The organism is Heyndrickxia camelliae (assembly GCF_002844575.1).
Lineage (GTDB): Bacteria > Bacillota > Bacilli > Bacillales > Bacillaceae_C > Margalitia > Margalitia camelliae.
The window spans coordinates 1-57,671 of record NZ_PIQO01000021.1 but is presented as its reverse complement, the minus strand read 5'-3'; the positions used below and the strand labels follow the sequence as shown (position 1 = coordinate 57,671).

General features: G+C 36.6%; 55 protein-coding genes and 1 other annotated feature (1 of these 56 running past the window's edge). Of the genes, 45 read left to right on the top strand and 10 right to left on the bottom strand.

Annotated elements, in window-relative coordinates:
* The 4 genes from CWO92_RS20455 to wecB all read left to right on the top strand — a co-directional run.
* A protein-coding gene (locus tag CWO92_RS20455; RefSeq protein ID WP_101356065.1) for a TIGR01440 family protein crosses the window boundary here: on the top strand, window positions 1-12 show its 3' portion. The gene continues 537 nt to the left of window position 1, outside the view; 12 of the gene's 549 nt are visible here — the last part of the coding sequence; its start codon lies off the left edge, out of view; its stop codon occupies window positions 10-12.
* Between the two features lie 242 nt (window positions 13-254).
* Window positions 255-1,496: a serine hydroxymethyltransferase gene (gene glyA / locus CWO92_RS20450; protein WP_133120592.1), complete on the top strand. Its 1,242-nt coding sequence runs from the start codon at window positions 255-257 to the stop codon at window positions 1,494-1,496.
* A 209-nt stretch (window positions 1,497-1,705) separates the two neighbouring features.
* A complete protein-coding gene (upp, locus tag CWO92_RS20445; protein ID WP_101356063.1) occupies window positions 1,706-2,335 on the top strand; it encodes a uracil phosphoribosyltransferase in 630 nt (209 codons plus the stop codon).
* 129 nt (window positions 2,336-2,464) lie between these two features.
* On the top strand, window positions 2,465-3,592 hold the full coding sequence (wecB, locus tag CWO92_RS20440; RefSeq protein ID WP_101356062.1) for a non-hydrolyzing UDP-N-acetylglucosamine 2-epimerase: 1,128 nt from the start codon (window positions 2,465-2,467) through the stop codon (window positions 3,590-3,592).
* 138 nt (window positions 3,593-3,730) lie between these two features.
* On the opposite strand, the gene CWO92_RS20435 is transcribed toward wecB, so the two are convergent.
* Window positions 3,731-5,011 carry a GH25 family lysozyme gene (locus CWO92_RS20435; RefSeq protein ID WP_101356061.1) on the bottom strand — a complete coding sequence of 427 codons (1,281 nt, stop codon included), beginning with the start codon at window positions 5,009-5,011 and terminating at the stop codon, window positions 3,731-3,733.
* Window positions 5,012-5,250: 239 nt separating this feature from the next.
* Here CWO92_RS20435 and CWO92_RS20430 point away from each other — a divergent pair, with 239 nt between their 5' ends.
* The 23 genes from CWO92_RS20430 to CWO92_RS20320 all read left to right on the top strand — a co-directional run bounded on the left by CWO92_RS20430 (window position 5,251) and on the right by CWO92_RS20320 (window position 25,258).
* On the top strand, window positions 5,251-7,485 hold the full coding sequence (locus CWO92_RS20430) for a S8 family serine peptidase (protein ID WP_101356060.1): 2,235 nt from the start codon (window positions 5,251-5,253) through the stop codon (window positions 7,483-7,485).
* A gap of 334 nt (window positions 7,486-7,819) precedes the next feature.
* On the top strand, window positions 7,820-8,032 hold the full coding sequence (locus CWO92_RS20425) for an AtpZ/AtpI family protein (RefSeq protein WP_101356059.1): 213 nt from the start codon (window positions 7,820-7,822) through the stop codon (window positions 8,030-8,032).
* 184 nt (window positions 8,033-8,216) lie between these two features.
* The gene (locus CWO92_RS20420) at window positions 8,217-8,603 is read left to right on the top strand and encodes an ATP synthase subunit I (protein WP_101356058.1); all 387 of its coding nucleotides are present in this window, start codon (window positions 8,217-8,219) and stop codon (window positions 8,601-8,603) included.
* Between the two features lie 11 nt (window positions 8,604-8,614).
* Window positions 8,615-9,325, top strand: coding sequence for a F0F1 ATP synthase subunit A (gene atpB, locus CWO92_RS20415; protein ID WP_101356057.1), 711 nt, complete (start codon window positions 8,615-8,617; stop codon window positions 9,323-9,325).
* Between the two features lie 79 nt (window positions 9,326-9,404).
* Window positions 9,405-9,617 carry a F0F1 ATP synthase subunit C gene (atpE, locus tag CWO92_RS20410; RefSeq protein ID WP_055741871.1) on the top strand — a complete coding sequence of 71 codons (213 nt, stop codon included), beginning with the start codon at window positions 9,405-9,407 and terminating at the stop codon, window positions 9,615-9,617.
* 177 nt (window positions 9,618-9,794) lie between these two features.
* The gene (atpF, locus tag CWO92_RS20405; RefSeq protein WP_101356056.1) at window positions 9,795-10,319 is read left to right on the top strand and encodes a F0F1 ATP synthase subunit B; all 525 of its coding nucleotides are present in this window, start codon (window positions 9,795-9,797) and stop codon (window positions 10,317-10,319) included.
* Window positions 10,316-10,846, top strand: a complete 531-nt coding sequence (locus CWO92_RS20400) for a F0F1 ATP synthase subunit delta (RefSeq protein WP_101356055.1) — start codon at window positions 10,316-10,318, stop codon at window positions 10,844-10,846. The genes atpF and CWO92_RS20400 overlap by 4 nt, the downstream gene beginning before the upstream one ends.
* 19 nt (window positions 10,847-10,865) lie before the next feature.
* Window positions 10,866-12,374: a F0F1 ATP synthase subunit alpha gene (atpA, locus tag CWO92_RS20395; RefSeq protein WP_101356054.1), complete on the top strand. Its 1,509-nt coding sequence runs from the start codon at window positions 10,866-10,868 to the stop codon at window positions 12,372-12,374.
* Between the two features lie 105 nt (window positions 12,375-12,479).
* On the top strand, window positions 12,480-13,334 hold the full coding sequence (gene atpG / locus CWO92_RS20390; protein ID WP_101356053.1) for an ATP synthase F1 subunit gamma: 855 nt from the start codon (window positions 12,480-12,482) through the stop codon (window positions 13,332-13,334).
* 70 nt (window positions 13,335-13,404) lie between these two features.
* The gene (gene atpD / locus CWO92_RS20385) at window positions 13,405-14,826 is read left to right on the top strand and encodes a F0F1 ATP synthase subunit beta (protein ID WP_101356052.1); all 1,422 of its coding nucleotides are present in this window, start codon (window positions 13,405-13,407) and stop codon (window positions 14,824-14,826) included.
* Window positions 14,827-14,848: 22 nt separating this feature from the next.
* Window positions 14,849-15,253 carry a F0F1 ATP synthase subunit epsilon gene (locus tag CWO92_RS20380; protein WP_101356051.1) on the top strand — a complete coding sequence of 135 codons (405 nt, stop codon included), beginning with the start codon at window positions 14,849-14,851 and terminating at the stop codon, window positions 15,251-15,253.
* Between the two features lie 81 nt (window positions 15,254-15,334).
* Window positions 15,335-15,571, top strand: a complete 237-nt coding sequence (locus CWO92_RS20375; RefSeq protein WP_101356050.1) for a DUF1146 family protein — start codon at window positions 15,335-15,337, stop codon at window positions 15,569-15,571.
* Window positions 15,572-16,088: 517 nt separating this feature from the next.
* Window positions 16,089-16,823 (top strand): YwmB family TATA-box binding protein, encoded by a 735-nt coding sequence (locus tag CWO92_RS20370; RefSeq protein ID WP_101356049.1) that lies wholly within the window; start codon window positions 16,089-16,091, stop codon window positions 16,821-16,823.
* A gap of 32 nt (window positions 16,824-16,855) precedes the next feature.
* A complete protein-coding gene (gene murA, locus CWO92_RS20365) occupies window positions 16,856-18,166 on the top strand; it encodes a UDP-N-acetylglucosamine 1-carboxyvinyltransferase (RefSeq protein WP_101356048.1) in 1,311 nt (436 codons plus the stop codon).
* Between the two features lie 177 nt (window positions 18,167-18,343).
* On the top strand, window positions 18,344-19,351 hold the full coding sequence (gene spoIID, locus CWO92_RS20360) for a stage II sporulation protein D (RefSeq protein WP_101356047.1): 1,008 nt from the start codon (window positions 18,344-18,346) through the stop codon (window positions 19,349-19,351).
* A gap of 177 nt (window positions 19,352-19,528) precedes the next feature.
* Entirely contained in the window at window positions 19,529-20,386 is an 858-nt protein-coding gene (gene spoIIQ / locus CWO92_RS20355; RefSeq protein WP_101356046.1) for a stage II sporulation protein SpoIIQ, read from the top strand.
* Window positions 20,387-20,832: 446 nt separating this feature from the next.
* A complete protein-coding gene (spoIIID, locus tag CWO92_RS20350; protein WP_055741870.1) occupies window positions 20,833-21,096 on the top strand; it encodes a sporulation transcriptional regulator SpoIIID in 264 nt (87 codons plus the stop codon).
* Between the two features lie 251 nt (window positions 21,097-21,347).
* Window positions 21,348-22,349, top strand: coding sequence for a rod shape-determining protein (locus CWO92_RS20345; RefSeq protein WP_101356045.1), 1,002 nt, complete (start codon window positions 21,348-21,350; stop codon window positions 22,347-22,349).
* A 21-nt stretch (window positions 22,350-22,370) separates the two neighbouring features.
* Window positions 22,371-23,186, top strand: coding sequence for a flagellar hook-basal body protein (locus tag CWO92_RS20340; RefSeq protein WP_101356044.1), 816 nt, complete (start codon window positions 22,371-22,373; stop codon window positions 23,184-23,186).
* A 20-nt stretch (window positions 23,187-23,206) separates the two neighbouring features.
* Window positions 23,207-24,037, top strand: coding sequence for a flagellar hook-basal body protein (locus CWO92_RS20335; protein WP_101356043.1), 831 nt, complete (start codon window positions 23,207-23,209; stop codon window positions 24,035-24,037).
* A 13-nt stretch (window positions 24,038-24,050) separates the two neighbouring features.
* On the top strand, window positions 24,051-24,320 hold the full coding sequence (locus CWO92_RS20330; protein ID WP_101356042.1) for a DNA-directed RNA polymerase subunit beta: 270 nt from the start codon (window positions 24,051-24,053) through the stop codon (window positions 24,318-24,320).
* 107 nt (window positions 24,321-24,427) lie between these two features.
* Window positions 24,428-24,853 (top strand): 3-hydroxyacyl-ACP dehydratase FabZ, encoded by a 426-nt coding sequence (fabZ, locus tag CWO92_RS20325; protein ID WP_101356041.1) that lies wholly within the window; start codon window positions 24,428-24,430, stop codon window positions 24,851-24,853.
* A gap of 120 nt (window positions 24,854-24,973) precedes the next feature.
* A complete protein-coding gene (locus CWO92_RS20320; RefSeq protein ID WP_101356040.1) occupies window positions 24,974-25,258 on the top strand; it encodes a hypothetical protein in 285 nt (94 codons plus the stop codon).
* Between the two features lie 335 nt (window positions 25,259-25,593).
* Here the strand turns inward: CWO92_RS20320 and CWO92_RS20315 are convergent, their stop codons facing one another.
* Complete coding sequence (locus CWO92_RS20315; protein WP_101356039.1) at window positions 25,594-26,034, bottom strand: YwpF-like family protein; 441 nt, start codon at window positions 26,032-26,034, stop codon at window positions 25,594-25,596.
* A gap of 82 nt (window positions 26,035-26,116) precedes the next feature.
* Between CWO92_RS20315 and CWO92_RS20310 the strand changes: the two genes are divergently transcribed.
* The 3 genes from CWO92_RS20310 to CWO92_RS25600 are packed head-to-tail and all read left to right on the top strand — an operon-like array spanning window position 26,117 to window position 26,886.
* Complete coding sequence (locus tag CWO92_RS20310) at window positions 26,117-26,332, top strand: hypothetical protein (protein WP_101356038.1); 216 nt, start codon at window positions 26,117-26,119, stop codon at window positions 26,330-26,332.
* Between the two features lie 5 nt (window positions 26,333-26,337).
* On the top strand, window positions 26,338-26,697 hold the full coding sequence (locus CWO92_RS20305) for a single-stranded DNA-binding protein (RefSeq protein WP_101356037.1): 360 nt from the start codon (window positions 26,338-26,340) through the stop codon (window positions 26,695-26,697).
* A 12-nt stretch (window positions 26,698-26,709) separates the two neighbouring features.
* On the top strand, window positions 26,710-26,886 hold the full coding sequence (locus tag CWO92_RS25600) for a hypothetical protein (protein WP_165786735.1): 177 nt from the start codon (window positions 26,710-26,712) through the stop codon (window positions 26,884-26,886).
* Window positions 26,887-26,982: 96 nt separating this feature from the next.
* On the opposite strand, the gene CWO92_RS20300 is transcribed toward CWO92_RS25600, so the two are convergent.
* From CWO92_RS20300 to CWO92_RS20290, 3 genes are all read right to left on the bottom strand, one after another.
* Window positions 26,983-29,796, bottom strand: coding sequence for a DEAD/DEAH box helicase (locus tag CWO92_RS20300; protein WP_101356036.1), 2,814 nt, complete (start codon window positions 29,794-29,796; stop codon window positions 26,983-26,985).
* Entirely contained in the window at window positions 29,789-31,351 is a 1,563-nt protein-coding gene (locus CWO92_RS20295) for an SWIM zinc finger family protein (protein ID WP_101356035.1), read from the bottom strand. The genes CWO92_RS20300 and CWO92_RS20295 overlap by 8 nt, the downstream gene beginning before the upstream one ends.
* 415 nt (window positions 31,352-31,766) lie before the next feature.
* Window positions 31,767-33,371: an alkaline phosphatase gene (locus tag CWO92_RS20290; RefSeq protein ID WP_233270038.1), complete on the bottom strand. Its 1,605-nt coding sequence runs from the start codon at window positions 33,369-33,371 to the stop codon at window positions 31,767-31,769.
* A 356-nt stretch (window positions 33,372-33,727) separates the two neighbouring features.
* Between CWO92_RS20290 and CWO92_RS20285 the strand changes: the two genes are divergently transcribed.
* The 9 genes from CWO92_RS20285 (at window position 33,728) to argS (ending at window position 44,393) form a co-directional block, all read left to right on the top strand.
* Window positions 33,728-36,811, top strand: a complete 3,084-nt coding sequence (locus tag CWO92_RS20285; RefSeq protein WP_101356034.1) for a S8 family serine peptidase — start codon at window positions 33,728-33,730, stop codon at window positions 36,809-36,811.
* A 491-nt stretch (window positions 36,812-37,302) separates the two neighbouring features.
* The gene (locus CWO92_RS20280; protein ID WP_101356033.1) at window positions 37,303-37,920 is read left to right on the top strand and encodes a YhbD family protein; all 618 of its coding nucleotides are present in this window, start codon (window positions 37,303-37,305) and stop codon (window positions 37,918-37,920) included.
* Between the two features lie 14 nt (window positions 37,921-37,934).
* Window positions 37,935-38,648 (top strand): polymer-forming cytoskeletal protein, encoded by a 714-nt coding sequence (locus tag CWO92_RS20275; protein ID WP_233270036.1) that lies wholly within the window; start codon window positions 37,935-37,937, stop codon window positions 38,646-38,648.
* 19 nt (window positions 38,649-38,667) lie between these two features.
* Window positions 38,668-39,372 carry a cytoplasmic protein gene (locus CWO92_RS20270; protein WP_101356031.1) on the top strand — a complete coding sequence of 235 codons (705 nt, stop codon included), beginning with the start codon at window positions 38,668-38,670 and terminating at the stop codon, window positions 39,370-39,372.
* Window positions 39,373-39,595: 223 nt separating this feature from the next.
* Window positions 39,596-39,748: an Lmo0850 family protein gene (locus CWO92_RS25595; RefSeq protein WP_158176660.1), complete on the top strand. Its 153-nt coding sequence runs from the start codon at window positions 39,596-39,598 to the stop codon at window positions 39,746-39,748.
* A gap of 141 nt (window positions 39,749-39,889) precedes the next feature.
* On the top strand, window positions 39,890-40,468 hold the full coding sequence (locus CWO92_RS20265; protein WP_101356030.1) for a hypothetical protein: 579 nt from the start codon (window positions 39,890-39,892) through the stop codon (window positions 40,466-40,468).
* 104 nt (window positions 40,469-40,572) lie between these two features.
* Window positions 40,573-41,556 carry an ABC transporter ATP-binding protein gene (locus CWO92_RS20260; RefSeq protein WP_101356029.1) on the top strand — a complete coding sequence of 328 codons (984 nt, stop codon included), beginning with the start codon at window positions 40,573-40,575 and terminating at the stop codon, window positions 41,554-41,556.
* On the top strand, window positions 41,534-42,307 hold the full coding sequence (locus CWO92_RS20255; protein ID WP_101356028.1) for an ABC transporter permease: 774 nt from the start codon (window positions 41,534-41,536) through the stop codon (window positions 42,305-42,307). The genes CWO92_RS20260 and CWO92_RS20255 overlap by 23 nt, the downstream gene beginning before the upstream one ends.
* A 147-nt stretch (window positions 42,308-42,454) precedes the next feature.
* Window positions 42,455-42,662: a binding site (T-box leader), on the top strand.
* A 42-nt stretch (window positions 42,663-42,704) separates the two neighbouring features.
* Window positions 42,705-44,393, top strand: a complete 1,689-nt coding sequence (argS, locus tag CWO92_RS20250) for an arginine--tRNA ligase (RefSeq protein ID WP_101356027.1) — start codon at window positions 42,705-42,707, stop codon at window positions 44,391-44,393.
* 27 nt (window positions 44,394-44,420) lie between these two features.
* Here argS and CWO92_RS20245 read toward each other — a convergent pair whose 3' ends face one another.
* The 4 genes from CWO92_RS20245 to CWO92_RS20230 form a co-directional block, all read right to left on the bottom strand.
* Entirely contained in the window at window positions 44,421-45,770 is a 1,350-nt protein-coding gene (locus CWO92_RS20245; RefSeq protein WP_101356026.1) for a hemolysin family protein, read from the bottom strand.
* 43 nt (window positions 45,771-45,813) lie between these two features.
* Window positions 45,814-46,215 carry a MerR family transcriptional regulator gene (locus CWO92_RS20240; RefSeq protein WP_101356025.1) on the bottom strand — a complete coding sequence of 134 codons (402 nt, stop codon included), beginning with the start codon at window positions 46,213-46,215 and terminating at the stop codon, window positions 45,814-45,816.
* 377 nt (window positions 46,216-46,592) lie between these two features.
* Complete coding sequence (locus tag CWO92_RS20235; protein WP_101356024.1) at window positions 46,593-47,792, bottom strand: FtsW/RodA/SpoVE family cell cycle protein; 1,200 nt, start codon at window positions 47,790-47,792, stop codon at window positions 46,593-46,595.
* Between the two features lie 117 nt (window positions 47,793-47,909).
* The gene (locus tag CWO92_RS20230; protein WP_101356023.1) at window positions 47,910-49,229 is read right to left on the bottom strand and encodes a hemolysin family protein; all 1,320 of its coding nucleotides are present in this window, start codon (window positions 49,227-49,229) and stop codon (window positions 47,910-47,912) included.
* 533 nt (window positions 49,230-49,762) lie between these two features.
* Here CWO92_RS20230 and CWO92_RS20225 point away from each other — a divergent pair.
* A complete protein-coding gene (locus tag CWO92_RS20225) occupies window positions 49,763-50,530 on the top strand; it encodes a hypothetical protein (protein WP_101356022.1) in 768 nt (255 codons plus the stop codon).
* Window positions 50,531-50,557: 27 nt separating this feature from the next.
* On the opposite strand, the gene CWO92_RS20220 is transcribed toward CWO92_RS20225, so the two are convergent.
* Window positions 50,558-50,869: a hypothetical protein gene (locus CWO92_RS20220; RefSeq protein WP_101356021.1), complete on the bottom strand. Its 312-nt coding sequence runs from the start codon at window positions 50,867-50,869 to the stop codon at window positions 50,558-50,560.
* A 527-nt stretch (window positions 50,870-51,396) separates the two neighbouring features.
* Between CWO92_RS20220 and CWO92_RS20215 the strand changes: the two genes are divergently transcribed.
* The 5 genes from CWO92_RS20215 to CWO92_RS20195 all read left to right on the top strand — a co-directional run.
* Window positions 51,397-52,467, top strand: a complete 1,071-nt coding sequence (locus CWO92_RS20215; protein ID WP_101356020.1) for a D-alanine--D-alanine ligase — start codon at window positions 51,397-51,399, stop codon at window positions 52,465-52,467.
* A 161-nt stretch (window positions 52,468-52,628) separates the two neighbouring features.
* Window positions 52,629-54,014, top strand: coding sequence for a UDP-N-acetylmuramoyl-tripeptide--D-alanyl-D-alanine ligase (locus tag CWO92_RS20210; protein ID WP_101356019.1), 1,386 nt, complete (start codon window positions 52,629-52,631; stop codon window positions 54,012-54,014).
* A gap of 320 nt (window positions 54,015-54,334) precedes the next feature.
* Window positions 54,335-55,783, top strand: coding sequence for a degradosome RNA helicase CshA (cshA, locus tag CWO92_RS20205; protein ID WP_101356018.1), 1,449 nt, complete (start codon window positions 54,335-54,337; stop codon window positions 55,781-55,783).
* 488 nt (window positions 55,784-56,271) lie between these two features.
* Window positions 56,272-57,291 (top strand): ABC transporter ATP-binding protein, encoded by a 1,020-nt coding sequence (locus tag CWO92_RS20200; protein ID WP_101356017.1) that lies wholly within the window; start codon window positions 56,272-56,274, stop codon window positions 57,289-57,291.
* The coding region (locus tag CWO92_RS20195; protein ID WP_133120590.1) for an ATP-binding cassette domain-containing protein at window positions 57,278-57,671 on the top strand (394 nt) is incomplete at its 3' end. The genes CWO92_RS20200 and CWO92_RS20195, both read left to right, overlap by 14 nt.

The window sequence follows — 57,671 nt, the reverse complement described above, 5'->3', positions numbered from 1 at the left end:
GTATACGAATAATAACGAGTCTGAAGGAGATTTTGCCAATATGCAAAATCTCCTTTTCTTTTTTATATAGTTGAATAATCTAGCGAAAGGACTTTTGATCTATTATATAGTTTGGTGCTCTTTCCTTTTGCCAATAAAAGAGGGAAAGGTTATTACCGAGACATGAAACATTCTAAAATCATCACCATCTTTCAAAAGATTATGATAGAATAAAAAAGTATTTTCATACTGATATTTGCACAAGGGGGATTATGATGAGTAACATTGCCCAGCAAGATAAAGCAGTTTATCAAGCTATTTGTGACGAACTTGGTCGTCAACGGTCAAAAATTGAATTAATTGCTTCTGAAAACTTTGTTAGTGAAGCGGTCATGGAAGCACAAGGATCAGTATTAACAAATAAGTATGCTGAAGGTTATCCTGGACGCCGTTACTATGGTGGCTGTGAATATGTGGACGTGGTGGAAGACCTTGCGCGTGAACGTGCAAAGCAAATTTTCGGAGCTGAGCATGTCAATGTACAGCCACACTCAGGTGCGCAAGCAAATATGGCAGTTTATTTTACTATTCTTGAACAAGGGGATACTGTTCTTGGAATGAATTTATCACATGGGGGCCATTTAACACATGGAAGCCCTGTAAACTTCAGTGGTATTCAATACAATTTTGTTGAATATGGTGTAGATGAAAAAACGCACTATATTAACTATGAAGATGTTTTGGAAAAAGCACGTACACATAAGCCTAAACTAATTGTTGCTGGTGCAAGTGCTTATCCTCGTGAAATAGATTTTAAGAAATTCCGTGAAATTGCCGATGAAGTCGGTGCGTATTTGATGGTGGACATGGCGCATATTGCGGGTCTTGTTGCTGCAGGTATTCACCAAAGCCCGGTTCCATACGCTGACTTTGTAACCACTACAACTCATAAAACATTACGCGGTCCGCGTGGCGGAATGATTCTATGTAAAGAAGAATTTGCAAAGAAAATTGATAAATCTATCTTTCCTGGAATTCAAGGCGGTCCATTGATGCATGTTATTGCTGCAAAAGCAGTTGCATTTGGGGAAGCGCTGCAAGATAGCTTTAAAGAATATGCTGTGAAAATAGTAGATAATGCTAAACGTTTAGCAGAGTCTTTAAAAAGCGAGGGCTTAGAGCTTGTTTCTGGAGGGACGGATAATCATCTTTTATTAGTAGATGTTCGTTCATTAAATATTACAGGCAAATTGGCTGAAAAAGTATTGGATGAAATAGGAGTAACAGTCAACAAAAATACCATCCCGTTTGACACTGAAAGTCCTTTTGTAACAAGTGGTATCCGTATTGGTACAGCTGCGGTTACTTCTAGAGGATTTGGTCTCGAAGAAATGGATGAAATTGCATCTCTTATTGCTTTTACTTTAAAAAATCACGATAATGAGGAAAAATTGGAAGAAGCTCGGACGCGTGTTGCAAAACTAACGAGTAAATTTCCTCTTTATCCGAACAAATAATAGGATTAAATCCTACAAAGGAGTTAGATCAAAGGTCAAGCCTTGAGGTCTAACTCCTTTTTCGTGTAAAATTGGTTTGGAAAATTAAAAGGATACGTTATAGTATTTAGTAGGCAAAAACATAAAAATCAGGATATGTTATCCTACCCGTGGTTATAATCAAAATACTGTGCAACAAATTAGCAAATACATAAAAAGGAGAATCATTCATGAGTAATGTATATGTAATTGATCACCCACTAATTCAACACAAACTAACTATCATCCGTGATAAAAATACAGGAACAAAAGAATTTCGCGAACTAGTGGACGAGGTAGCTACCCTTATGGCATTTGAAATTACTAGGGACATGCCTCTTGAAGAAATTGAGATAGAAACACCAGTATGCAAGGCAAAATCAAAAACCCTTTCAGGGAAAAAGATCGGGATAGTTCCTATTTTACGAGCAGGACTTGGAATGGTAGACGGAGTCTTAAAGTTGATCCCGGCTGCTAAAGTAGGACATGTTGGACTTTATCGCGATCCAGAAACGTTAAAGCCGGTTGAATATTATGTAAAGCTGCCAAATGATGTAGAAGAACGTGATTTTATTCTTGTTGACCCAATGCTTGCAACTGGTGGATCAGCGGTTGAAGCGATAAATTCCTTGAAAAAGCGCGGCGCAAAAAATATTAAATTTATGTGTTTAATTGCAGCTCCTGAAGGTGTTCAGGCAATACAAGAAGCACATGAAGATGTGGATATTTATATTGCTGGATTAGATGAAAAATTGAATGACCATGGCTATATTGTACCGGGCTTAGGGGATGCTGGAGATCGTCTATATGGTACAAAGTAAACAATAGGCTTTCTGAAAAATGGTTGTTATGTATAAATTAGCGATAGTGATTTTATACTAGTTGCTTATTTATGGGGAAAAAGTCGAATTAAAGTAAATAAATAGGCCTTTTAAAGGGAGACTCTACTTATGAATAAACGAATTAAAGTCATGACTATTTTTGGTACAAGACCTGAAGCTATTAAAATGGCGCCGCTAGTTCTTGAATTACAGAAATATCCTGACAAGTTTGAATCCATTGTCACGGTGACGGCACAACATAGAGAAATGCTGGATCAGGTTTTGGCTATTTTTCAAATAACTCCTGACTATGATTTAAATATCATGAAGAACCGCCAAACTTTAATCGATATTACAACAAGAGGCCTTGAAGGATTAGATAAGGTTATGAAGGAAGTAAAACCGGATATAGTCCTTGTTCACGGTGATACTACTACAACATTTATCGCAAGCTTAGCTGCTTATTACAATCAAATTGTTGTTGGACATGTGGAAGCTGGTTTGCGTACATGGAATAAATATTCTCCGTATCCTGAGGAAATGAACCGCCAATTAACTGGTGTTCTCGCGGATATTCATTTTGCTCCAACTGAAAAATCAGCTCAAAATTTACTTTCTGAGGGTAAAAAGAAAGACAGTATTTATGTTACTGGCAACACAGCTATCGACGCTCTTCAAACAACGGTAAAAGAGGAATATACTCATGAAATTCTTAAAAAAGTGGGAGACGATCGTCTTATTCTGCTTACAGCTCATCGACGTGAAAATCATGGGGAACCAATGAGAAATATGTTTCGCGCTATAAAGCGAATCGTAAATGAACAGTCAGATGTTCAAGTTGTATACCCTGTTCATTTAAATCCAGTTGTTCGAGAATTAGCGGATGAAATATTGGGGAATGATCCGCGAATTCATTTAATAGAGCCTTTAGATGTGATTGATTTTCATAACTTCGCTAATCATGCGTACTTAATATTAACGGATTCAGGCGGCGTGCAAGAAGAAGCTCCATCCTTAGGAGTTCCCGTTTTAGTATTACGAGATACAACGGAACGCCCAGAGGGAATTGAGGCAGGAACATTAAAACTTGCAGGTGTTGAAGAAGAAACAATCTATCGATTAGCGACAGAATTGCTTACAGATCAACAGATCCATGATAAAATGGCCAAAGCTTCCAATCCGTATGGTGATGGACAAGCATCTCGCCGTATTGTTAACGTAATAACAGAGTATTTTAAGGAAGAGGCTGGGACATAAGTAAAAAAATCATTGAAATTCGTCAAATCTACGAAAGCAAAAACGCATGAAATCAAGGTTTTTAAATTTGATTTCATGCGTTTTTTTGATTTTCACTGCGTTTTGTCCCACCTCTTTTTTTATCACTCATCTCAACTATCACGAAACCCTTATTTTTTGGTCAGGGTAAATAATATCTGATTTTAACCCGTTCATAGATTTTAGTTTTTTAACAGTTGTTCGATATTCTCGCGCAATATCCCATAACGTGTCGCCTTTAACGACTGTGCGGTATGTTGCGGTATTTTTAGATTCACTTGTTGCTGTAACTTTCATTTTTTGTCCGACGCGAATGAAATTAACATTCTTTATTTTATTTATTGACTTTAATTTGGATACAGTAGTATGGTGCCTTTTGGCAATTCCACTTAACGTATCTCCTTTTTTCACTGTATAGATTGTTGTCAAAGAGCTTTTTGTTGTAAGTTTGCTATTCTGAAGATTTACTTTGGCAGGCTTCGCACCTGACTTTAGTTTAGCAAGTAAGGCGAGATTTTGGGCGGAAGTACCGTTATAATTGGCAATGCCATATTTCACAGCTAGTTTCTGCCGCGCTTTAAAAGATGAATCCTTTTTCTTTGATTTTAAATAATCAACAATCGAAATTGGTTTGATTGTTCCAACATGCTTCGTAACCTTTTGAGTCGATTTGGTTTTTGTACTATATTTTCCAGCGTAATCCTCGGATACATCGAAATATCCATAGCGGCTAAGTCCGTTAAAGTGATAATCCTCCGCCCATTGCCATGCACCTTTTCCGTTTGTAAAGTTTGCCGTAGGTTCTCCTCTTTGTGGATTAGCTGGATAGGAGGCAAGCCAAGGTTTATTGATAATTAAAGCTTTAGGCTGTAAATTGTTATTATAAAAATAAGAGCCACTATATAAATCAATGCGTGTATACCCAATTCTTTTCATTTCAGAAATAAATGTATTAGTATATTCTGTGAGTTTGCTAGAATTTCTTGATAGATTATCAGCTTCTACGTCAACCACAACATATCCATCTTTTTCTTTATTAAATCCCACAAGTTTCAATTTCTTATCAAACCACTGTGCCTCAGCTTTTGCAATAGTATTGCTAGTGAATCGTGCATAATGATAAGCATTTACAATTAATCCGGCTTGTCTTGCATTTGCGATATTTACACTGGCAGCGGGGTCAACAAAATATCTGTCTTCGGAAACCTTTACCACAACCCCTTTTACACCACTCTCTTTAATAGTTTGATAGAAGGCGAGCGGTAAACCGAGCTCACCATTATGATGTGAAACATCGATGAAGTCTACATCAGGCTCAGCTGCATAAGAACTTACGCCAAAGGAAAATAATAATCCGATAGATAGGACGAGAGCTCCAATCCAATTTTTAATTTTGTTCATTTAATACACCACCCTCCATGAAGATAGATAATTATATAAGTAGTTAAGAAGGAAAGGACGTTTGTGAAATGAAGATTAAAATATGCAATGTTTGCTTCTTTGTCATTACTTTTTTATAGCCGCTTAAAGCTTTTACAAAACTAATAAAAATGCCCATTTTTCGATTTAAATGAAAAGGAAAGTGCGTTGTGGAATATTCCGTTACTTTCGAGAAAACATAAGGAAAAAGGGGAGGTATCATGAAAAATATACGAGTATTCTTTATAGCGGTTTGTCTGCTTTTTATATCCTTTCACTCCAGCAGTGCACATAGTTGGGAAATACCCCCTTATCCTAAAACATCCACAAATGAAGAAACGATTATGATTTTTTCTACGTCCGAGCGTCCTGATGAAAATGTTATACAAAGCTCTCTTTCTGGTTATCGAACATTGAAAATCAGGTATCTATTTACAGATGCCTTTACCGGCTTTTCATTAAAGGGACAAAAGCATGAATTAGAACAGTTTGCAAAAAACTTTCATCAAGTAAAAACTGTTTTTGAATCTAATGTATATACAACAGATTTTATTAATAGTGGAAACAACCAATTAATAGGTACGGAGGGAGTAAGGGGAATCAGAGATCGTTACGGAAATCGTTTAACAGGTAAAGGTGTAAATGTAGGAGTAATTGATACAGGGATTGATTATAATCATCCTGATTTAATAGGAAGCTATAAAGGCGGGTTTGATTTTGTTGATGGGGACGAGAATCCCCTGGAAGCCATGGATCGAAAAGGGATGACTATTCATGGCACCCATGTTGCTGGAATTATTGCCGCTAATGGAAAGATGCATGGTGTTGCTCCAGAGGTAAATTTATATTCCTATAGGGTATTAGGTCCTGGAGGAAAGGGAACGACAGATCAGGTTTTAGCTGCAATTGATCGGAGTATAAAGGATAAAATGGACGTCATAAATCTGTCTTTAGGTACAAATATTAATGGACCTGATTTGCCTGTTAGCATGGCGTTGAATAATGCGGTTGCTAAAGGGATAATTGCTGTTACATCGAATGGTAATTCCGGTCCAAATATGTGGACTGTTGGTTCCCCAGGTACTTCGTCCAGTGCTATTTCTGTGGGAGCATCCACTCCAACATTAAATAGTCCTTATTTGTCCGTTCCAAGCATAAATGGTAACATTCCACTTTCACCTTTACACGGCAGCAAAAAATGGAGTTTTGACCGATCGGTTCCTTTGGTTGATGGAGGGATTGGTAAAAGGGGAGAAATAAAGAAGGCAGAAGGAAAGATTGTTTTAATAAAAAGGGGAGGGAACACCTTTACGGAGAAAGTACTAAATGCTGCAAAAGCTGGTGCATTAGGGGTGATTCTATATAATAATACAGATGGTGAATTTGCAGGAATGGTAGATAAGGAATGCCCTATCCCTGTTGCGTCAATTCCAAGGAATTCTGGGGAGAAAATTCAATCGGAGACAAAGCGAAAAGCTCTATTAGCTACAACTATCTATAAAAAAGAAGCGGATTTACTAGCTGATTTTAGCTCACGTGGACCTGTAACGGTAAATTGGTCTGTAAAACCTGATGTAACTGCACCAGGAGTAGCAATAAATAGTACGATTCCAAGAGGAGATTATACTGCACTTCAAGGGACTAGTATGGCAGCCCCGTTTGTCACCGGTGCTGCAGCTCTTATGAAACAAGCCCATCCTACTTGGAAACCGGAAGAAGTCAAAGCGGCATTAATGAATACAGCAAAACCTTTATTTGATCATAATGAAAAGCTTTATAAAGTTTTTGAACAAGGTGCAGGCAGAATTCAGGTGGAGAAAGCAGTCAAAACACAATCTTTGGTAATTCCTGGAAGTCTTTCTTTTGGTATATTGACGGAGGATTTTAAAGATCGAACAAGATATTTAACGATTAAGAACACTTCGAATACTGTGCAGCATTATTCATTCAATCAAGAAACATTCCATCCTAATATAAGATGGGAATTACCTCAATCGTTTTATATCAAGCCAAATGAGAAGAAGAGAATTCCGATAAGAGTTATATTAACAAGGAAATTTTGGGATGAAAAGGAAATTGTTGATGGCCGTCTTACACTTGAGGCAGGCCATCAAAAGATTAACATTCCATATCTATTTGCCGTTAAAGAGCCAAGCTATCCTAGAATAATGGGATTCTCCATTGTTCCTGGAGATAAACCTGGATATATAAGGTATGAAGCCTATTTGCCTATGGGGGCGGAGGAATTTGGAATAGCTCTATTTGATTCAGAAACATTATCTTTCATAGAATTTTTAGATTTTAAAGATCATATAGGTGCTGGAATGATTGATAATCAACTCAGTTTGCCTAAGCAAACATTCTTGCGAAAGATAACAGCTGTAGCTTTTGCTAAAAATAAAGGGGAAGAGGATTTTGAAGAATGGTCAATACCATTGAAAAATATTGAGTATTAAAAATGAAGGCACCCAGAAATGGAAAAAAATAAGCGGTAGATAATTTTAAAGGATTCTCCTAAAATGACATTAATAGAAGAAAGCTTGCATCTCATTTTTAATGGAAAAAACAATTAAAAATTTGATGATTTTGTGACAATTGCTTTTCTCTATACAATGTCCATATCCTTTTTCAAAGAAACACATTGACATTGAATTTTCCCTATTGTATGCTTACAGAGGGTGCAGAATGATAGGGTTTTCACTTGTTTTCATAGGTTGTGAATAATTTTTTCTATCACCTGCAAACAAGAATATTTTATAACAATATTTTTGAAAAAGTGGAGATGTGACGATGGGAAAAAAGGAAAAAAGTCCCTACCATGCAATAGCCTTGTATACCACAATCCTTTCACAATTAGTTGGTACCCTTCTAATTGGGATTTTTACTGGAAAATGGCTGGACGGTTATTGTCACACGGAACCACTGTTTTTAATAATCGGACTACTTCTTGGCCTTGCATCTGGAATTTGGGCCATGCTTCATACAGTCCGACATTTCTTTTAGGAAAAGCTCTTTTCTTAGACTTTGTTGATTTTGTATTCGGAAGTACTTGATTGAAATTTTATTCAGTTTAATATGAATAAGATTTTTAAGAAAAGATGCTCCGAAACTAAGGCTAATCTAGGATTTATAGCCATTTACGAAAAACAACGATTTATTCGAAAACAGCCTTAGGAGATAGAAAGACATGCCGGAACTCCAACAATTATTTAACAGGCATCGCAAGATTATGCTGTTTCTGTTATCCCTCCTCGTTTTAGGTTGGGGCTTTACCCCCTATCATTCCATATTTTTAGGTTTGATTCTCGGTACATCCGTTAGTCTGTATAACCACTGGCTGACAATGAGGAAAACAAAACGTTTCAGCGATGCTGTTGTTAGCGAAAAGCGTCCAGCAAAGTCTTTAGGGACTTTAATTAGAATGGGGACCGCGGTCATCAGTGTGTTAATCGCTTTACGCTATCCGGAAACATTTCATGTATTTAGTGTTATTTTGGGATTAATGACCTCTCACGTCGTCATTATGATAGATTTTATTTTCCTAACTATCCAATCACACAAAAGCGGAAAGTGAGGTGAGTTCGCTTGGAACATAAAGCACCTGTGGTGGAGTTTTTAGGACTTTACTTTAATTTAGCAAACGTCCTGATGATTACAGTTGCAACAGTAATTGTACTTATTATAGCTATTGTTTCCACAAGAAGACTAGCTATGAAACCTACCGGAATGCAAAATTTCATGGAGTGGGTAATGGATTTTGTTAAAAATATTATTAAAAGTAATATGGATTGGAAAACTGGTGGTTCATTTCACATTTTAGGAATTACACTTATCATGTACATCTTTGTATCTAATATGCTCGGTTTACCATTTAATATCGTCATAGATGATACACTATGGTGGAAGTCGCCAACAGCTGATCCGGTTATTACACTAACACTTGCTGTAATGATTGTAGGTTTAACACATTATTACGGCATAAAACGAAATGGAATATCAGGTTATGCTAAAGGTTTCTTTTCGCCGATTCCATTTTTATTCCCGTTGAAAATTATTGAAGAATTTGCAAATACGTTAACATTAGGCTTGCGTCTTTACGGTAATATTTATGCGGGTGAAATATTGCTGGGACTATTATCTGCAGGTCTAGCATCTTCAGTAGGTGGCACCATTGGGGCAATCATTCCTACTCTTGCATGGCAAGGATTTTCGATTTTCGTAGGTTCTATTCAAGCCTTTATCTTCACTATGTTAACAATGGTTTATATGGCTCATAAAGTAAGTCATGACCATTAATATAATCCTGTAAAATACAGGGGTAGACAATTAAACTATAAATTTTTTATACATTTAAAGGAGGAACTTTATAATGAGTTTGGGTGTACTTGCAGCAGCAGTTGCAATCGGTTTAGCCGCTATCGGTGCCGGTATTGGTAACGGTCTTATCGTAGGTCGTACAGTAGAGGGGATTGCTCGTCAACCAGAAGCACGTGGAATGCTTCAAACAACTATGTTCATCGGTATTGCGTTAGTAGAGGCGATTCCTATCATCGCGGTTGTTATTGGTTTCATGGTTGTTAATAGATAGTATTAACATTTTTAAGATGGCGAAGATACTTTGAAGTTTCCTTCGCCATTCCTTTATGTAGAGTAAAAATAAGGATAACGATAGATAGACAGGAATAACCTGCAAAAGCTCCTTTGAATAAAGGAGCAAACCCATTAGGGGAATAGAAACAACTACTCTGGAAGGAGTGAATAATTGGTGTTAACGAGTGGCTTTGTACTTGGATTAGCTGAACATGGACATTTGAATACAGGCGATATCCTTTTCCAGCTAATTATGTTTATCATTTTGCTAGTATTACTCAAGATCTTTGCATGGAAACCGTTAATGGGAATCATGAAACAACGTGAAGATCATATTTCGAATGAAATTGAAGCGGCTGAAAAGAGCCGAATTGAAGCAAATAAATTGTTAGAAGAACAACGCTCTCTTTTAAAAGAAGCTCGTCAAGAAGCACAGACACTGATAGAAAATGCGAAAAAGCAAGGGGATATCAGTCGCGAAGAAATTATTACAATTGCCCGCGGTGAAGCAGAGCGCATTAAAGAGGCAGCCAAGCTAGAAATCGAACAGCAAAAAGAAAAGGCAGTTGCTGCTTTAAAAGAACAAGTTGCATCATTATCTGTGTTAATTGCTTCTAAAGTAATCGAGAAGGAATTAAGTGCTGCTGATCAAGAAAAGCTTATTAACGATTATATTCAAGAGGCAGGAGAGAAGCGATGAGTGCAGTAGCAAAACGTTATGCGTTGGCGCTTTTTCAATTAGCTAAAGAAAATAATCAGTTAGATCAGTATGAAAATGAACTTCGTGAAGTGAAAAAGGCACTTGCAGATAACGACAATTTTAAAAATCTTTTAAAATTGCCAAAGCTTCCTTCAGAAAAGAAGAAAGAAATTTTAAAAGAAGTATTCTCCAAAACTTCAACTTATGTTTTAAATACTTTAATGCTACTTTGTGATGCCCATCGAGAAGAGGAAATGGAAGCAGTAGCAGCAAGCTTTATAGAATTAGTAAATGAAGAACGCGGAATTGCAGAAGCTGTCGTGTATTCCATTCGTCCTTTAACGGCAAGCGAAAGTGAAGCAATCTCATCCGCATTTGCTAAAAAAGTTGGGAAAACTTCTTTAAATATCGAAAACGTTATTGATTCAAATATATTGGGCGGTGTAAAAGTCCGGATAGGTAACCGTATCTTTGACGGAAGCTTACAAGGAAAACTTAATCGTCTAAAACGTGATTTAATTAGTTAAGAAATGAGGGGTGACATTCATGAGCATTAAAGCTGAAGAAATCAGCGCGCTGATAAGAAAACAAATTGAAAATTATCAGTCTGAAATGAAAGTTAGCGATGTTGGTACCGTTATATCCGTTGGGGACGGTATTGCTCGTGCTCATGGTCTCGATAATGCCATGGCTGGAGAGCTATTAGAGTTTTCAAACGGTGTTATGGGTCTTGCTCAAAACCTAGAAGAAAACAATGTCGGTATCGTTATATTAGGACCATTCCGCGATATTAAAGAGGGCGACGAGGTTCGTCGTACTGGACGTATCATGGAGGTTCCTGTAGGTGAAGAACTAATTGGACGTGTGGTAAACCCACTTGGACAACCGGTGGATGGTCTCGGACCAATCAATACAACAAAAACAAGACCAATTGAAGCAAAGGCTCCTGGAGTAATGGACCGTAAATCAGTACACGAACCATTGCAAACAGGTATCAAGGCGATTGATGCGCTTGTACCTATTGGCCGCGGTCAACGTGAGTTAATAATTGGGGACCGTCAAACTGGTAAAACAACCGTTGCAATCGATACGATCTTAAACCAAGCAGATCAAAATATGATTTGTATATATGTTGCTATTGGACAAAAAGAATCTACTGTACGTGGTGCTGTTGAGACACTTCGTAAGCATGGTGCATTAGATTATACAATTGTTGTAACAGCATCTGCTGCACAACCTGCTCCATTACTATACCTTGCTCCATATGCAGGTGTAACAATGGCAGAAGAATTTATGTATAACGGTAAGCATGTATTGGTTGTTTATGATGATTTATCAAAACAAGCAGCTGCATATCGTGAGCTTTCACTATTATTACGTCGTCCTCCAGGTCGTGAGGCATTCCCTGGGGATGTATTCTATCTGCATTCACGTTTATTGGAACGTGCTGCAAAACTTAGTGATGCACTTGGTGGCGGATCTATCACAGCTCTACCATTTGTTGAAACACAGGCAGGCGATATTTCTGCTTATATTCCAACAAACGTAATTTCTATCACTGATGGACAAATTTTCTTGCAATCTGACTTATTCTTCTCAGGAGTGCGTCCAGCGATTAATGCGGGTCTTTCTGTATCTCGTGTTGGAGGTTCCGCTCAAATTAAAGCAATGAAGAGTGTTGCCGGAACACTTCGTCTTGACCTTGCGTCATTCCGTGAACTTGAGTCATTTGCACAATTTGGATCCGATCTTGATAAAGCAACACAAGCAAAATTAGCCCGTGGTGCTCGTACAGTCGAAGTATTAAAGCAAGATTTAAATAAACCAATTAAAGTAGAAAAGCAAGTCATGATTCTATATGCCTTAACAAGAGGCTTCCTTGACGATATTCCTGTTCAAGACATCGTACGTTTTGAAGGTGAATTCTATTCTTGGTTAGATCACAATCGTACACAAGTACTAGATCATATCAGAACAACTGGCAAATTGCCTGAGGACGAAGATATGGTTTCTGCTATTAATGATTTCAAAAAGACTTTTGCAAAGTCTGAATAAGTGACGAAAAATTAAGATTGTCCCAAAGTAAGGTTTGACACCACATTTGTGGTGTCGGGCACTATTGGGGACCTCTTTACTTAAAACGAAGGTGGTGAGAGCTTCGTGGCATCCTTACGTGATTTAAAATCTCGTATTAATTCAACGAAAAAAACGAGCCAAATTACAAAGGCGATGCAAATGGTTTCTGCTTCTGCTTTGAGTAGAGCGGAGATGAATGCGAAATCATTTGTTCCATATATGGAGAAAATTCAAGATGTTGTGGCAAATGTTGCGCTCGGCAGCAATATTGCACATCCAATGCTAGTTACAAGACCAGTAAAAAAGACAGGATATTTAGTAATTACTTCTGATAGAGGATTAGCTGGTGCATATAATAGCAGTGTTTTACGTCTGGTATCAAATACTATTAAAGAACGTCATAAATCAAAAGACGAGTACGCTATTATTGCAATTGGTAGAGTAGGGTATGAATTCTTTAAAAAGCGCGATGATCATATTGTGTTAAATATAGTTGGATTACCAGATCAGCCGTCATTTGCAGATATTATGAAAATATCTAGTAAAACAGTTCAAATGTTCGCAGATCAAACATTTGATGAATTGTATATGTTTTACAATCACTTTGTCAATGCTATCTCACAAGAAGTTACGGAGAAAAAGCTGCTTCCTTTAACCGATATTGGTTCTGGCAAAAAGCTTACTTCTTATGAATTTGAACCATCTCCAGAAGAGATATTAGAGGTACTTCTCCCGCAATATGCTGAAAGTCTAATATACGGTGCTCTATTGGACGGAAAAGCGAGTGAGCATGCTGCACGTATGACTGCGATGAAAAATGCAACGGATAATGCCAAAGAGCTTATTGATTCTTACACGTTACAATATAACCGCGCGCGTCAAGCTGCAATTACACAAGAAATTACAGAGATTGTCGGCGGTGCTGCTGCTTTGGAATAGGAAAAATAACCTATTAGATAGAAAAACTCAGGCGACTTGCTCGCCTTAATGCAAGATAGGAGGTCAAATGATGAACAAAGGACACGTTCTACAAGTAATGGGTCCAGTTGTTGACGTTAAGTTTGCTAATGGTCAACTACCTGATATATATAATGCGTTAAAAGTTCAATATAAAGCGCAATCAGCTACTGAAGTTGACATCGATTTAACTTTGGAAGTTGCTCTTCACTTAGGTGATGATTCTGTTCGTGCTATTGCAATGGACTCTACTGATGGAGTACAGCGCGGAATGGATGTTCTTGATTTAGGTGAGCCTATTTCAGTACCTGTTGGTGATGTTACATTAGGTCGTGTATTTAACGTACTAGGTAATGCGATCGATTTAGATGGTGCACTTCCTGAAGGAATTCGTCGCGATCCAATTCATCGTACTGCACCAACATTTGAACAACTATCTACGGAAGTAGAAATTCTAGAAACAGGAATTAAAGTTGTTGACTTACTTGCCCCTTATATTAAAGGTGGTAAAATCGGCTTATTCGGTGGTGCCGGTGTAGGAAAAACCGTATTAATCCAAGAATTAATTAACAACATTGCACAAGAACATGGTGGTATTTCCGTGTTCGCAGGTGTTGGTGAACGTACCCGTGAAGGAAATGACCTTTACCATGAAATGAAAGACTCAGGTGTTATTAAGAAAACAGCCATGGTATTTGGGCAAATGAATGAGCCGCCTGGTGCACGTATGCGTGTGGCTTTAACAGGATTAACAATGGCAGAATACTTCCGTGATGAACAAGGTCAGGACGTGCTATTCTTTATCGATAACATTTTCCGATTTACACAAGCTGGATCTGAGGTATCAGCATTACTTGGCCGTATGCCGTCAGCCGTTGGTTACCAACCAACACTTGCTACAGAAATGGGTCAATTACAAGAACGTATTACATCAACTAACGTTGGTTCTGTAACATCTATTCAAGCGATTTACGTACCTGCGGATGACTATACAGACCCTGCTCCAGCAACTACATTTGCTCACTTAGATGCAACAACTAACTTGGAACGTAAACTTTCTGAGATGGGTATTTACCCAGCGGTGGATCCTCTTGCATCAACATCTCGTGCCCTTTCTCCTGAGATTGTTGGCGAGGAACATTACAGTGTTGCGCGTAATGTGCAACAAACATTACAGCGATACAGAGAATTACAAGATATTATTGCGATTTTAGGTATGGATGAACTTAGTGATGAGGATAAATTAGTCGTTGCACGTGCACGTCGTATTCAATTTTTCTTATCACAAAACTTCCATGTTGCTGAGCAATTTACAGGTCAAAAAGGATCATATGTACCGGTAAAAGAAACTGTACGAGGATTTAAAGAAATTCTTGAAGGTAAATATGACCACCTTCCAGAAGACGCATTCCGTCTTGTAGGTCCTATCGAGGATGTATTGAAGCAAGCTAAAGAGATGGGCGTAGAGGTATAATTCGGGACCAGGAGGATCAAAAATGAAGACATTAAAAGTCAATATTGTCACTCCGGACGGCCCAGTGTATAGTTCAGATGTGGAAATGGTGATTACAAAGGCGCAAAGTGGTGAACTAGGTATTTTGCCTGGACACATTCCTACCGTAGCTCCACTTCAAATTGGCGCTGTTCGGTTAAAAAAAGGCGGCGACACTGAGCTCGTAGCAGTAAGTGGCGGTTTTCTAGAAGTGCGACCTGAACAAGTAACCATTTTAGCTCAAACAGCTGAAAAATCAGAAAGCATTGATATTGAACGCGCAAAACAAGCAAGAGTCCGCGCCGAAGAGAGATTAGAAGCGAAGACAGATGATACTGATCTTATACGTGCAGAACTTGCTTTAAAACGTGCAATTAACCGTATAAATGTTGCTGAACACCGCTTCTAATATAATGAACACCTTCTGTGATACAGAGGGTGTTTTTTATCCATTCGATTGGGATTAACAAATAAAAAAGGAGTGCAGAAAATGGTAGCTGATTTTGGACAACAAGCTTTAATAAGTATTCTTGTACATATTTTTTTCTTTGCCATTACATTTTGGGCATTGCAAGCACTTAATTACGAAAAACTTCTAAAGCCGAATCGTATATTTCAAGCTAGATTACTAATGATTATACTTACGATTGCTATCGGTTCATCCATAAGTAACTTTTTTCTAAATTACCTTCTATGGTCACAACAACTCCCTCTTATGTTTCATTAAAGCTTGGATAATTTTTTCTACTTTTTATAGTCAACATAGTGAAGAATTGTCAAGAACCATCAGATTGCAGTATTTGTGTTATAAGTTTTTTCGTTTTGTCACCATTTTGTAAAAAATAGGACTTCTTACATGTTTTCAAACGTACTATAATTCATTATGATGTAATATGATTTTAATTTATGTGTAAAATACTTGTAACATTATAAGCGGGTATTTATCTAGGTTCAGCGCCTATCGGATTTCTTTGTCTCTCTACGATAAGTGCAACACCAAGTAATATTACACATCAAATTTTACTTGGTGAACATGGTAGTGCGACTTTTCTAAACTACCTAAGCACGGTTTCCTTTACTTAAGTAGAAGACTCCGAAGGTGAAATTACATAACAAATTTCACGCATCCTTATGCCGATGGCAAAGCGCTTCCGCTTTTCTTTCTTCTGTCAAAAGATGACGACTTTTCCCAAGTATGTGTTGGACCTTTATGGTAAACACTTTTACTAAGGGAGAGGATACTTTTGAAACAGAAACTGATTTTTTTAATGTTTGTCTTAATTATTTGTTTTATGTACGTAAATATTGGGAATAAGACCAATGCTGCACCATTTACCACTGATTTAAACAAAATAGCAAAACTGGTATGGGAACAAAATGGAAGTATTCATGAATGGTCTTTATATACAAGAGAAGCCATTCGAATTCACTCAATAAGTGATTGGGATAAGAAAGTAAGGTCCTTGCAAAAGGAATTTCCATTAATGGAGTGGAAGATTGATCGTGAAAAAGGGCTCGCAACCGGTATAAAAACTCACAAGGAATTTGTTGAAACAATAAAAATAATGTCGACCCCTACAAATCACTTTGCATCATCGTATTTATTATATGAGATGAAAGGTGAAAGCTGGAGTTCAACTTTTGCGAAGAAAATCGACCAAATGCTTCCTGATAAAATGGATGTTCTTTACAGGGGAAAACCGACAATATTCTCTTGTATCAAAGGCACATTCAATGATAAAATTGAAAATGTTTTACTGACTAAAAAAGATCAGTTGTTACAAGGATTTAATGCAAAAGAATTGGAATCATTAAAAGAAACAGACTTTTACTCAATATCAGCGTTTTCTCCACAATTTTCCGAGTCCATTCCTACTAAGAATCATAAAATGAATCTACAAGTTGGATTGAGGAAAAATGGATTGGGCGCTAAAACGACCTTCGTTATTGGCACACCTATCATAACGATTGAATATTAATATAGAGAAAATGGACGCGGAGGGGAATACTCTTGGAAAAAATCATCGTCCGCGGCGGAAAAAGGTTAAATGGTACGGTACAAGTTGAAGGTGCTAAAAATGCCGTATTACCTGTTATCGCTGCATCTTTGTTAGCTAGTGAAGGAAAAAGTATAATTCGTGATGTACCAACACTCTCCGATGTATATACAATTAGTGAAGTGTTACGCCATTTAAATGCAAGTGTAACCTTTCAAGATAATGAAATCACTGTAGATGCATCAAGAGAGTTATTTATTGAAGCGCCATTTGAATATGTTAGAAAAATGCGTGCTTCTGTACTTGTAATGGGACCATTATTAGCCCGTGTGGGAAAAGCTCGTGTTGCACTTCCTGGCGGTTGTGCAATTGGTTCAAGACCTATCGATTTGCATCTTAAAGGATTTGAAGCGATGGGCGCAAAAGTGAAAGTAGGGAATGGATTTATTGAAGCGGAATCAGAAGGACGCTTAAAAGGTTCTAAGATCTATTTAGATTTCCCAAGTGTTGGAGCAACTCAAAATATTATGATGGCTGCAACATTAGCAGAAGGTATGACCATTATTGAGAACTGTGCGAAGGAACCTGAAATTGTGGACCTTGCCAACTTCTTAAATAAAATGGGTGCTATTGTGAAGGGTGCGGGAACAGGAACCATCCGAATCGAGGGTGTAGAAAGTCTGTTTGCTACAGAACATACGATTATTCCTGACCGAATTGAAGCTGGAACATTTATGATTGCTGCTGCTATTACTGGTGGGGATGTCCTTGTAAAGGGCGCCGTTCCTGAGCATCTAACCTCCTTAGTTGCAAAGCTTGAAGAGATGGGTGTGCTCATTATTGAAGAGCCTCAAGGTCTTAGGGTTATTGGTCCGGAAAAACTGAAGGCAGTTGATATAAAGACAATGCCGCATCCAGGTTTTCCTACAGATATGCAATCACAAATGATGGCTCTTCTCCTATGTGCAGAAGGGACTGGAGTAATAACAGAAACAGTATTTGAGAATCGTTTTATGCATGTGGAAGAATTCCGCAGGATGAATGCTGATATCAAAATCGAAGGACGTTCTGTTATCATTAACGGTCCTAGCGAGCTTCAAGGTGCGGAAGTTTCGGCAACTGATCTTAGAGCTGCAGCAGCCCTCATTATTGCTGGATTAAAGGCGGATGGGTATACACGTGTGACAGAATTAAAACATCTCGATCGCGGTTACTTAAATTTCCATCTGAAATTAGCCGGGCTCGGTGCAGATATTGAACGTGTTAATGATGAAGTGGAAATTGTGGATAATGTAAATGAATACGTATCTGATGTAAATGTTTGAATATAAAAAAACCCGTACATTATTGTAGGGGTTTTTTATTTTAAAAAAATCTCTTAAAAAAATCTATTATTTTTATCGATCTATATTTTTTTCATAGAAATAAATCATAAAAACATGCTTTTCACCATAGTTATGAGTAGTGGGGTTACCCCTAATTATACGATGGAGGCATCAAGCATGAAACAAATTAAACCAGTCCTACTAATTATCTCTCTAGTAATTGCTGTATCCTTTCTTGTACCCACCTTACTTGTCCTACCATTTTCCTCTGAAAAAGTAAGTGGTAAGCTTGATGAAAAATTGCAAAAACCAAAAACCTCAGAACCAGCCATTGAGGTTGCTGTATATCGCACAAAGACAAAGCAAATTGAAAAGCCCAATCTAGAAGATTACGTTGTTGGTGTTGTAGCATCGGAAATGCCAGCTACATTTGAGAAAGAAGCATTAAAAGCACAGGCACTAACAGCTCGGACATATATTGTGAAACAGTTAATGTATGGCGGTAATGGCAGCGTACCAAAGGGTGCACTCGTAGAAGACACAACAAACTTTCAAGTCTATCAAAATATGGATGATTTAAAAAAGGAGTGGAAGGATAAATATAATCAAAACGTAAAAAAGATTCGTGAAGCTGTAAAAGCAACTGCAGGGCAAATTTTAACCTTCAATGGAAGTCCTATTACAGCTGCATTCTTTTCTACTAGTAATGGATATACGGAAAACTCTGAGGACTATTGGGATCAACCAGTCCCTTATTTAAAAAGTGTAAAAAGTCCATGGGATAAATTATCTCCAAAATACAGTTTTAAGGAAGAAATTCCTGTTTCCACATTTGAAAGTAAACTTGGAGTTCAGTTAACAGACTCGAAAAATATCGGGACTATTACATCACGTACACATGGAAAACGTGTAGGTACAGTTGTGATAGCCGGCAAACAGTTTACAGGTCGAGAGATTAGAGACAAACTTGAATTACGTTCAGCAGATTTTAGTTGGGTTCGTAAGGGAAACCTGATCATTGTAACCACAAAAGGCTACGGGCATGGAATTGGTATGAGTCAATACGGTGCTAATGAAATGGCGAAGAAAGGAAAGAACTATCAAGATATTGTTAAGTATTATTATCAAGGTGTTCAAATTTCCAGTACAAATAAATTCTTAAATAAAGCAACAGCTAAAAAGTAAGCCTCTCATATTGAGGGCTTATTTTTTTGTAAAATTCTATTTATAATCCCAAAAATCATCGAAAAAAGAATACATAATATCGTTATAAATGCCAAATAATAAGAATTTAAAAATTTTTTTAAAATAGATGTATATATTCCCTTGTATCTGTTCAGAATGGATGCAGAGGTGATGAAAATGAGAGAGGAAGAAAAGAAATTATCTTCTCAAAAAAAACGCGGAAAAAGCATATTTAAAAAGCGCTGGGTGTATCCAGCAGTTTATCTAGTGTGTGCTGCATTGCTTATTTCAGGTATTTTCTGGTACCAGTCTAAAGGAAATGAATCTGCTAAAGATAACTTCAATTATCGTGGGGATGATTTAGTAGGAAAGAAAGAATTTAAGAACCCTGCAACAGAGGTTAGTAAAACATTAGAGAATTTCAAATGGCCAGTAAAAAATGCAAGTGCAGCAAAAATCGTTAAAGACTTCTATGATTCAAAAGCTTCAGCGGAAAAACAGGAAGCAGCTATCTTAGTATATAATGGCAACCAGTTCCGGCCTAATCGCGGAGTCGATATTGCGATGAAGGATGGGAAAGATTTTAACGTAGTAGCGGCAATGAGCGGTACTGTAGTTAATGTTAATGATAATGATTCATTACTAGGGAATGTTATTGAAATCGAACATGAAAAAGGTGTAGTTACTGAGTATCAGTCTGTACAGGACATCCAAGTTAAGGTTGGAGATATTGTAGAACAAGGGCAAACCATTGCGAAAGCCGGTAAAAGCCAATTAAACGAAAAAGCTGGTACACATGTTCACTTTGAGATTCGTAAGGATAATCAAGCTTTAAATCCTAACACTTACTTCAATAAACCACTATCAGCTCTTGAAAATGTAAATACAGAAAGTAAGTCAGCTACTGATGATCAAATGAATAGTGATGATCAATCAAGCAAAACAAAAGATGATAATGCAGCAGAGAATGAGGATAACAATAACAGTTCAAGTGAAAAAAATGATTCGCAAAATACAGATGACAGCCAAGGTTAATAAAGTGAAATTTGAGGAAAGAGCGGAAATTAAATGTCCGCTCTTTTTTATATATCTTTATAAAGTTGTTGGTACTTAATATATGTACACAATTTAATAATAGATCAATTAACGAAATTTTTGGAAAAATTGACATATACCTTGTCCTTATTATGGTTTTTGTGCATATATTTTTATCCAAGCTAATACAATGTTACAAACCTGACAAAAACAAAGAGAGTGTTTGAGGTGAGTAATCGTTAAGTTTTACTATATATATAGTTATGGACTTGAATAATTTCTAGAAAAAGAGAGCATGAATGAATTGTTCTCTGCCGCATAAAAGTAGTGGAAAAGCAGTGAAGAACAAACTGCAAATATATATGCGAAGATACAGCATACTCCGTGGAAGGGAAAGCGAGTCTCATTTCACACTTCTCTCATCCAATTTGGGGAGGGCGAGCGGTGTGCACGATTACATCAAAGAGAGAACTATCAAGATTGGAAAGTATATCGTGGAGACGAGAAAAACGGTTCGTGTGATTGCGAAGGAGTTTGGCGTGTCCAAAAGTACTGTCCACAAAGATTTAACAGAAAGATTACCGGAAATTAATCCTGAATTAGCAAATGAAGTGAAAGAAATATTAGATTATCATAAATCCATCCGGCATCTCCGTGGAGGAGAAGCAACTAAGCAAAAATATAAAAAAGAAGAGTTTCAAAATAATTAAAGACATGAGGAAGCAATTATACATGATTGCTTCTTTTTTCATTAGTTTAAGCGGAAATTTGTAGCCTTTTCTTATTTCCAGTTTTTTTACTAATTTATTAAAGATTTTTTGACAATGAATACCTAAACTCGACAAAAATATGATAAAATATAAAATTAGGGAAATAGGGACTTTTGACATAAAAAAATTTACATAGATTGCCCTTTATAACAATAAAAGCTAATTTGCCCAGTATGAAAGGAGTAACTTACATGTTTGCAAAGGATATAGGTATAGATTTAGGTACGGCTAATGTATTAATTCATGTAAAAGGACAAGGAATTGTATTAAATGAACCATCGGTGGTTGCTATCGATAAAAATGCTAATAAGGTATTAGCAGTGGGAGAGGAAGCTCGCCGCATGGTGGGAAGAACCCCAGGAAATATCGTAGCTATCCGCCCTTTAAAGGATGGAGTAATAGCTGACTTTGATGTAACTGAAACAATGTTAAAGCACTTTATTAACAAACTAAATGTAAAAGGTTTTTTATCGAAGCCTAGAATTCTTATTTGCTGTCCAACGAATATTACCAGTGTGGAGCAAAAAGCTATTCGGGAAGCGGCAGAAAAAAGCGGCGGTAAAAAGGTATATTTGGAAGAAGAGCCAAAAGTTGCAGCTATTGGTGCTGGCATGGATATCTTTCAGCCAAGCGGCAATATGGTAGTGGATATTGGCGGCGGTACAACAGATATCGCAGTACTATCCATGGGTGATATTGTAACATCTGCTTCCATCAAAATGGCTGGAGATAAATTTGACAATGAAATCCTTCAATATATCAAAAAAGAATATAAATTATTAATTGGTGAACGCACAGCGGAAAGTATAAAAATAAACATCGGTACTGTATTCCCTGGTTCCAGAAAGGAAGAAATGGAAATTCGCGGGCGTGACATGGTAACAGGACTACCAAGAACAATATCAGTAAATTCAAAAGAGGTAGAACAAGCTCTTAAGGAGTCTGTTTCTGTCATTGTACAAGCCGCTAAAAACGTACTTGAAAAAACTCCTCCTGAGTTATCTGCAGATATCATTGACCGCGGAGTTATATTAACTGGCGGTGGTGCATTATTACATGGTATCGATCAATTACTTGCAGAAGAGTTAAAAGTACCAGTATTAGTAGCGGAAAATCCAATGGATTCTGTTGCGATTGGTACAGGCATTATGCTTGAGAATATGGATAAGATCGCTAATCGTAGATTAGTTTAATATCACTTCGGGGGGAAAAAAATGCTTAGAGGATTCTATACGGCTGCAGCGGGAATGATTGCACAACAACGAAAAACAGATCTTTTAACCAATAATATGGCTAATTCTAATACCCCTGGCTTTAAAGCGGATCAATCGTCTTTGAGGGCTTTTCCAGAGCTTTTATTGCAGCGGATGGGAAAACAGACCGTACCAGTTGATAATTCTTTTACCATTCCTTCTTCTTCTTTAGTTGGTGCTGTAAACACGGGTGTATACATGCAGGAAGTTCTTCCTAAATTTTTGCAAGGTGATTTGCAAGAAACACAAAATAATACGGATCTGGCGCTTCAAGATTTGAATCCCAACTCAACAAGTTCTGTATTTTTTTCCGTTCAAGACAAAGATGGTAGTGTGAAATATACACGAAATGGAAATTTTACCTTAGACGGAGATGGCAACTTAACTACTGCAGATGGATTGTATGTACTAGATAGCAATGGCAAAAAAATTCGCTTAGACAGTGTCGATTTTACTGTAGATAGCAACGGACAAATCAATCAACAGGGCAGGCGGGTTGCAACTATTGGAATAGCATACGCCGCAAATACCAATAGCTTGGTAAAAGAAGGCGATGGATTATATCGAATGGAAGATAACTCAGCTCTACCCCAAGCTCCAGGTACAAGCTTCCAATTAAAGCAAGGCTATTTGGAAAGCTCAAATGTGGATACAACACAGTCCATGACAGATATGCTATCAGCATACAGAAGCTTCGAGGCAAACCAAAAAGTATTGCAGGCATACGACCATAGTATGGATAAAGCGGTTAATGAAGTTGGCCGAGTAAATGGCTAGAAGAGTGAGGGCATATTCGAATGAATAGATCGATGATTGTAGCAACCAATACATTGAATCAATTGCAAAAGAAACTTGATATTATTAGTAATAATATGGCTAATATCGACACAACCGGTTTTAAGAAACGGGAAGCAACTTTCTCAGACCTGCTTTTTCAACAATTCAATAATCAGCTTGATCCAACAAAAGAAACAGGACGAAACACAGCACTTGGTATTCGCCTTGGCACCGGAGCAAAAATAGCCCAATCGCAAATGCTATTAACCCAAGGAAACATTAAAGAGACAAAGCGCCCTTTAGATATCGCTTTTACTAATAAAAGTCAATTCTTGAAGGTATTAGCAAATGATAATGGACAAAGTGAGGTCCGATATACAAGGGATGGAAATTTGTCGCTTTCACCAATAGGAAATAACGAGGTAATGCTCGTGAACAAATCCGGTAATCCAATTTTGGATGAAAATAATAAGATGATTAGCTTTCCGGCAAATGCGGAAAGCTATACAATAACAAACCAAGGAAGTCTGCAAGTAAAGCTGGACAATGGACAAACAAGTTCTTTTAATCTTGGTGTGATAGAAGTGAATAAGCCACAATTTTTTGAACAATATGGTGATAATTTGCTCGGCTTGCCGAAAAATGGTGTTGCTGGTACCAATGTATTTACTAATTTGGTAGGACAAGCAAGGAATAATATCTCTATCCAGCAGGGGGCGTTAGAGGGGTCAAATGTAGATTTAGGTCAAGAGATGTCCTCGCTGATCAATGTCCAACGTGACTATCAATTTCAATCAAGGGCAATCACTATATCAGATCAAATGATGGGTTTAGTAAACGGTCTTCGTTAAAGGAGATATCGAAATGATGGAAGAGGAAATTCGCCACAAAATAACAACACGATCTCAATGTAAAAAGAAGAAAAAAATAGAGGAAAGACGAACAGCAAAAAAAGAGAAAATTCGGGTTCGGCTTATACCTATTTGGCTAAGAGTCATTCTTGTACTTTTTGCCATTACGATTAGTGTTTTATCCGGTATTATAGTAGGATATAGTGTAATTGGTGACGGAAATCCTATGGATGCATTATCGAAATCTACTTGGACTCATATTGTGGATCTTGTAAATAAATAAGAAAACGCGAAAGCGCCTTGCCCATCCACTATCCGATCGGTACTGGAGCAAGACATAAATAAGGGGGAAGGATTATCCTTTCCTTTTTTTATTCAGGAGGTTGTAAAATGTTAGATATTCAAGAAATTAAAGAAATAATTCCACATCGATATCCATTTTTATTAATCGATAAAATTTTAGAGGTAGAAGAGGGAAAAAGAGCAGTAGGAATAAAAAATGTATCTGTAAATGAGGAGTTCTTTAACGGTCACTTTCCCGACTTCCCTGTTATGCCAGGTGTGCTTATTGTAGAAGCATTGGCGCAAGTAGGAGCTGTCGCTATGCTTAAAAAGGAAGAAAACAGAGGTAAACTGGCACTCTTCGCTGGGATTGATAATTGCCGTTTTAAACGTCAAGTACGGCCAGGTGACCAATTAGTACTAGAAGTTGAGATATTGCGTCTAAAAGGCCCTGTTGGAAAAGGTAAAGGGATTGCAAAGGTTGATGGTGAAATTGCATGTGAAACAGAGCTAATGTTTGCGCTTGGAAAATGAAGTAAAATGAGTTTTTTAAACTAGCAAAGCAAGAGCGTACCAGTTTCATAAGTTTTCCGTATGTTTTTAGCACGGAGGGGAAAGTTATCCATAAAGCACACCTTGAAAGGAGAAGTCTTCGTGAATGGTAAAATGCTCAAATGGATAGCAGGTTTTTCCCTCTTTGCTGTTTTACTTACAGGATGCAATATGAAAAAACAAGAACCACCTCCGCCTAGTTTAAATAATGGCGTGAACGAAAATAGAAATATGAATGACGTAGATAAGGACAAGTTTAATAAGAGCAATAATAATCAAATGGACAAAGATAAAAACTTTAAAAATGTGAATGATATAAACGAAAATGATAATGAATATAATAAAGACCTTAAAAATGAAGACTACAAAAAGAAGAGTAATAAATAAGCAGGAAGGCTCCTGCTTATTTATGTTGAATAGAGCGCTAGTATAAAAAATCGGGACGAAAATAAATATAATCTTGAGGATTTTAAGGAAGAGTGGAGAGATTATATAATTAGCTTCCTGGTTTAGTGAGGTTAATGATCATAAAAGAGACATTCGAAGTTTCATGAGTATATTGTAGAAAAGACAAATGAAACGATTGCAGAAAAATCTCAACATTGATTATTCATAAATCTGTAAGGCAGAGGAAAAATACATAATTCATTCTTTATTAAGTCAAGAAAAATAGGCTCCTGTAATAGCAGGAGCTCTTATTTTTTTAAAAAGAATAGTTTTTCTTATTCTTGAACTTTTTTTGAGGCCACATATTTCGTTCTTCTCTTTATCCTATTTCTAAATTCCTCAATTAGTTCTTCACCAGTGAAGCCTTCCTTTACAATATCACTGAGCAGAAGTTCCGCATAGTTGCTTCTTTTCACTCTTAAGTAGCCTTCCAGTAATACGCTAATATGATTTTCAAATTCTTTCAAGCCACGTACATGCGTACTGAATGGTGCAGGGTCATTTGACTCATGGGTAATAACCACTTGAACATCCAAGTCATCTGAACTTTGTTGTGCAGCTCGAAAAAAATCATGATACTCCTTGCTGATGTAAGCTTCAATTAACCAGGTCTTTTTTCCGTCTTCTTTATTAATAATTAGGCCATCCTCTAATACAATATCTTTAATTTTTCCATCTTTAATAACTTGCAAAGACACAATCTTGAATGACTTCATATTCTTAAACCTCCATTATCCCATCCGACATTTGGAGCAAGATGCTTTATTTGTACAAATTATAGCATATATGAGGGAAGCGGTGACAGGTCTGTTGAACAGCTTCAAAAGAAGAAGAAAAAAATCATTTTTATTAGAAAACTTTTTTGCAGCAACTTTTAATTCTAATATCGGTTTTTGTCCGCAAAGAAATTCTATTTTCTACATAAGATACTTATTTGAAATGCCAATTTCCTTATTTTACTATATGGTTTGGATTGTATATGATGTAGTTACTTTAGAGGAAGGGGGTGAATAACTGCTTTGATTAACCAGGTAATGCTAGTGGGCCGACTTACCAAAGATCCTGAGCTGCGGCGTACGATGGATGGTAAGGCTGTTCTAAATGCCACCATAGCGCTTAATCGAAACTTTCGAAATAGCTATGGGGAATTCGAGGCTGATTTCGTACAATGTACTTTATGGAACAGAACAGCTGAAAATACAGCTAAATATTGCTCAAAAGGTTCTGTTCTTGGTGTAGTAGGCCGTATTCAAACCAGAAGTTATGAAAATCAAGAAGGTAAGAAAGTCTACGTAACGGAAGTAGTAGCGGAAACAGTGAAGTTTTTGGGCAGAAAGCCGACGGAAGATCGAGAGCTTCAACCAGTGAATAATGAATAAAGGAGAAGTGAATTGGAAAATATCGAAGGCAAAATCGAAGGATTAGAAAACTTGGTAGAAGACCTCATTTTAAAGCTTGGAAGGGCAAATCATCAAATTTACAATCTCACCAAACGATTAGACTCCCTAGAAAAAGACAATCATTCATTATCACAAACTCATTATCACTCTAAAGTGGTTTCTCTTTAAAAATATTACCCCGGACTTCCTCATCAGATATTGTCATATGCAACCTCATACATCCTCAAAAAATTAGACCAGCCTAAATTTAAGCTGGTCGTTTTTTTATGATAGCATTAGCAATTCATGTAATTCTTCATCCGACATCTCTGTAATCCAGTTGTCACTATTGATAATCTCATCATTTAATGATTGTTTTTTCTCAAGCATCGCATCAATTTTTTCTTCTAATGTTCCAGTTGTAATAAGCTTGTGAACATGGACAAAACGTTTTTGCCCGATTCGATAAGCTCGATCAGTAGCTTGGTTTTCAACAGCTGGATTCCACCAACGATCATAATGGATAACGTGATTTGCAGCGGTTAAGTTAAGCCCTGTTCCGCCCGCCTTTAATGACAATAAGAAGACAGGGAACTCGCCTTCTTGGAAACGTGCTACAAATTCATCCCTTTTTGTTTTGGTCATACTACCGTTTAAAAATGGAACGGAAAGACCAAAACGCTCATGTAAAAGTTTTTGAATCATCTCTCCCATGCCAATATATTGGGTAAAGATGAGACAAGCTTCATTTGCATCTAGTATAGATTCCACCAATTCAAGCAGTTTCTCGATTTTATGAGAACGTTGTTCAATCATGCTAGGATGTTCTTCTTTTAGAAATAAAGCTGGATGATTGCATAATTGTTTAAGACGGTTTAACATTTGCAGAATCATCCCTTTGCGTTCAAAGGCAGTTAATTCCTCCATTTGATCAAAAGTTTCACGAATAAGCTGCTCATATAGAGACGCCTGTTCTGCAGTTAATGGGCAATATTCCTTTTGTTCGAGTTTCTCTGGTAAATTTAACTCTACATCAGGATCTTTCTTTGTACGACGAAGTAGAAATGGTCGTATCAGGGATTGGAGCTCCGCAATTTTTTCTTGTTCCTCTTCTTTTTCAATAGGCACGATGAAGCGTTTTTGGAATTGTGTATAGGTACCTAAATAGCCATGATTGGTAAAATCGAAGATAGACCATAATTCTGATAATCGATTTTCCATTGGTGTACCAGTAAGAGCGATATGATGTCGTCCTTTTAGTTTACGAATTGCTCTTGATTGCTTTGTTTGGGCATTTTTTATATTTTGTGCTTCATCCAAGGCAATGGTGCTCCATTCGATAGAAGAAAGCTCTTCTAAATCTAAATGAGAGAGTCCGTAGCTGGTTAATACAATATCCGTACCCTTAATATGATCTTCAAAAGAATCCCCTTTATAACGATTTGGTCCATAATGCAGTTTAACGGAAAAATCGGGGGCAAAGCGTTCTATTTCCTTTTGCCAATTCCCTAGTACAGAAGTAGGACAAATAATTAAAGCGGGTGCAGGAATTTCTTCGGTATTTTTAACATGTAATAGATAAGTAATAAGCTGAACAGTTTTCCCAAGTCCCATGTCATCAGCTAAAACAGCTCCGAAGTGAAATTGCCGCAGGAAAACAAGCCAATCGAACCCATGTTGCTGATAGGGTCTGAGAGTTCCTTCAAATTGTAATGGCACGGAAACAGTTGGGATATTGGTAGTATCCCTTAACTCATGAAATAGCTGTTTTAAAGAGCGATTTAATTCAATTTGAATGTTTGCAAAGGCACGCGGATTAAAGTCTTCGAGCTCCTCACTATCTAATTCTTCTTTAGGAACCAATTCTTGTTCCATTATATCTTGAAGCCGCAATCCCTCTTCCTTTGCTCGCTTCATTAAGTCTTGTAATTGTTGGATCATCTTCGGATCTAATTTAACCCATTCTCCATTTACCTTAATAAGTCTGCGCTGATTATCAACAAGATGATTGAATTCTTCTTCTGATATTTCAGTTCCATTCATCGATAATCGCCAGTCGAAGTCGAGCAAGGCATTTAATCCAACAAAGGATGGGCGGTAACTGGTGCTTGTTTGTTTGATTTTAGCTTTTACTGTTAATTGTGCGTCACGCATTGCAATCCACCAAGAAGGCAGCAGAATCTCTACTCCTAGTAAGAGCAGCTTTTCGCTTGCAATGGTTAAAAAGTCCCAGGCTGTCAACTCATCCAATTCATGTCTTACTCCATCTCTGCTTCCTAACCATGGAAAGAGTTTAACCCAGCGTTCCTGTTCCGCCATTATTGCATCTGTGTAAGATCTCCATTTGATAGGGAAATTTTTTGTTTGTTTAGAAGTTAACAATTTGTCGGGATTTCTTTTATCCCTTAATATTGTTTCAAGTATCCAAGGTTTATCATCGTCTGTCGGCTCTGACAGGCGGAGTCCAATGGTAAAGGGACGTTCCTCTTCCCCTTCTAGCCATTCGCGAAAACGTGTTTCATCAAAATACAGGGTTAATTCCTCAGTTGTAAGAGAATTTCTTTTCAGGCTCTCTATTTTTTCTCTCGTGGAATCTTTTTTATTCAAGTAGGAATTAACAGCGAAATGAAACCATTCCTCTAAAAATGCTCTCGTTGATTTTCCTTGGATAGGCTGTTCCCAGAATTCAGCTTCAAATTCATCTAATACCATCTTTGGTAGCTTCCATTCAAATAATTGATCCTGCTCTTTGATGAAGCGAGGAACACCTACCCCTTCTATTATAGCTTCGTACATGATAGAGGCGCTTGAAAGGAGTAATTGTCCATTAGCATCCCATTCCCAATCCAGCAAGGAGCTAAAGCTTTCGTTTGCAAAGAGAGTTAGTAATGACCAACTATCAATGGTTATACCTGAGTGCAAATGGTAGTTGGAAACTGAAAGGGTTGAGCCGAAGAAGCTTTCTTCATGCCAGATAAATAATTGGCGTTTCCACTCGGATGGAGTGATTTCGCCCCCGTGCTGATCTTCTGCATAAATGAAAAAAACTCCCTTTCCCATATATTCTATATTTATTTTTATAGCGATAGATTTAAGCATCGATTAGCTTTCCCCTTCTACATTCCTCGTGAAATGCACGAAGTCTTTTTGTCTTCATAAGCAAATCATTAAAATAGGATTCCCATAAATCCATTTTTTTCTGTTTTTTATATAAAACACGCAGCTTTTTTAAATATCTTACTGTTTTTTTATATGCTTCACGATTACGATTTTCCAAAAGATTTTCAATAGACTCATGATAAAGCGGCATAGCAAGTTGTGGATCACTTTTTGTCACTGTATCTAATTTTGCCTTATCAATAGAATCAATATCTTTTCCGGTTAGATGCTGTAATTCAATCCAAACACGATATTTTTGTTTCATTATGAGATATTCATTATATTGTGCATAACTAAAAGGAAGAAATTTAATATATACTTTTTCCATTAGGACTGGGTTGTGGTCCGACAGTGCAGGTTCATCTACCGTTCGAAAAAACATTCTCATAAAGGCATAACGGTCAAAATCACTATTCAGTGTTAATAAATAATCAGAAATAAAAGGAATCATGGCAGTTATATACTTGCTAAGTCGACTGTAAGCCTTTTGTGATTGCAAATATTGAAACCAGTGCTGGGAAAAGTAAATAATATTCTTATCTATCCCTTTTAATGCATTTAATGCGAGTTCATCTCTTCCACATAAAATTGCCATATGAATATTAGCTAGTTTTATCCTGCCATTTTGCTCCGTACAGGATTGTAGCCTTTCTAATTCGAGCTTGCGCCAAATAGTTTGTTTAAAAAAGGATGTCCAAAGGGCCATATATAGCTCTACCATGATAGAAGAATGGTAGGTGTCTAATGTAAGCAATTCCGTACAATCGGTACGCAAATAAGCAATATATGGGTCAAAGGCAAACGGTTGGACAGAAATAGTTAATTTCTTTAGCGCATCTTCCACTTCTTGCATCAAAAAGGAAAAGAATGAATCCTCTGTTTGAAAATGCTGCTTATAACATATCCTATTTGCTTCTTTTATAGAATGGTAGGCTGCAAATAATTGATAAAGCGGTTTCCATTCCCTCTCAACAGGTGAGAATTCAATTATCCTGTAATAAACCGGCTTTAACTTTTCGTCAAGAACATATTCATTTGGAATATCAATACGATTAAATGCCTTTTCGAAACGATTTATCCAGGCTTTATGTCCGGTTAATGGTGCAGAAGTTTGCTCTGTAAGCAAATCACTTCCACGTTTTAGCCCATTTAAAATTGCAAAAGAGGAAGTCTGTTTTTTCCATTCTTGCACCCAATCAAATACACTGCCGATTTGGTTGTATGCGGAGAAAAATAATGCCATTTGGTGACGGCAGATTCCTTCCTGTGGACATGAACAATAATTGTCTTCAGGATTTTCTAAATTTAGAGTAACTTGAACAGACGTTACATCCTGTACTTTTGCTGAAAGGAGGGGGGAGGAAAAATTTTTTTTGGAAACAAGTTGCTGACGAAATAAAAGTAGGCCTTTCTGCACTAGCCTTTGGTGGGTTTCACTTGTAGGATCTAAATAAGTTTGAAGTTTATCGGCATAAGCAAGAAGTTGATCTTTCATATTGACTATCACCTCCGGTTGTTTAGAAAAGTGCAAGTGCCTTGTTCATCGGTGTATGGATGAGTGAAATTTGTTTTGTTATTTCACTTTGTAGTCTTCGTCTGAGATAAAGGAAAACGTGCTGAGGCAGTTTACGACATTGAAATTGGCAATTCAAATTTCACCAAAGTTTCATTTTACCGAGTAAAATTTGAAGTGCCAATTTTGCCTAATCTTATCCAGGGAGGAGACGGAGAAATCCGCTAGCCCATAAGTAGCTAGACACGATTAAACTTGTTAAAAAATAATTTTAATTTTAATAACTCTTGCGCTTGTCATTTTAAAAATAGGCACTACTTCTATTTTAATAGAAGAAGTCATTTAAGAAAAGGTGGAACCATTAAATAAGGATAAGGGGTCAAACGTCCCCATTATCTTATTTTTCAGTAATCCAAAATTGTTGATTTACATACACATTGACACCAATCAAATCATTTCTTTTGCCATTTACGAGTTTATAGTTTTTGTTTGCGGGATATATTATTTTTTGCCCCTTTTTTTCAGCAATAAACAATGGATTGTGACGATCAGTAAGATCAACCTTTACTTTATATCCTTTTTTTTCATAATAAACTTTTGCATCCATAAACAAAGTTTGATTGAAATGATTTAATGAGGATATTCCTAAAAACTTGGTTATATAGGATGGAAAATCTGTATTATTAATTAATCCTGTTGGTTTCCCGGGACCATATGCATATAAGAAGACATCCTCGCCAGAATGACCAAGGGTAGTAAAGCCTAAATTTGCTCGCTTCGCCATTTGTTTTGCTAATTCTAATTCCACGTTATCCGTGGTTTCTATTCTTTTCATATCTTGCACCGATAAAGGTGAAAGTCCATAATAACTGGTTACTTCATCAATATTAGAACGGTCTTTTTTCAGTAATGATGCTGCACCAGTTGCCGTTAGCTTTGCTTTTTTTAAAGGATCAATAAACTGGTTAATTGGTGTTTTAGAATAAGACTTATTAGTGTTTTGGTTTCCCATTGTGAGGCCGCTGTTACCATGATCTGCAACTGCTATCAATAAGGTATTCGGATTTTGTTGAGCAAAATGTAATGCCTCCTCTACCGCAGCATCAAATGATAATACCTCACTAATCATTCCTACGGGATCGTTTTTATGAGCCGCCCAGTCAATTTTACTTCCCTCTACAAATAGGAAAAAACCTTTTTGCTGATTGTGAAGCAGATTCAGAGCCTTCTTGGTCATATACGCTAGTGATGGTTGATTAGGAGCAAGTGATGGACGGTCCAATTCATAAGCGATATCCACATCGGCAAAACTTCCCCACACTTTCCCTTTGTTGACCTTCTCCAGTTCAGAATTTGTTTCCACGAAGGCATATCCACTTCTCTTTATTTCGTCTAAAAGATTTTCTCCATCCTTTCGATTGAAGGGCATATTGGATCCAACTCCGCTTGGTGTATGGAGTATATTATCGTTTTTTTTCGGTAATAAAGATACTTTCCCCCCGCCAAGTACTATATCTAACCCTTGATATACTTGCTGTTCAGCGATGTCATCATATCCATTGCGGCTAAGGGTATGAGAGGTAAAAGCAGCGGGTGTAGCGTGCTGTATTGGTGAGGTAGAAACAATTCCAGTTAAAAGCCCTTTTAATTTTGCTGCTTCCAAAATACTGACAGCCGGTTGAACAGATTGAATCTTATTATTCTTTAATTTTGGAACTAGACCAATCATATCGACTGATGTCTTATGTCCAGTGGCCATAGCGGTTCCAGCAGCTGCGGAATCTGTAATCCCTGATTGCAAAGAATAGGTTTTAACACCGCCAACTAGAATCTCATCAAGTGCAAGAGCTCTCCCCTTATACCATCTTGCTAAGGTAAGAACATCTGAATTTGTCCCATCCATCACCATGAAAATAACATTTTTCGGCTCTTCTACTGATTTTACTGCATGTATAGAATGGAGTGGGGTAAATAGAAGGAAGAGAAGGACTATGTACTTCACTAAAATCACCTCCTTTTTAGTTTTGGAAAAAGCATTAAAAGTATGCAGTAAATAAGACTTATTTCATTTCTCTAAATAAAAATCGACATTTTATAAAAACGTTTTTGTAAAATGCCTAACTACAGGTACTATTTTGTCTATTCAGTAAAATTAAATGTGATGTTTGTCGAATTACCTAACTATTGCGACTATTTACCTAGGACTTAAGAATCTAGTTAGCAAACCATGCGTATGCTACTTTAGATATGTTCTGAAAATTTCGGCATCAAGATAATATATATATTTATTTGGGGGGAGGAATTTACTTAAATCTAGCAATCTATTGATATGAAAACTAATTTAGGGGGAGAAAGAAGATGCTGAAGCGCAGTCTAGCACTTTTATTAATTTTACTCGTCACATGCGGCAGTGCAGTATTTGGTATGGGGGCTTCCCAGGCAGTCAGTTTGGACAAGGTAAATAAAGCAAAACCTACAAAAGTACGGCCTAATGTGGATCCAAACAAAGAAGTTCGCGTCTTTGTTGAGATGACCGGTGACCCAACCATTGAATATGCAAAGCAAAAAGGTGTTAAATACAATAAACTTAGTAAACAAGAAAGAAAAAATATAGAAGGTAAAGCAATTGCCGAGCAGAAGGCAGTTAAGGGAAAGATGAAGGATAAAAAAATCAAGTCCAAGGAAATCAACGATGTAACAACTATCGTTAATGGTTTTAGTGCTGATGTCAAATATCGAGACATTGATCAAATTAAGGCAATTGAAGGAGTAAAATCAGTTGAGGTTGTAAATGAATACAAGAGACCACAAGAAAAACCAGATATGATTTATAGCAAGGAGCTTGTTCAGGCACAAGAAGCTTGGAGAAATTACGGCTATAAAGGAGAAGGAATGGTTGTTGGTATCATTGATACTGGAATCGATTTCGATCATAAAGACATGAAATTAACGGATCCTTCAAAGGAAAAGTTAACAAAATCAAAAGTAGAGGGGCTTGTTGCAGATAATGGTCTGCCAGGCAAATTTTATACGGATAAAGTTCCTTATGGATATAACTATTTTGATAAAAATGATACTGTGAAAGACTTAGGTGCAGGTGCATCCATGCATGGAATGCACGTTGCTGGTACGGTTGCGGCCAATGGCGATGAAGATAACGGGGGCATTAAAGGTATCGCACCTGAAGCGCAACTACTGGCACTTAAAGTATTCAGCAACGACCAATCTATTGGTTCAACATATGGGGATATTTATGTAAAAGCAATCGATGACGCAATCAAGCTTGGCGCGGACGTTCTAAATATGAGCTTAGGTTCACCGTCTGGATTTGTAAATGCTAAATCACCTGAGCAACAAGCTGTTAAACGTGCGACGGAGAATGGTGTCGTAATGTCTATCTCTGCAGGTAACTCTACTTACTTCGGAAGTGGCTATTATTATCCACTTACTTCTAACCCTGATTATGGTGTAGTTGGTTCACCGAGTGTTGCAGATGAATCAATCTCTGTTGCCTCATATGAAAATACGAATATGGTAACGGATGGATTAAAATATACAATTGATGGAATCACAAATAATGCAGCGTATTTATCTGCAGGACAAACACATCCAAATACTGTGGAACAAAAAACGTTTGATGTGTTAGCCGCTGGTCTTGGTGGACCAGAGGATTTTGCAGGAAAAGATTTTAAAGGAAAATACGCACTTGTCCAACGTGGTACTTATAACTTTGTAGACAAAGCTCTTAATGCTCAAAAAGCTGGGGCAGCTGGAGTAATTGTATACAATAACCAAGAAGGAATTGTAAATATGGCATCTGATCCTGCTATAACGATTCCGCAACTATTTATGCTAAAAAATGATGGGGATACACTAAGAGCTGCATTAAATAGCGGCAAAACAGTTAAGATATCGTTTGATGATGTGAAAACAAGCATTCCAAATCCAGATGCAGGCAAAATGAGTGCATTCTCATCTTGGGGTGTAACACCGAGCTTGGACTTTAAACCAGAGATTACAGCTCCAGGCGGACAAATTTACTCCACTCTTAACGATAATAAATATGGTTTAATGAGCGGAACTTCTATGGCAGCACCGCATGTTTCCGGTGGATCAGCATTGGTGTTGGAACGTGTAGACAAGGATTTTGGTGTAGATGATAGTGATCGTGTATCATTAGCAAAAAATTTACTAATGAATACATCGAAACCGGTACTATTTGATGGGGAATTCGTTTCTCCTCGCCGTCAAGGTGCAGGATTAATGCAAATCAATTCCGCTTTAACAACACCAGTAGTTGTAACTGAGTCAAAATCAAATGTTGGCAAAGTTGCTTTAAAAGAAGTGAAAAATGGTAAAGTAACATTCCAATTAACAGCGAAAAACTTAACGAATAAAACAGCAAGATATAATTTATCGATTAATGCTCAAACAGATTCACCAGTACAAAATGGCAGCGATTTAATTAATGCGCCGAATGATGTCGGAGCTCTAGATTTAGATAAATATGTTGATTTCAAAATTAATGGAAAAGCGAAAGACCAAGTTGTTGTACCTGCTAAAAAGGATGTAAAGATTAATATCACAATGGATGCAAAAGCCGCACAGAAATACCTTAATTCCAAATATCCAAATGGTTTCTGGTTGGAAGGATTTGTTCAATTAACCGATCCAACGGATAACAATCCAACTCTAACTGTTCCATATGTAGGTTTTGATGGACAATGGGATAAGGCGCCTATTTTTGATAAACCAATGTGGGATGCGAAAACCTATTATGGTTATACTGGAGTATTAACATCTTTAAGCGGTGGAGACTATGGATTCCTTGGAGGAGATATAAAAACAGGGGATACCGATCCTGCGAAGATCGCCTTCTCTCCAAATGGTGACGGAGTTCAAGATGATGCATTACCAATCCTATCATTCTTGCGAAATGCAAAAAATGTAACTCTTTATGTGCTAGATAGCAAAAAACATAGAGTGGCAACTATTGTAAATGAAGGAGATATGTACAAGGACGCTTATGATAGCGGAAATGGCTCTATGTATACATTAGATCCAAACTTTGTATGGGACGGAAAGATTAAAGGGAAAACAGCTAAAGAAGGTCAATACTATCTTCAAGTGGAAGGTGTTATTGATTATCGAGCAGCAAAACCTCAAACGATTGAGTTACCTTTAAAATTGGATGTAACAAAACCAAAATTAGATGTCAAATTTGATGTGAAATCCAAGAATCTTACTGTCCATGCATCTGATGAGAAAAATGGCAGCGGACTTTCCTATTGGGATGTGTTCGTTGATGGTAAATCTGTTACAAATAAAGCATACTTTTCCGAAGCGGATACGAATTTCAATGTAGGTGATATTAGTGGACATACAGTACAGGTTGTAGCGTTCGACAATGCCGGTAACACAACGGTTGTGCCGGTAAAATAATCATATGAAAATAGCTGTTATGCGAGAGTCTCGCAGCAGCTATTTTTCTTTAAGTGATTTAGCTATTATAAAAGGATTGCATACTCAATGAATAAAGGGTAAGCAGCGTGAGAGAGAATAAAGCTGTGAATATTCTGGTGATGAACATGTTTCAAAACGATGTACCCCTACTATTGCTCCTAGCCCTATGAAAAATACTCTCACTCCAGTTATCAGCCAGGCTGGAGAACAACACAACAACCCGGAACTCATGGCGCCTTGGTCTAGGTAAAGTCCAAGATTAAGCAAAAGGAAACATTGCTGGAGTTGACTTCCCGTCCTAATCAAAATAAAACAAGGTAATGAAACAATGTAACAGCATATTCTATTATGCTGTTATTTTTTTTGGTCTTAAATCCTTGATAAAATAACATATACGAATTATTTTGAAAATAGACTTTGCAAACGTAACAGTGTTATGTTACATTAGTTTGTGAAAGGAGAAGGATAGAATGATGGAGGAATTAATATCTAAAAAAGACTTACTAGAACTTACGGACATTTCTTATGGACAGTTATATAGATGGAAACGTAAAAACTTAATACCGGAAGAATGGTTTATTAGAAAGTCAACATTCACTGGTCAGGAGACATTTTTTCCAAAAGACAAAATCCTGGAGCGGATTAAAAAAATCCAAACAATGAAGGAAAATTTATCACTTGATGAATTAGCTGATGTATTTTCCCCAAATCTTTCTAAACTTAGCATAAATGAAGTGGAAATAATCAACAGGGGAATTGCTTCGCAACCCGTGCTAAATATTTTTATGGAAATGAATCAAGGGGTGAAAAAATTCTCTTTTGAGCAAATGCTTTTTATTTACATTCTTGAAAAATTATTGCGCTCTGGAGACATAAATTTGGATGAAGGAAAAATGGTTTTGCAGGTAATGAGTGATCATTATCGTTCCATGAAGGCAGGGGAACTGATTTTTATTCGCAAACTTGGAATATCCTCCTGTTTTATTGTTTCAAATGTTGGTGATATTCATTTTGAGAAATCAACAAAATTGGTGACAAAAATTTCTTTATCGCACTGTATGGAAGAACTGAAATCGAAATTATTATAAGGGAGCTTATGAATATGAATAAAAATCGTGATTTGATGATAAATGGATTCGGTAGTTCCAGTGGCGGAGAATTTGAACTTGCTTCGATAAATGGAAAGGGCAAAGTGATCGGCGATATTGAATGCAAGCATTATGATTGTAATGGCTTCGCAACCGTAAATGGAAATATTAAAGCAGAAACTGTAACAATAAATGGTAAGTCGACGATAAATGGCGATGTGGATGCTGAGAGTATTACAATTGATGGTCATTCTTCCATGAGTGGAGCGGTGAATACAGAAACTATAAGAATATCGGGAAATGGTTCTATAGGCGGTTCATTACGAGGAGATCAGATCAAGATTAATGGAAAAGCATCTATTGGAGGAGATTGTGAGGCAGAAGAATTTGTTTCAGAAGGGTTATTCACCATTAGTGGCTTACTTAATGCAGAAAATATCGATATTCTCTTATATGGTGACTGCAAGGTTAAGGAAATTGGAGGTCAAACCATTCGAATTAGGAAAAAGGTACAAGGATTGATGAAAATCATAAAATCTATCTATCCTACAAGATTGGTAGCAGATGTCATTGAGGGAGATGATTTGCATCTCGAAGGTGTTAAAGCAAAAATTGTTCGTGGTAACAATGTTACAATTGGCCAGGACTGTGAGATAAATTCAGTTGAGTATAAAGGGACGATTGAGGTGGATAAGGCTTCTAAAGTAATTAAGACAAGTCAACTTTAAGTGAAAGGGAGGTATTAACATGGAAAAGGGGAATTTAAAGATATTTGGTTCAGGAAGTTCTGGCGGCGGTGATTTTAACAAGATAACTATTAGCGGAGAAGGCACTATTACGGATGATCTAACTTGCCAAGTATTTAAGGTTTATGGAACTGGTGTAGCAATGGGCGACGTGGAAGCAGGTTCACTTGATATTTATGGAACTATTGATTTACAAGGAAATGTAAAGTCAGAGATTCTAAAAGTTTATGGGACAATGAGTGCCAATAACGATGTATATGGAAATGCAATGAAGATACGCGGCTCTTTGGATGTAGGAGGAAACATCTCTGGGGAAGAGATAAATCTAAAAGGTGGTCTATCTGTAAAAGGTGACTGTGAAGTGGAACATTTCTTATCAGATGGCACCTTCGACATTAGAGGATTATTAAATGCAGAAAAGGTAAATATCGAATTGAAATACGGAAAAAGTTTTGTAATAGAAATGGGAGGAGAAGAGATTCAAGTAAAAAGAAAATCCTCATTTCTCGGCTTGAACAAACAAAATGGCAGCTTAGAGGCGGATACAATTGAAGGTGACCATATTTATGTGGAATATACGAAAGCTGAAGTTATAAGAGGAAAGAAAGTTGAGATTGGTCCTGGTTGCGAAATTGGCTTAGTAGAATATAATGAACAGTTCCATTGTGCGAAAGATGCAAGTGTAAAAAAACAAATAAAAATCTAGGGGATGTTTAGGAGTTAAAAAATAGCAGTGTTGCTCCATATACTTCGGTAACTCAATTTGTTACAATGTCTCACTTTCTCATTTATTTCTAGTGAGTGGTATTTCAGAATCACAAAGTAAATAGATGTGAAGAGAATGTTAAAAATTTTCAAAATCAATATACAGACATTGGATAATGGGGTAAAATAATAGAGAGTCGTAAAATCAAAAGAGGTGATCTATCTTGAAAAGAAAAGATCATGATCAACTAAAAAAGGTAATGGCAAACTTAGCGGGTATTGGGGTAAAGATGACGAAAACAAAATCTCGCCGCGAGCTTTTTAAAGTACTAGAGGATGTCAAATTGATTCCTAAATATCCAAAACTACATCATTAGTCGGTGATAAGTCAGTGTGTATTTGCACACTGACTTATTTTTTTAGAAGAATTTGCTTAACATTTTTTTAATCATGAAACCTTAGTCATAAATTTTCGTCTGTTTCTTTATAGTATATGAAATGCTCTAGGAGTGATCTATATGAGGAAACTAGCAATAAGCATTATAATGGTCATTTTAATGGTTTCCATTTATGTCTGGATACCAAAACAGTCATTTGCTTGCAGTTGTGCAATAGCATCTCCTAATCAAGAGTTTACGAAATCAGATGCAGTGTTTCAAGGGAAAGTGATAAATAAGGAGACAAGTAGAACCGCATTATTTACCAAAAGCAGTGATGACCCAGTATATGTTACTTTTTTGGTGGAAAAGGTTTGGAAGGGTATTGACACAAAGAATATAATGGTTCAAACCGCCTTATCAGAAGCTTCTTGCGGATTCAACTTTCATAAAAACCAAGAATATATCGTGTATGCTACGGAAATGGATGGGAAATTACAAGTTCAATTATGTAGTAGAACCAATGAACTAGCTAAGGCAAACGAAGATATACAGCACCTTGGGAAACCGATAAAAGTCGGGAAGGAACTAAAAAAGGGGACGAAGGATGAACACGTTTTTCCTTGGAAGAGAGTGGTCATGACAGGATTTTTGCTAGTTATTTTTATATCTTTCCTCACTCTAATTATTAGAAAGTGGCTAAAAAAGGGATATTCATAACTATTATAGGTTAAAAGTCTAAAACCATATCCGTCCTGAGATGGAAAACATTAGAATTAAATGATGTATAATAAAGATAGAAAATTCTGATTAGGGGTGTTGAGATGGAATATATCATTGATATTCAGGGGATTAAGAAAAGATATAGAAAAAGGAAATCAAAGGAAATCATTGAAGCGGTGAAAGGTGTCTCCTTTAAGGTGAAAAGAGGAGAAGTTGTTGGGCTTCTGGGCCCAAACGGTGCTGGAAAAACAACCACCATTAAGATGATGTGCGGTTTATTGCTTCCGAATGAAGGAACCATAAAAATAAATGGCATTGACATTGGAAAACAGCGTTTAAAAGCGCTTCGACATATTAGTACCGTTTTAGAGGGGAATCGCAATCTTTATTGGAGATTAACTGTGCGGGAAAACTTAGAGTATTTCTCGGGAAATCGAGGTTTGTCGAAAAAGGCAGTATCCTCTCAAATTGATGAATTACTAGAAAGACTTAATTTGACACATAAAGCAAATGAGATGGTTAATTCTTTATCACGAGGAATGCAGCAAAAGGTTTCTATTGCAGTAGCCTTGTTATCCAATACAGAAATTATATTCCTTGATGAGCCGACATTGGGATTGGATATTGAGACAAGCTATGAAGTTAGAAAATTATTAAAGGATATTGCGAAGGAATATAATAAAACGATTTTACTAAGTTCTCACGATATGCCTGTTGTGCAAGAAATCTGCGAGCGGGTGATAATTATTAATGAAGGAAGAATCGTGACGGATGAACGTGTATCTGATTTGCTGGACTTATTTGATACGAAAGCATACTCCTTTACGATCAATTCACTGCTTTCTAATAAAGATTTAAACGAAATTCAAAAGCATTTTATGGCGGAATTAGAGACTAATGAGGGAATGCAATCTGTGCTTACTGTAACCATTACCCACAGTGAGGATTTTTATAAAGTCATTGAAATATTTAAAGATATGAATATTGATATTGACAAGGTAGATCGTTCTATCATTGATTTTGAACAAGTATTTTTGAAAATCGTAAAGGGGGAAATGAAACGTGAAGTTGCTGCAACTGTTTAATGCTAATTTCCGGAGGGAGTTTATTTTATTAAAGAGATATCTTCCTAATACTATCAGTGAACTAATCACTTTCTTTTGTATCTTTTTAGCTATGTTTTTTGGAATAAAAGTGGTTGGCGATCCATCCACGATGGAAACGAATGTCCAATATACTATTGTTAGCTACGTCTTTTGGTTTTTGTCCATGGGTGCTATGCAGGGAATAGGATGGAGCATTATGAGCGAGGCACAGCTTGGAACATTAGAACAGATGTATATGTCTCCGATGGGGGCATGGAGGATTTTATTAGCAAGAATTATTTCTACCACCTTGCAACAGTTGATTATTTTAGCAGTGTTATTATACTTAGCTATGTTAGTTACAAATACATGGTTGAACATTGATGTAATCTCTATATTGCCTGTGTTAATTTTTACTATTATAAGTATGTTTGGTATTAGCTTCATGATTGCCGGAATGGCTATTATTATTAAACAAATTAACGCTTTTTTACAGGTTCTGCAATTTATCTTAATGGGATTAACTTTTTTTCCAATGTCTATTTCTCCTTTTTTAGCTGTACTGCCAGTTGTAAAAGGTGTAGACATGATACGGGGAATTATGATACAAAATAAAACACTTGTTGATTTTAGTTGGGCTGATTATACAAGTTTAATTGCAAACGCGGCAATTTATCTTGTTTTAGGCATTCTGGTTTTCAAACGCTGTGAACGGACCGCGATGACAAAGGGAGTGCTGGGACAATATTAAAAAATGCCTCCCTGAACAGACACAGAAATCATTATCATTATAAAGAGGCCTCATTTAGGGGGATATTGGTTCTGGTGTCCGTCGAGCTAATGGATTAAAAAAACTGTTGCCTTTTTATATAGGATACGTATAATACTTAATAATAATGAAAACTCGAGGATGAAGAGAGTAATCTAGTTGGAGAAACGATAGAGAGCTGGGGATGGTGGAAGCCTGGCGTAGAACCACTGGATGAAGCGCACTTCGGAGAGATGAATCTGAAATTCAGTAGGATGATTCGGGAACTCCCGTTATAAGGAAAAGTGGTTATAACCTGAACAATTAGAGTGGTACCGCGGGCTAGCTCGTCTCTTTATAAAGAGACGAGCTTTTTGATTTTATTTAGGAGGGAAAATGCATGGATCTAAAAAAACTGCTGGCTGAAGAACTAGAGGGTCATGTACAGAATACGATGACGGAGGGGGAAATAAACAATCTTATTGAAATACCAAAGAATCCAGAACATGGGGATTTAGCCTTCCCTTGTTTTCAACTTGCGAAGGCTTTGAGACAATCACCTGCACATATTGCTGAAGAGCTTTCTAAGAAATTAGAGAAGAGTAAACGCTTTTCTCAAGTAAAACCAATCGGACCGTACTTAAATGTGTTCTTTTCATCGAAAGTAATTGGGAAGACAGTTATCACAAAAGTGTTAAAAGAAGGACATGAATTCGGAAAGGGGTCTATAGGGGAACACAAGACAGTTCTATTGGATATGTCATCCCCAAATATTGCACGACCCTTTTCAATGGGCCATTTGCGTTCAACGGTAATAGGAAATGCATTGGCGAATCTAGCTGACAAATGCGGATATAAAACAGTGAAGATTAATCATTTAGGAGATTGGGGTACTCAATTTGGTAAACTCATAACTGCCTATAAAAAATGGGGTGACGAGTCAAAGGTAAAAAGTAATCCTATCAAAGAGCTATCGAAGTTATACGTAAAATTCCACGAAGAAGCAGAAAAGAACGAAAGACTTGAGGATGAAGCACGTGCAGCCTTTAAAAGCTTGGAAGACGGCGATAATGAAAACTTAAAATTATGGCAATGGTTTCGGGATGAGTCTATAAAAGCATTTATGGAAATATATGATTTATTGGGAGTTTCTTTTGATTCCTATAATGGGGAAGCATTTTATAATGATAAGATGGATGAGGTTGTCGACTTACTGAAAGACCAAAAATTATTGGAAATTTCTGAAGGGGCAGAGGTGGTACAGTTTGATAATCTTCAGCTACCACCGTGTCTAATCAGAAAATCAGATGGGGCAACCCTTTATGCTACAAGAGATTTGGCAGCAGCTATTTATCGCCAAAACACTTATCGGTTTGATACTGCACTGTATGTTGTAGGTCAGGAACAAACCGTTCATTTTAAACAAGTAAAAGGGGTCCTAAGAAAATTAAATTTTGAATGGGCAGAGGGAATGCACCATATTCCATTTGGATTGTATTTAAAAGATGGGAAGAGAATGTCAACACGGAAAGGACGGGTTATTTTATTAGAAGAGGTTTTAAGAGAGGCTATCCAACATGCTGAAAAGAATATTGCTGATAAAAACCCTTCTTTAAAGAATGCGGAGAAAGTAGCGGAATCAGTAGGAGTAGGCGCCATAATTTTTCACGACTTAAAGAATGACAGACTCAACAATATTGAATTTTCCTTAAAAGATATGCTTACATTTGAAGGGGAAACAGGACCATATGTTCAATACACCTATGCACGAGCAATGTCTATATTAAAAAAGTCAAATATAAATAAATATGAGTTTCAGGGATTAAATGATGAGGAAAGCTGGGAAATCATTAAGCACTTAAATCATTTCCGGGAAATAATCGAAAATGCGTACAACCGGTATTCTCCGTCTGTTTTGGCAAAGTACTTAATTCATCTGAGTCAATCCTTTAATAAATATTATGCGAAGGTACGGATTATTGAAAAGGATGAAGAGTTCATTTCAAGAATCGCTTTAGTGAAAGCTGTAACGATTGTTCTAGAGGAAGGGTTAAGAATACTTGGAATCAAAGCTCCGCCTGAAATGTAAAAAAAGCACTGGGGATGCCAGTGCTTTTTAAATCGCTTCCGAATTGGTAAGCGTAATATTATGTTTCAATTTTACCTCTTGAGGGTTTTTTTTCTTTACCTCAATATACTTAACGTGAAGATCTTCTATTTCTTTTATAATAAACTCGTAATCCTCAAATTCGATAATATCGCCTTGCTTGGCTTCGTAATTTTCGGATAGCACCCAGCCACCGAGGGTATCGATATCTTCATCTTGAATATCAATTCCCAATAAATCGTTCACTTCACTTAAAAGTACCTTAGAATCAATGATAAAATGATCTTCCTTTACTTTCCGAACTAATGGTACTTCATCCATATCAAATTCATCGCGGATTTCTCCGACAATTTCCTCTAATATATCTTCTACTGTTACTAGACCGGAAGTGCCGCCATACTCATCAATTAATACAGCCATATGAATACGTTCCTTTTGCATCATGACCAATAAATCATGAATCGGAATCGAATCAATTACACGTATAATTGGTCGTATATAATCCTGTAAAGACAATGCTTCTATTTCTTTGTCATGGATTATGTCTGTAAGTACTTCTTTTACATTCACAATCCCAATGATATGGTCTTTATCTCCGTCTATTATTGGATATCGTGTAAAGCGTTCTTCTTTTGCAATATCTAAAAATGCTTGAAGATTATCTTCTTTCGATAAGGAAATAATCTCGGTACGAGGTACCATTATTTCTTTTGCAATTCGGTTGTCAAAATCAAAAATGTTATTTACATATTTAAACTCTGATTGATTGATTTCTCCACTTTTGTAGCTTTCGGATAAAATAATTCGCAATTCCTCTTCCGAATGGGCAATGTCATTTTCACTCGCAGGTTTAAGACCAAAAACTTTTGTAACGAGACGTGCAGATGTGTTTAATATCCAAATAAACGGGAACATTAAACGATAGAAGAAGATTAAAGGCTTTGCATGAAATAAACTCAATGCTTCTGCTTTTTGAATGGCCAGTGTTTTTGGTGCTAATTCACCAACTACCACATGTATGAATGTGATAGTTGCAAATGAGAGTGCCAATGAAATCACATTTGAAATAGAAACTGGAATATGGATTAAATCAAACAGTGGGTGCAGCAATTTGGATACTACCGACTCCCCGATCCATCCTAATACCAATGATGCAATGGTAATTCCGAGCTGACAGGCAGATAAATACTCATCCAAGTTCGTAATAATTTTTTTCACTGCCAGCGCATTTTTATTCCCTTCTTCAATGAGCTGGTCGATTCGTGAGCTCCGCACCCTTATAATTGCAAACTCCGATGCAACAAAAAATGCGGAAAGTGCTATTAGTAAAAAAACAAGCACTAGTTTAAATATGTCCAAATAAGTTTCCCTACCCCGTGAAATACGGGATAGGAGTCACCTCCTATTTTGTTAAGAAATGTAGCGATTGCATTAATGCAACGCTCTCTATAGTTAGCCTCTTGAAAATAGCTTCTTTTTGCTTTGTATTAAGTACCTCAAATACTGGCGCCAAATCGGATAGCTCCATATTTAGTTGTTTCATATGCTCTGAAACGGACTCGATATGCTGTTCCACAATGAATTCATTCATTTCATGGCATTTCTTCATTTCCATTTTCCTGCGAATAGTCTCAAGTGATACTCCAAGCTTTTTATATCTTTCAATAAATTTAAGATCATCTAAAGCTTCGGAAGCATATATACGATAATTTGATTTAGAACGATTAGCCTGTAAGAGACCCAAACTCGTATAGTAATCTATTGTTCTCTTAGATACATTTGCTAAGGTTGCTAACTCACCAATACGGTATACGACCCCATCTTATCACCACCCTTAAAGGAAAATGGTTTTTACCATTTTTTACGCTAAAATATTATTAATATTATAAAAAAAAGAAACCGTACAGTCAAACGTGATGCTTTTTATTAACTAAGGCCACTTTCTCAAAAATCGTTGTTTTAACAACAAAAGCCTAAATTTTTTTAAGCTTAATAAAAAGATAATCATATATAAGAAAAGATACCTTGAAGCTAAACACCCTAAAGATATTTAATTAAGGGCGACAAAAAATATACTCGAAATTAACCCTATTATTTTACAATATGGAAATTTATTGTCCAGTATTCTTTTCTGAAGTCCATTTTTTCAAAAGGGTGAGCTTTTTTTGCGAGTAATTTTTGCTACATATAAAAGCGATCGGATGAAGTCGAAAACATATACTCTTTATGATAAAAGCGAATACTAAAAATGACCCCTAAAGCAAGCATATTTCCCATCAATGAACTCCCACCATAACTAATAAATGGCAAAGGAATACCGGTAATTGGCAGAACCTGTATTGTCATACCGATATTTTGAAAGACATGAAAAGTTATCATGGAGATGACTCCTGCGCACACATATGTATTAAACTTATCGTTTGTTAAAATAGCTGTTTTTGTTATGTGATATATAAGAATGAAAAATAAGCAGATAACTAAGCTTGATCCTATAAAGCCATACTCCTCTCCAATTACACTGAAGATAAAATCGGTATGTCTCTCAGGAAGATACACTTGTTTTCCCATAAATCCTTTTCCAAAGACTTCTCCAGATCCTATCGACATAATAGAACTTCGCAATTGTCGACCAGCATCAGGATAATTTTCTGGATCAATCCAAGTATTAATTCTGTCAAATTGATATGCTGGGACTTGCAAAAATTTAATTAAAATTTCTGGTTTATAAATTGCTAAGGATAATATAGTTCCTCCGATTGTAATTAAGGAAATATATAAAGGGGCAATTATTTTCCAAGTAATACCTGATACAAGTATCATTCCAGCAACAATCACTAAAATAACCATGCTTGTTCCTAAATCGGGCTGCATCATAATCAATCCCAGCGGTATAATCGCGACGACTACGATTTTCAATAATAGAAGAAAGTCACTCTTCAACGTTTTTAATCGCACCTTTTCATGATGAGATGAAATCACTCTACTTATCGCTAAGATAATAAAGGGCTTCATAAATTCAGAAGGTTGTATTTGACCTGCACCAGGCAAGATGTACCAGCTTATTGCACCGTTTTTTCTTGGGACAAGGCAACCTTCGTCAAGACAATGAGGAGCAATGATTAATCCTATGAGCAAAATAATACCGGCACCATATAAGTAAAAGGACAGTTTATTATATTGACTTGGTTCCAATAAAAGGGAAAAGGCAATGATGACGATACCGATGCCGTACCAGAAAGCTTGCCGAATGACAAAATTCATTCCGTATTGATCAGATGTTTGGGCACTTGAAATCGAAATGCAGCTTACAAGAAAAAATAAAAATAGGATTAAAATTAGTGTCCAATCTATCTTATCTATAAATTTTTGTGATTTTTCCATGTTTTTCACCTAGTTCCTATAAATATCCATAATATTAAGACGAAAGAAACAGATAAAAGTTTCCAATATATTAAACATATGGAGATTTTGATTACAAGATGCATAAAAAAAAGCCTCTTATTCTTCAGAGACTTTTTGTGTAGTTACCTTTTTTATGACATCAACGTACAGTACATGGGATTCTTCCATTTCAGATACTATAAACTCACACGCATCCATTTCAATTTTATCCCCTTGTTTTAAATCATATTTTTGTGTGAGCAGCCATCCTCCGATAGTATCTACCTCGTCATCGGAAATTTCAATTCCTAATAAATCATTTACGTCTTCAATCAAGACTTTTGCATCGAAAATGTAATGGTTATCCCCGACTTTGCGAACAAGCGGAATTTCGTCAACATCAAATTCATCGCGAATTTCTCCAACAATTTCTTCTAATATATCTTCGACGGTTACCATTCCTGCTGTTCCACCGTATTCATCTAAAAGGATGGCCATATGTGTTCTGTCTTTTTGCATTTTTGCTAAAAGATCTTGGATTGGAACTGTTTCAATAAAACGGAGGATAGGGCTAATATATTTATCAACAGGATCATCTTCCTGGCATTCATTATAAATGCAGTCCGTTAGTAATTCTTTTATATTGATTAGACCAATAATACTATCCTTATCTCCATTTGTAACAGGGTAACGTGTATATTTTTCTGTACGCACAATTTCCATAATTTCTTCAATGGTAGAGCTTTTATCAATACTAACAATTTCGGTTCTTGGGACCATAATCTCCTTGGCAATTCGATTGTCAAATTCAAAGATATTGTTTACATATTTATATTCCGACTGATTAATTTCCCCACTCTTTAGACTTTCAGAGAGGATAATTCTTAACTCTTCCTCTGAGTGGGCAATTTCGTGATCCGGAATTGGTTCGTAGCCGAACAGTTTTGTAACAAGACGGGACGACCTATTTAACACCCATATAAATGGGAACATAATACGGCTAAACCAAACTAATGGTGTTGCAAATGACAAGCAAATCGATTCTGCATTTTGGATTGCAATTGTTTTAGGAGCTAACTCACCTAATACAACATTTAAAAAAGTGATGATCATAAAAGAAATGATGAAAGACAATATATTTTCCACGGAAGAAGGAAGGTATACCAAGTGAAAAAATGGTTTTAAAATTTGTTTTATTGTTGGTTCTCCAAGCCAACCTAATATTAAGGAAACAACTGTAATTCCTAATTGAATAGCTGACAGGTATCCATCTAATTTGGATAGGATTTTTTTTACGATAGATGCCTTTTTATGACCTTCTGAAATCAACTGATCTATTCTAGAAGAGCGAACTCTAACAAAAGCGAATTCTGCTGAGACAAAAAAGGCGGTAAGGGCAACTAAAATAAGGATGATGACAAGTTTAAAAATAGGCATTGTTTTGTCCTTATAAGGCTTTTCTTATGCTTTTGCAGACAAATTTAGCCTACAAAAAGGCAATACGTTATAATCAGCAATTGGATTTTATCCATCTATGTGCAAACAACCTTATAATAATGGACAAGCACCTCCTAACTCGAACACATATATTGTTACTTTACCCGAAAATGAAATCCCAATACCGTATTCTTGATAGATGTAAATTTAAATTTCTGAAAAAAGCATGTCACATGACCGTTTCCTACGAATTTTTCATGTATTGCAAATAAAAATGAAAATTAGGTAAAAATAATGAGGAATTTAGATATAAATTTGGTAAAATAAATAGAAACTTTGATTCAAATTATACAGTTTCTTTTTGGAAGCTGTTTTTTTTAGGGGATTATCAAAAAAGCGCCTATCGGCAGCCGGGAATTGCGGGATAATCACCACGCAATAACGGCAATGTGATATGATTGGTAGTCTATATGTCGATAACAATGCGCTATTGCTAGTGGAATTAGGGTAAGAGCTAATCGGAGGGACCTCAATTGAAAAATCATACAGGGAATCGTGATATTATTTACGTACATGTAAATTACCCGGATCATTATGTACTATCGGCAGGAATAGAGTTTAAGGAATTTATTGCGGCAATTCCTGATATATCTAATCTTCTTCTTCTGCGCCATCAATTTGACGATGGCAATTATAATTTACATACTTTATTGGATTACGTGGATAATGAAACGCTTCCTAAGCTTGCTAATGATGATGTGAATAGTTATGGTGACTTTTGTTGGATTGATTTTGAAAATGAAGAAGGTTTAAACCTATTAGAGGGTCAGGAGATTGCAGAGCTTTTATATTTAAGTCATTTAAAAAAACATCTTCGCCTGCCTTTTTATCGAAAACTGGATAATCACTTTGTATATCTAGCACATGAGGATGGGGCGTTTAATAAAACATATTATCGATCATTTGAAGATTTTTATCATGTACTTGGCACTTCCATTATGCGTAAAATGATTGATAAAGTGGAAAAACCAATGTTCGGAAGAAGACGTAAAAATGAATTTTCTAATGTTCCTGTAGAAATCCTCTATCCCTTTATTGAAAACATGAAGGAAGGTATGGTCATATCCCTAGAAAGGGCAAAATTTTCCCGTTCTCAAATTGAAATTCCAATATGGGTGATTGGCGACTTTTATTATATGGATGAGATGCATGAGGAATATTCAATGATCGGAAGCAGACCTGTTGATGGGAAGATTGTATATGATCGGAAATTAAAAGAATGGAAATGTTTTATTAAATAAAAAAATCCGCCAAAATCAGGCGGATTTTTATTTGGAGAACTTTTTCTGTGCCCATGCATCGAGTTTTTTTACTTCTTTCTTTCCGAATGTAAATCCATAAATAAGCAGTACAACGATTATTAAAGTGAAAATGTCCAACTTTCTAGTGTGGACAAAATTAATGACCCCTATTATGACTTGTGGAATTATTCCGGTTATAGCAAACAGAACACTGGCGATCCTAAACCAAATGGAGGATTTTAATCCATACCTTGCATAAAAAAGAAAAAAGGTGGATGCCCAAGCCAAAACCTCGAGGGATACCAAAATAAACCACTTATGAGCTAATACATAACTCATATTTTCCTCCCTTGAACCCTCAAATTATTCTATTTTTACAAAATAAGATATATCCTCCGGGCCTTATACGTGTGAGTAAATAGAAAATCGCCTTGCCCATCGGCGTACGGATGAGCGAAATTTGAAGTATCATTTCACCTTCGAGTTTCGGAGTGATATAAAGATAAAGACAACACGGCGAGGTAGGCAACTAGTCGATATAGACGTTCGCAGAGATAACACTGAAATTCACTAGGCGATAGGCACAGAATATAGACAGTATGTACAATAGAAATTTTAAAACATTTTATCAAAAACCAATTTAGAAATCTAGAAAAGGTAATGGGAATATTTTCACACTAGAACTAAAGGATGAAATCGTGTAAAAGAGGATGAATTGTAGCTGCAGATAGGTTAATATTAATACCGAGAATGGAAATGGCATATTGGATTTTCACCGTTATGTACATTTTTACATATGATGTTCTAGGCAAATGTCATGAGTTTTAAAAGAGAACAAAAGCGAAAGATTAACTGGAGGATATTTTATGAAAACGAAGCTTTGTTTATTATATGGAGGAAAATCCGCTGAGCATCAAGTTTCATTACGAACTGCTAAAGCGGTTATTCAAGCATTAAATCTAGAAAAATTTGAAATTCATCCTATTTATATATCAACAGACGGAAAATGGCTGAAAGGTCCTCAATTACATGGTCCGGTAGATAGTGTGCAAGAGCTGCAATTTACCGACGGAGAGGCAATAGCACCCAATGCACTAATGTCTTCCATATCTCCAAAGGAGGACAGCGGTTATGATGTAGTATTTCCGCTTTTACATGGACCAAACGGAGAAGATGGCACTGTTCAGGGGATGTTGGAATTATTAAATCTTCCATACGTTGGTAATGGTGTTTTGGCATCGGCTGCGGGAATGGATAAAGTGATTATGAAAACTATATTTGCGCAAAGCGGTCTTCCACAAGTGAAATATGTTTGGTCTTTAAGAAGTACGTGGGAGGCAGATCCTGAATCTGCCTATCAATACGTGGAAGCAGAATTAGGGTACCCATGTTTTGTCAAACCTGCTAATCTAGGATCTAGTGTAGGAATTAGTAAGTGCACGAATAGAAACGAATTGGAGAAAGCTTATAAGGAAGCATTTCAATATGACCGTAAGATTATTATCGAAGAGGGTATTACTGCACGTGAAATTGAAATAGGTGTATTAGGTAATGATTATCCAGAATGCTCTGTAGCGGGAGAGATTTTACCTAAAACAACTTTTTATGATTATAAGGCGAAGTATGAGGACGGGGATACTGCCCTAATTATCCCAGCTGAAATTTCAGATGAAGTATATGCAAGTATGTCTGACATTGCAAAAAAAGCCTTTAAGGTACTCGATTGTTCTGGTTTAGTTCGTGCAGATTTCTTTGTAACAGCCGATGAGAGAGTGTTAATAAACGAGGTAAACACAATGCCGGGATTTACACCTGTTAGTATGTTCCCACTTTTATGGAAGCATAGTGGCGTCGAATATTCAGAACTAATTGAACGTCTCATCCAATTAGCTTTAGAGCGCTATGAAGATAAGCAAAAAATAAAATATACATTTTGAAATAAGTAAAAGCTATAGGTTCTTTTTATATATAGTCTTTGTCTAGCGTAAGCCGTCGTGCGGATAGGCAAGGCGCTTGCGCTTTTCTAATAAGGATCACATCTTCGTGATTCCTATTCCCTTTTTCATGATTTTGAAAGTTAAAATGGAGGCTTACAGAAATGATGAAGCGTACGGTCAAGCAAATAGCAAATATGATAAAAATAGAAAATGATATTACCGAATTTCAAGATAATGTAATTAGCGGAGCATGTATCGATACAAGGGTCATCCAGGAGGGAAACTTATATGTACCTCTAAAAGGTAGATTTGTGGACGGACACCAATATGTAGAAGCGGCAATAAACAGCGGGGCTGGAGCATCCCTTTGGCAAAAGGATGTGCCTAATCCTCCACATGGCCTGCCTATTATTATTGTAGAGGACGTTTTAACAGCTCTACAAGAATTAGCCCGTGCGTATTTGCAGGAATTAAACATCAAAGTAGTTGGGGTAACTGGCAGCAATGGGAAAACCACTACAAAAGATATGGTTGCCAGTGTATTGAGTCAAAAGTACAAAGTACAAAAAACAATTGGAAATTATAATGGTCGTCAAGGCCTGCCATTAACCGTTTTATCTTTAAAAGAAGATACAGAAGTGGCTGTTCTTGAAATGGGTATGAGTGCAAGAGGTGAAATTGAATTTTTAACTAGACTTGCTCGTCCTAATGTTGCCATCATTACCAATATTGGAGAAGCTCATTTACAAGATTTAGGTTCACGAGAAGCAATAGCAGATGCAAAAATGGAAATTGTAAAAGGACTTTCAAGAGATGGTTTATTTATCTATTTGGGAGACGAGCCATTACTAAGGGAAAGAGCACAGGCTATATCTGACGTACGCATACAAACGTTTGGTAAGAAGCAAGAAAACGATATTTATCCAATTACTATCAACCAAGATGAAAATGGCAGTGCCTACTCAGTTAATATGGAACCAGATTCTCAGTTATATATACCAGTTCTTGGAGAATACAATGTTCTTAATTCTTTGGCAGCTATCCTTGCTGGGCGGGAGCTTGGTCTATCCATGGAGGAAATAAAGAATGGACTATCATCCGTTAAACTTACGGCAATGAGGATGGAAGTGTTAGATGGTTTAAATGGCATCAAGATTATTAATGATGCATACAATGCAAGTCCTACATCTACGAAAGCGGCTTTAAATTTGGTGATGGATCTTGATAAATCAAGAGAAAAAATAGTTGTATTAGGCGACATGTTGGAGTTGGGAGAAGCGGAAAAAGATTTCCACCGTGAAATTGGCCGATTCCTCCAACCATCCAAAATAAAATATGTGTTTACGTATGGTGAACTTGGGTATTATATTGCAGAAGAAGCAAAAAAACAATTTGGGGCGGACCGGGTCTTTAATTTTGTCAATAAACAAGAATTGATTCAATCTATTATATCTCATATACAAGGAAACGAGCTTGTACTTATAAAAGGCTCTAGAGGCATGGAGCTTGAAGAAGTAGCAACATCCTTAGTTGAGAATAAGGAGTAAGGAAATCGGGATACCGATTTCTTTTTATCCAAATCCTACTACTCTGTAAAAGGTATATGATTGGATGGATTTTGATAAACTAAAATTAATTAACCTCCCCTATACGAAGCACAGCATAGAAAGTAAGCTAAGACTGATTCGTGTGGGTTCTGTTGACATTGAAATCTCCAGTTATTAATGGTACCATATACAATATCGTTTACACTTTTTGCCGTAAAACAAAAGAGATAGAAATGTCTTTTTTTTTGAAAATAGAATCGGGTATAACCCAAGGGGGTTAATATGGCCCTGTGAAGTGTCTAGAAGGAGAATGAGAAGCATTGACGAAGTTTTCAGAATTAGAATTAAGCCCATCCCTTTTGAAATCAGTAAAGAGAATGGGGTTTGAAGAAGCAACACCAATTCAAGCAAAGACAATTCCATTAAGTTTACAAGGGAAAGATATTATCGGTCAGGCGCAAACTGGAACCGGTAAAACGGCGGCATTTGGAATTCCGCTTATTGAAAAAATTGATCCTAAAAACCCTCATATTCAAGGAATTATCATTGCTCCAACACGTGAACTTGCGATTCAAGTATCGGAAGAATTGTATAAAATCGGCTATGATGCAAGAGCGCGTGTTCTTGCTGTATATGGCGGTCAAGATATTCAAAGACAAATTAAAGCCCTAAAAAAGGGACCACAAATTATTGTAGGAACACCAGGTAGAATTCTTGATCATATTAATCGCCGTACATTGAAATTGGATCAAGTTCATACTTTGATCCTTGATGAAGCTGATGAAATGTTAAATATGGGGTTCATTGATGATATTGAAGCCATTCTTTCCAGTGTACCTGAAGATCGACAAACACTACTCTTTTCTGCTACAATGCCTGATCCAATTCGCAGGATAGCAGAAAGATTTATGAAAAACCCAGAAACGATTAAAGTAAAAACAAAGGAAATGACTGTTCCTCTAATTGAACAATATTTTGTTAAGGTCTATGAGCGAGAGAAATTTGACGTGCTTTCTCGTCTAATTGATGTGCAATCACCAGAACTTGCTATTGTTTTTGGCCGTACAAAGAGACGTGTTGATGAATTAGCTAATGCACTAAATCTGCGCGGTTATATTGCAGAAGGTATACATGGCGATCTTAGCCAGGCAAAGCGCATTTCCGTTCTGCGAAAGTTCAAAGAAGGGAAAGTAGATGTGTTAGTAGCAACAGATGTAGCGGCAAGAGGGCTTGATATTTCTGGTGTTACACATGTTTATAATTACGATATTCCACAAGATCCTGAATCTTACGTACATCGCATTGGGCGAACTGGGCGAGCTGGTAAAGAGGGAATGGCGATAACTTTTGTGAGTCCGCGTGAAATGGGATATTTGCGAACAGTAGAGCAAACAACCAAAAAACGTATGATGCCGATGCGTCCGCCATCCATTGATGAAGCATTCGAGGGACAACAACGTGTTTCTATGGAACGGATTAATGAAATATTAAATGAGGGCAATTTGGATCAATATGTTACGGTAGCCAAAGAGTTGCTAGAAGGAAATGATCCGTTATTAGTTATAGCTGCGGCTTTAAAATTAATGACAAAAGAGCCTGATAATACACCGGTCCATATTACAGAGGAACGTCCTTTGCCAATGAAAAAGGATTTCCAAAGATCATCGAAAAAGGATTCCCAGAAATCGTCTTATAGAAGAGGAAAGCAATCATCTTCTTCCTACGGTAATAAAAATAGAAAGCCAAAAAGAGCTGAAAGAAGACCATAAACTTATTTATTCGGTAAATTAAATTAACCAGAACGGGGCCAATAAAAGAGTAAGCGATTAGGTAAGCTGGTTAAGAACAAATACGGAAAGAATTCCTTTAATCAAAAGAAAAATTCATATTTTGTTTATCAGTTAAAAATACTCCTTATGATAAATAAGGGGTATTTTTTTATGTCCCGATTTTCGACAAAATTCCCCTTAATCCTATATTAGAATTATTTTACTTTGAATAATTACTAATTAGAATATTTTAACTATTAAATGATAAAAAATTATTCTGATAATTGAAAATTAATTATGGTTATCTTAATAAACTTGGATACAACAAGAGGTTAGTTGTAATAGCTAAAATTAAAAATTATATAAAAAAAATAATTGTATTGACTATTCAAATATATCAATCTATAATTAGGAATATAAACTTAATTAAATTTTAACCAAATTCAACAAATTTCGACATATAGGTTTCTTAGTTAAGGGGGATCATATTGGGTAATCAACCACTTTTACAAGTAGAAGATTTAAAAACTTCATTTCGAATACAAGATAATTATTATCCAGCCGTAGATGGTGTAACATTAACGGTTAATGAAAACGAAGTCGTCGCAATTGTTGGGGAATCAGGATGCGGGAAAAGTGCATTTGCACTTTCTGTAATGGGTCTACACCCAGAAGGACGAACAAAATTAGAGGGAAATGTTAACTTTAATGGCCGAAACCTTCTCTCTTTGTCAACATCGGAAATGAATAAGGTTCGCGGAAAAGATATAGGAATGATCTTTCAAGATCCTCTTACTGCTCTTAATCCTTTAATGACCTGCGGTAAGCAAATTGAAGAAAGTATGAACTACCACACAAAATTATCATCCTCTGAAATTAAAGCAAAGGCATTAGAACTGCTAAAAAAGGTTGGAATTCCGAATCCAGAGCGGACATATAAACAATATCCACATGAATTATCCGGTGGTATGCGACAACGGGTTGTTATTGCTGTTGCGATTGCATGTGATCCATCTCTAGTTATTGCTGATGAACCTACAACTGCGTTGGACGTGACTATTCAAGCTCAAATTATGGACTTGCTGAAAGATCTTCAAAAGCAAATGAAGACAGGGATTATTCTAATTACCCATGATCTTGGAGTCGTTGCGGAGATGGCGGATAGGGTCGCGGTTATGTATGCCGGGGAGATTGTGGAACTTGCAGACGTAAAGACATTATTTAAAAATCCACTTCATCCTTATACTCGCTCTTTATTAAATTCTATTCCGTCTACTGCAGAAGGAAATGATCGATTGCATGTTATTAAAGGGATAGTCCCTTCATTACAAAACCTTCCAAGACATGGATGCCGATTTAAAGACCGTATTGACTGGATAGATGAGCATGAACATGAAGAAAATCCAATTTTGCGGGAAGTTGAACCAAATCATTATGTACGTTGTACTTGCTATAAAAACTTTCACTTTCCAGAAAATATAGGGGACATGAATGATGACATTTCTTAAAGTTAATAATCTTAAAGTCTATTATCCAATTCGTGGCGGCTTTTTTAGAAGAGTCGTTGACTATGTGAAAGCAGTTGATGATATCAGTTTTGAATTAAAACCTGGAGAGACATACGGGCTAGTTGGAGAGTCTGGATGCGGGAAAACAACCACGGGTAGAACCCTTATCGGACTTAATAAAGCGACATCTGGTGAAATTCTTTTTGAAGATAAGGATCTTACAAAATTAAGCAGAACAGAATTTCATAATGTTCGCCGTGATATTCAAATGATTTTCCAGGATCCATATTCTTCCCTAAATCCAAGAAAGCGGGTTTTGGATATTATAGCAGAACCTCTTCGGAATTTTGAAAATTTATCAAAGTCAGAAGAAAAAGATA

Bases quoted from the DNA above. Each gene is read 5' to 3' on its own strand.
- glyA (WP_133120592.1), top strand. From the start codon at position 255: ATGAGTAACATTGCCCAGCAAGATAAAGCAGTTTATCAAGCTATTTGT.
- upp (WP_101356063.1), top strand. From the start codon at position 1,706: ATGAGTAATGTATATGTAATTGATCACCCACTAATTCAACACAAACTA.
- wecB (WP_101356062.1), top strand. From the start codon at position 2,465: ATGAATAAACGAATTAAAGTCATGACTATTTTTGGTACAAGACCTGAA.
- CWO92_RS20435 (WP_101356061.1), bottom strand. From the start codon at position 5,011: ATGAACAAAATTAAAAATTGGATTGGAGCTCTCGTCCTATCTATCGGA.
- CWO92_RS20430 (WP_101356060.1), top strand. From the start codon at position 5,251: ATGAAAAATATACGAGTATTCTTTATAGCGGTTTGTCTGCTTTTTATA.
- CWO92_RS20425 (WP_101356059.1), top strand. From the start codon at position 7,820: ATGGGAAAAAAGGAAAAAAGTCCCTACCATGCAATAGCCTTGTATACC.
- CWO92_RS20420 (WP_101356058.1), top strand. From the start codon at position 8,217: ATGCCGGAACTCCAACAATTATTTAACAGGCATCGCAAGATTATGCTG.
- CWO92_RS20400 (WP_101356055.1), top strand. From the start codon at position 10,316: ATGAGTGCAGTAGCAAAACGTTATGCGTTGGCGCTTTTTCAATTAGCT.
- atpA (WP_101356054.1), top strand. From the start codon at position 10,866: ATGAGCATTAAAGCTGAAGAAATCAGCGCGCTGATAAGAAAACAAATT.
- atpD (WP_101356052.1), top strand. From the start codon at position 13,405: ATGAACAAAGGACACGTTCTACAAGTAATGGGTCCAGTTGTTGACGTT.
- CWO92_RS20380 (WP_101356051.1), top strand. From the start codon at position 14,849: ATGAAGACATTAAAAGTCAATATTGTCACTCCGGACGGCCCAGTGTAT.
- CWO92_RS20375 (WP_101356050.1), top strand. From the start codon at position 15,335: ATGGTAGCTGATTTTGGACAACAAGCTTTAATAAGTATTCTTGTACAT.
- spoIID (WP_101356047.1), top strand. From the start codon at position 18,344: ATGAAACAAATTAAACCAGTCCTACTAATTATCTCTCTAGTAATTGCT.
- spoIIQ (WP_101356046.1), top strand. From the start codon at position 19,529: ATGAGAGAGGAAGAAAAGAAATTATCTTCTCAAAAAAAACGCGGAAAA.
- CWO92_RS20345 (WP_101356045.1), top strand. From the start codon at position 21,348: ATGTTTGCAAAGGATATAGGTATAGATTTAGGTACGGCTAATGTATTA.
- CWO92_RS20340 (WP_101356044.1), top strand. From the start codon at position 22,371: ATGCTTAGAGGATTCTATACGGCTGCAGCGGGAATGATTGCACAACAA.
- CWO92_RS20335 (WP_101356043.1), top strand. From the start codon at position 23,207: ATGAATAGATCGATGATTGTAGCAACCAATACATTGAATCAATTGCAA.
- CWO92_RS20330 (WP_101356042.1), top strand. From the start codon at position 24,051: ATGATGGAAGAGGAAATTCGCCACAAAATAACAACACGATCTCAATGT.
- fabZ (WP_101356041.1), top strand. From the start codon at position 24,428: ATGTTAGATATTCAAGAAATTAAAGAAATAATTCCACATCGATATCCA.
- CWO92_RS20315 (WP_101356039.1), bottom strand. From the start codon at position 26,034: ATGAAGTCATTCAAGATTGTGTCTTTGCAAGTTATTAAAGATGGAAAA.
- CWO92_RS20300 (WP_101356036.1), bottom strand. From the start codon at position 29,796: ATGCTTAAATCTATCGCTATAAAAATAAATATAGAATATATGGGAAAG.
- CWO92_RS20295 (WP_101356035.1), bottom strand. From the start codon at position 31,351: ATGAAAGATCAACTTCTTGCTTATGCCGATAAACTTCAAACTTATTTA.
- CWO92_RS20285 (WP_101356034.1), top strand. From the start codon at position 33,728: ATGCTGAAGCGCAGTCTAGCACTTTTATTAATTTTACTCGTCACATGC.
- CWO92_RS20280 (WP_101356033.1), top strand. From the start codon at position 37,303: ATGATGGAGGAATTAATATCTAAAAAAGACTTACTAGAACTTACGGAC.
- CWO92_RS20275 (WP_233270036.1), top strand. From the start codon at position 37,935: ATGAATAAAAATCGTGATTTGATGATAAATGGATTCGGTAGTTCCAGT.
- CWO92_RS20270 (WP_101356031.1), top strand. From the start codon at position 38,668: ATGGAAAAGGGGAATTTAAAGATATTTGGTTCAGGAAGTTCTGGCGGC.
- CWO92_RS20265 (WP_101356030.1), top strand. From the start codon at position 39,890: ATGAGGAAACTAGCAATAAGCATTATAATGGTCATTTTAATGGTTTCC.
- CWO92_RS20260 (WP_101356029.1), top strand. From the start codon at position 40,573: ATGGAATATATCATTGATATTCAGGGGATTAAGAAAAGATATAGAAAA.
- argS (WP_101356027.1), top strand. From the start codon at position 42,705: ATGGATCTAAAAAAACTGCTGGCTGAAGAACTAGAGGGTCATGTACAG.
- CWO92_RS20235 (WP_101356024.1), bottom strand. From the start codon at position 47,792: ATGGAAAAATCACAAAAATTTATAGATAAGATAGATTGGACACTAATT.
- CWO92_RS20230 (WP_101356023.1), bottom strand. From the start codon at position 49,229: ATGCCTATTTTTAAACTTGTCATCATCCTTATTTTAGTTGCCCTTACC.
- CWO92_RS20220 (WP_101356021.1), bottom strand. From the start codon at position 50,869: ATGAGTTATGTATTAGCTCATAAGTGGTTTATTTTGGTATCCCTCGAG.
- CWO92_RS20215 (WP_101356020.1), top strand. From the start codon at position 51,397: ATGAAAACGAAGCTTTGTTTATTATATGGAGGAAAATCCGCTGAGCAT.
- CWO92_RS20210 (WP_101356019.1), top strand. From the start codon at position 52,629: ATGATGAAGCGTACGGTCAAGCAAATAGCAAATATGATAAAAATAGAA.